This window comes from Thioalkalivibrio sp. ALE30, from assembly GCF_000377465.1.
Taxonomy (GTDB): domain Bacteria; phylum Pseudomonadota; class Gammaproteobacteria; order Ectothiorhodospirales; family Ectothiorhodospiraceae; genus Thioalkalivibrio.
The window spans coordinates 171,289-228,959 of record NZ_KB898168.1 but is presented as its reverse complement, the minus strand read 5'-3'; the positions used below and the strand labels follow the sequence as shown (position 1 = coordinate 228,959).

The following is a 57,671-nucleotide window of genomic DNA, read 5'->3' as shown; positions in this document are numbered from 1 at the left end:
CCGGACAGATTGATGATGATGCTCTGGTCAGCGCGCATCTCGGGGGCCAGGTCCAGCACATGGGCAATCGCGTGACTGGTCTCCAGCGCCGGGATGATCCCCTCGGTGCGGGTCAGGCGGTGGAACCCGGCCAGGGCCTGATCATCGGTCACCGACACGTAATCGACCCGGCCGATGTCCTTGAGCCACGCATGCTCCGGCCCCACGCCCGGGTAGTCGAGCCCCGCCGAGACCGAGTGCGTGCCGATGATCTGGCCGTTCTCGTCCTCCATCAGATAGGTCCGGTTGCCATGCAGCACGCCCGGCTGGCCCGCGCACAATGGCGCGGAATGCCGGCCCGTCTCGACCCCGTCACCGCCGGCCTCGACCCCGATCATCGCCACCGACTCATCGCCCAGGAACGGATGGAACAGCCCGATCGCGTTGGATCCCCCGCCCACGCAGGCCACCAGGGTATCCGGCAGCTTGCCGGTCATTGCCAGATGCTGCTCGCGCGCCTCGCGACCAATCACCGCCTGAAAGTCGCGCACCATCGCCGGATAGGGGTGTGGACCGGCCACCGTACCGATGATGTAGAAGGTGTCGTCGACGTTGGTCACCCAGTCGCGCATCGCCTCGTTCAGGGCATCCTTCAGCGTGCGCGTGCCGGATTTGACCCCCACCACCTCGGCGCCCAGCAGGCGCATGCGATAGACGTTCTGGGACTGCCGCCGGGTGTCCTCCTCGCCCATGTAGATCACGCATTCCAGCCCCAGACGCGCGGCCACGGTCGCGGTCGCCACCCCGTGCTGACCAGCGCCGGTCTCGGCAATGATCCGCTTCTTGCCCAGCTTCTTCGCCAGCAGCGCCTGCCCGATGGTGTTGTTCACCTTGTGCGCACCGGTGTGGTTCAGGTCCTCGCGCTTCAGGTAGATCTGCGCCCCGCCGAGCTCCCGCGACAGGCGCTCGGCGTGATACAGCGGGTTCGGCCGTCCGACGAACTGCTTCAGGTCGTGGTCCAGTTCCGCCATGAACTCGGGATCCCCGATGTAGCGCTCATACACCTGCTGCAGTTCATCGAGCGCGCCCATCAGCGTCTCCGACACGAAGCGCCCGCCATACGGACCGAAATGCCCGCGGGCATCCGGGAATGCCGCCCAGTCAATCTTGTTCATCAGTCTCCACCTCGCATTGGCGCACGGCCCGCACGAAGGCCCGCATGCGCCGTGCATCCTTGACCCCGGGCGCGGATTCCACCCCGGAACTCACATCGACCCCGTACGGGCGCAGGTGTTCCAGCGCCTCCCGCACCGAGTCTGCATCCAGTCCCCCGGCCAGCAGCCACGGCCGCTCCAGGGCATCGGGCACACGCTGCCAGTCGAAGCGATGCCCCGAGCCGCCGCTGCGCCCGCCACCGTGGCTGTCCAGGAGAAACCCCTGGGCATCGGGATGCGCGTCCATCGCCGGACGCGGATCGTCGCCGTCCCCCATCGCGATCGCCTTCAGGTAGGGTCGCCCGAAACGCGCGCAGGCCGTCGCGCTCTCGTGCCCGTGAAACTGCAGGCAGTCCAGTCCTGCCGTCCGCAGGACCTGTTCCACACGCGCAGGCTCGGGGTCCACGAACAACCCCACCGTAGTCACGAACGGCGGCAGCGCGGCCGCAATCGCCGCCGCCTGCGCCGGCTCCACGGCCCGCCGGCTCGGGGCGTGAAACACCAGCCCGATCGCATCCGCCCCGGCCCGAGCCGCGGCAAGCGCCTGCTCCACCGTGGTGATTCCGCAGATCTTGACCCTGTAGCGCATGCCCGCCATCCCGAAAAACGCAGCCGCAAGCCTACCAGAACCCGGGCGCAGGCCCGGCTTTCCCGTAATCACCCCGCCCCATTCCCCGGAACGCCATCGACGGCCGGTCCGGCGGCCAGCGGCAGCGCAAACTCCGAGGGGTAGTCGACATGCACGAAATAAAGCCCGCCCGCCGGGGCCGTGATACCAGAAGCCCGGCGATCCCGCGCCGCCAGCACCTCCAGGGGCCAGTCCGGATCGGCCCGGCCGTCCCCGACCGCCAGCAGCACACCCGCGATGTTCCGCACCATATGGTGCAGAAAGGCATTCGCATGAACATCAAGGACCACGTAATGCCCCTGGCGGCGTACCGACAGCGAATGCACGCAGCGCACCGGCGATTTCGCTTGGCACGCCGCCGCCCGAAGGCTGCTGAAGTCCTGCTCGCCAACGAAGGCCTGGCCGGCCTGATGCATCCGTTCGGCGTCCAGTGGTCGGCGCCACCAGGACACCCGCCCCGCCTCCAGCGCCGGTCGAATCTCGCGGTTCGCGATCACATAGCGATAGCGCCGCCCGAACGCGCTGAACCGCGCATGGAAGGTCGCGGGCACCGCCTGCGCCCAGGTCACCGCAATCGCGTCCGGGAGGCGGCTGTTGGCCCCCAGAATCCACGCATGGGGCTCGCGCCGGGCCGGCGTATCGAAATGCACCACCTGTGCCGTGGCATGCACCCCCGCATCCGTGCGCCCGGCACAGACCAGTTCCACCGAATGATTCGCCACGAACCCCAGCGCTGCCTCCAGATGCCCCTGGACACTGGGGCCATCCTTCTGGCGCTGCCAGCCCAGCAGCCCGCGTCCGTCGTATTCCACGCCAAGCGCCCAGCGCTGGGGTGCCATCGCGTCCGCATCGGCCCCGGGCGTCGCGACTCCGCCATGCACGCGTTCTCGCTCGCTATTCAATCCAGCCCCCCACCAAAACCGCCCAGACCAACATCACGCCCACCCAGAGCCAGGCCAGGCCCCACCAGGGCACGCCTCCCTCCGCATTTCCAGCGTCCGCCTCCCAGGCCTCGGGTTGCAGCTCCGCTCCCCCCGCGAGCGCCTGATCCAGCCGCTCAACCAGCCACTCCCGGACCGCCAGCAGCCGCGCCCGGCGGGACCCACACAGGCCTGCGCGACGCTGCTCGACGGAGCCCTGCTCGTCCTCGAACAAGGCCAGTGCCAGGAACAGGCGCCGAGCGAAACGCTCGCCCCAGCCCCCCAGTACCTGGCGCGGCCCGCCCAGGAGCGCGCCCAGGGCGCCCACCAGCGCCGATCGCGAGAACCGTCCCGTCAACCACACGACCAGCACGACCACGAGCATCAGCGCGGCGATTCGCCAACCCGCCTCCTGCAACCCCTGAAACGCATCCCCCGTGTCGGCCGGCCACAGCCCGTAAAACACGGCGAGCGACAGGTAAAACCATTTCAGCCGCAGCACCAGGCGTACCGCGCGCCGCCAGTCCACGCCCCCCGTCAGCCCCAGCCCGGCGCACAGGCCCGCCACCAGGACGACCACCAGCGCATCCGCCGGCACGAGAGCCGCCGAGGCGGCCAGCACACCAAGGATCGCCAACCCGGCGGCTGGAACCTCGCGCGAACCGGATCGCACGATGTTGGATCGTTCGGCAGGGGTCACGCGACTGGCCTCCTCGAAACCAAAAGGCCCCGCCCGGAACGCCTCCGGGCGGGGCCGTACACTGCCATCCATTGCGGGAGGGCCGAACCCGGCCCGCGTAGGGTCAGGAGCCCTGGATCTGGCTCCGGATCGCCTCGGCCTCCTGCTTCTGTTCGTCCGTGCCGGAGGCGAGGACCTCGTCGATCAGCTCCTGCGCCCCTTCCGCATCGCCCATATCGGCATAGGCCTGCGCCAGGCTCAGGCGGGTTACATTTTCGTCGTCTCCGGTCCCTGCGTCATCCCCGGCCTCCGCGCGAGCATCCTCCGCAGACGGTTCTCCCGGAACCTGCAGATCCTCGTCCATCGACAAACCGCTGTCCTCGGTTTCGCCGCTGTCCCCGCCGCTGGCCGGCGCATCCAGATCCGGCAGTTCACTGTCGTCCAGGTCGAACGACAGGTTATTCAGGTCGTCTCCGGACGCGGCTTCATCGCGATCGGCCTCTGCCGCCGAGGCCAGGTCGTCCTCGAGGTTCTCGTCAATGTCGAACGACAGGCCCTCATCGTCGCCCGCCGGGGTGCCTTCGGTAGCCTCCGAAGTGTCCGACGTCTCGACGTCCGGGAGGTCCAGGCCGGAAAAGTCGATCTCGTTGCTGTCCGCGTCGGCATCGGCGGAGCCCGAGTCGTCGCCCGCAACCGCGTCGTCCAGCGAATCGGCCGCAGCATCTCCCGCCGAACCCGCGGAACTCCCGAGACGGGATTCCAGCTCCGAAAGACGATCGCGCATCTCGTCGTCGTCCGGCCCCAGACGCTCGCGCAGGGCATTCGCGGCCTCGCGCGCACCCGCCTCGTCTTCCAGCGCGACATGTGCCTCGACCAGCTTCAGCCGGTACTGCTTGTTGTCCGGACTGGTTTCGAGCGCCGCGTTCAGCGTCTCGACGGCCTGATCATTCATGCCGTAGGCCAGGCATACATCCACCTCGGCCAGGACGTCGTCCATGCCCGCCGCACCCTCGCTGGTGCTGGCAACCACGACTTCCCCGACCTCTTCCTCCGGTTCGGCCGGCGGATGCGCGGATTCCTCCTGCGTGGTTTCGGTCTCGTCGTCGGATCGGGCCGCGGCAGCCCCCATGATGGTCCCGGCCGCGGCGCCGGTCGCCGCACCGGCCATCGCCGAATGCGAACCTTCGGTGTGGTCGACTTCCTTCGCCTCATAGCCGGCCGATTCGACGCCGGACGCCTGAACCTTGCTGTTGTCGGCGCGCGGCTTCAAGCCGGCACCCCGTTCGTCCACCATCACCTCGCGGCGGCCGCCGCGTGCAAAGGCCAGCAGTACCAGCAGCAGCAGGACCACCAGTGCGATCGCCATCATCAGCAACAGCGGGTCATTCATAATGCGCTCGTGCAGCGGTGCGTTCCGCTCCGCATCGGCGCGATCCAGGCGGGTACGCAGCTGTTCGCGCTCGGCGCGAAGCTGGCTCAGCTGCTCCTCGAGTTCGGCCATGTTCTCGCTGGAGATCTCGGCCAGGCGACCGCGTTCCCCGAGTTCTTCGCGCAGTTCGGAGAGCTCCTCGCGCATCCCCTCCATCTCGGCGCGCTGGGACAACAGGGCCTCCTGGAGCAGCTCCTCGGAACCCCCCTGCGCCACACCGGCTTCAGCGTCTTCCGGCAGCAGATCGGCCACGATCTCCAGGCGGTCTTCCACCCCTTCGTCGGCGACGGACTCCTCGGCAACCGCGGGATCATCCTCGGCCACCGCCGTATCGGTGTCAGCGACTGCAGCGGCGTCATCCTCCGCCGCTGGCTCGGACTCTTCGGCCGCGACCGTCTCTTCGTCCTCGACGGCGGCCGCGTCGTCCTCCACCGCCGCGTCCTCTTCGGCGGCGGCCACGGCGTCATCGGCCGGTGCCGGCTCGGGCTCTTCCTGCGCGGCACGCGTAGACTCCTGCCACGAGCGGGTCTGGTCGGCCACCTCGGCGCGCGCCGCAGCGGCGCTGCGGGCCTCCAGTTGTTCGCGCGACGGCGTGCGCAGCTCGGCGTCCGCCCGGAGTGCGTTGATATTGTTCCCGATAAAGGCCTGGGGATTGGCATCCAGGAAGGCGAGCATGGCCTGCTCGTCGCTGTAACCGGAGATCCCGCTGCGGCGCACGATCGCGTAGAGCGTATCGCCACTGCGAACCTGGAGGGTTTCACCGGCGCGGGGGGTGCGTGGTGCCGCGGCGTCGGCCTGGCTCACAGAAGGTGCCGAGGCCCCGGACGGCATGGTCCCGGGCGGGTCCAGCAGCAGGGAGACCTCTCGCATGGCACGCCCTCCATCCCAGCGCGCCTCCAGCAAAATCCCGACGTACGGTTCGCGCACCGGCCGGCGGGTGGTCAGGATCACGCGATCGCCATCCAGCTGGATGTTCAGGTCACCCGGAACACTCCCTCGGTTGAGACCGGCACGGCGGTACGCATCCTCGGACGCCTGGCGAATGCGGAGGGAGTCCGCGACCCCCGAGGCGCCGCGCAAGGGAATCTCCGCCCGCAAGGGCTGGTTCAGGAAGGATTGCAGGTTGACTTCACCAAAGCCCACGGAGCTTGACGACGCCGGGGCCACCAGCAGCAAGAACAAAAACCCAACCAGAAACTTGCGCACGAATTCCCCCTGAAAGTGCCGCGTGGCCTAAACGCCCCCGCCGGTACGGCTGGCGACCCCCTGGCCACGAATGTGCCGGGCCGATGCCCGGCGTTTTCCCGGATTAAATCACAGGTAATCGCGGATCAAAACCTCCGCGATCTGGATTGTGTTCAGCGCAGCCCCCTTGCGCACGTTGTCCGACACCACCCACAGGTCCAGCCCGCGCGGGTGCGAGATGTCCTCGCGGATACGCCCGACGAACACCGCATCCTTGCCGGAACCCTCGGTCACGGCGGTCGGATATCCCCCGTCCTCGTGCTTGTCGAGCACCGTGATCCCCGGCGCGGCGGACAGGATCTCGCGGGCCTTTTCCGCACTGATCTTCTCGCGGGTCTCGATATGCAGGGCCTCGGAATGGCCGTAGAACACCGGGATGCGCACCGCGGTCGGGTTCACCAGGATGGACTCGTCGCCCATGATCTTGCGGGTCTCCCAGACCATCTTCATCTCTTCCTTGGTGTAGCCGTTGTCCTGGAAGACATCGATGTGCGGCAGCGCGTTGAACGCGATCTGCTTGGGATAGACGTTGCACTCCACCGGGCGGCCGTTCAGCAGTGCCGCCGTCTGGTGGGCCAGTTCCTCGATCGCATCCTTGCCGGTCCCTGAGACGGCCTGGTACGTCGCGACGTTGATGCGCTCGATACCGACCGCGTCGTGCAGCGGCTTCAGCGCCACCAGCATCTGGATGGTGGAGCAGTTCGGGTTCGCGATGATCCCGTGGCGGGTGTAGTCCCCCACCGCATCCGGGTTGACCTCCGGCACGACCAGCGGGATCTCCGGGTCGTAGCGAAACTGCGAGGTGTTGTCGATCACCACGCAGCCGGCCGCGGCCGCCTTCGGCGCGTACTCCGCGGACACCGAGGCCCCCGGCGAGAACAGCCCGATCTGCACGGTGGAGAAATCGAAGGTGGCCAGGTCCTCCACCTCCAGCTCGCGGCGGCCGAAGGCGACCGTTTTGCCGACCGAGCGCGCACTGGCCAGCGCATGCACCCGGCCCAGCGGCAGGTCGCGCTCGGCCAGGATGGAGAGCAGGGTCTCGCCGACGGCGCCGGTTGCGCCCACCACGGCCACGTCAAACTTGCGGTCACTCATCGTTCATTCCCGGTTTAATTTTAATCTTCAAGCTACTGATATTTCGTTAGTCATCCAGCGCGGACACCAGGGCATCACCCATCCCCTGGGTGCCGACCAGCGTCATGCCCTCGCCGAAGATGTCCGGCGTGCGCAGGCCCTGATCCAGCACCCGACCCACGGCCTGTTCGATGCGCTCGGCCAGGTCATTGCGGTTCAGGCTGTGGCGCAGCAGCATCGCGACCGACAGCACGGTTGCCATCGGATTGGCCTTGCCCTGCCCGGCGATATCCGGCGCGGAGCCGTGGATCGGCTCGTACAGACCGACCCCCTCGCTGTTCAGCGAGGCCGAGGGCAGCATGCCGATGGACCCGGTCAGCATGGCCGCGGCATCGGACAGAATGTCGCCGAACATGTTGCCGGTGACCATCACGTCGAACTGCTTGGGATCACGCACCAGCTGCATCGCCGCGTTGTCCACATACATGTGAGACAGCTCGACCTCGGGGAATTCCTTCCCGACGCGCTCGACGACCTCGCGCCACAGCTCGGAGACCTCGAGCACATTGGCCTTGTCCACCGAGCACAGGCGCTTGCCGCGCTTCATCGCGGCCTCGAAGCCGACGCGGGCGATACGTTCGATCTCCGATTCGCTGTAGGCGGCCGTATTGAAGCCGTAGCGCTCGCCGTTACGCTCCTCGATCCCACGCGGCTGGCCGAAGTAGATCCCGCCGGTCAGCTCGCGCACGATCAGGATATCCAGCCCGCTGACCACCTCCGGCTTCAGCGTGGAGGCCGAGGCCAGCTGCGGATACAGGATCGCCGGTCGCAGGTTTGCGAACAGCCCCAGATCCGAACGGATGCCCAGCAGCCCGCGCTCGGGGCGGAGATCACGTTCCAGCGATTCGTACTGCGGGCCGCCGACCGCGCCCAGCAGGATGGCGTCGGCGCGGCGCGCCGCCTCGCGGGTGGCCTCCGGATAGGGATGCCCGGCCGCGTCGTGCGCCGCGCCCCCGATCAGGCCCTGCTCGATCTCCAGGTCCAGTCCGCCGATCTCGCCTACACGCTCCAGCACCTTCAGCGCCTCGGCCACGATCTCGGGCCCGATCCCGTCCCCGGGCAATACCAGAATTCGGCTCACAAACCTCTCCTAACCATCAGATCCATCGAATTTCTTCTCTACCTGCAGGAGGCCAGCCCTCTGGCCGATGGGCCTGTCCTGGCGCCCTATCGGCCAGAGGGCTGGCCTCCTACAAAGGGGCACGACTCAGCCCTGCGAGTGCTCCGCCATCCAGGGCCACTCGCGGCGCTGGCGCTCCTCAAAGGCGCGGATGTCATCGGCGTACTGCAACGTCAGGGCGATATCATCCAGGCCGTTCAGCAGGCGGTGGCGCCGGTCTTCGTCGAGCGTGAAACGAAACACCGTACCGTCCGGCGCCGTTACGGTCATCTCTTCCAGGTTCACCTCGACCTGCGCGCCCAGGTTCGCCTGGACCTGCTCGAACAGCGCCTGCACCTCGTCCTCGGCCAGCACCACCGGCAGCAGCCCGTTCTTGCAGCTGTTGGAGAAGAAGATATCCGCGAACGACGGCGCGATCACCGCGCGAAAGCCGAAGTCGGTCAGGGCCCACACCGCGTGCTCGCGCGAGGAGCCGCAGCCGAAGTTCTTGCGCGCCAGCAGGATGCTTGCCTGGTCAAACGGCGCCTGGTTGAGCACGAAATCCGGGTTGATCCGGCGCTGCGAGCTGTCCATGCCGGGCTCGCCCGGGTCCAGGTAGCGCCAGTCGTCAAAGGCGTTCGGGCCAAAGCCCGTGCGCTTGACCGACTTCAGGTACTGCTTCGGGATAATCGCGTCGGTGTCGACATTGGAGCGGTCCAGCGGCGCGACAATCCCCTTGTGTACGGTAAAGGCCTGCATCGCTTACGCCTCCTTCAGTGCCGACGGTTCGACGAAGTGCCCGGCCACAGCGGCCGCGGCGGCCAGCGCCGGGCTGACCAGATGGGTACGCCCACCCTGCCCCTGGCGGCCCTCGAAGTTTCGGTTCGAGGTCGAGGCGCAGCGCTCGCCCGGCTCCAGCCGGTCCGCGTTCATCGCCAGGCACATGGAACAACCCGGCTCGCGCCACTCGAAGCCGGCGTCCAGAAAGATCCGGTCCAGCCCTTCCTGCTCCGCCTGCTGCTTCACCAGCCCGGAGCCCGGCACCACCATCGCCAGCTTGATGTTGTCGGCCTTCCTGCGGCCCTTGACCACCTCGGCGGCCGCACGCAGGTCCTCGATCCGCGAGTTCGTGCAGGAGCCGATGAACACCTTGTCCGGACGGATCTCGGTCATCGGCGTGTTCGGCTGCAGATCCATGTACTCCAGCGCCCGCTTCATGCCCTCGGCGCGCACCGGATCGGACTCGGCCGCCGGGTCCGGCACGCGACCGGTGATCGGCGCGACCATCTCTGGCGAGGTGCCCCAGCTCACCTGCGGGGCGATCTCGGCGGCATCCATCTCCACCACCGCATCGAACTCGGCATCCGGGTCGGAGACCAGCGTGCGCCAGTACTCCGCCGCCTGTTCGAACAACTCGCCGCTCGGCGCCTGTGGCTTGTTGCGTACATACTCGATGGTCTTCTCGTCCACCGCGACCATGCCCGCGCGGGCCCCGGCCTCGATGGACATGTTGCAGATGCTCATACGGCCCTCGATCGACAGGCTGCGGATCGCCGAGCCGGCGAACTCGATCGCATAGCCGGTGCCGCCGGCGGTGCCGATACGACCGATGATCGCCAGCACCACATCCTTGGCGGTCACGCCCGGGCGCAGCTCGCCCTCCACGCGGATCTGCATGGCCCTGGTCTTCTTCTGCCACAGGCACTGCGTGGCCAGCACGTGCTCGACCTCGGAGGTGCCAATACCGAAGGCCAGCGCGCCCAGCGCGCCGTGGGTCGAGGTGTGCGAGTCGCCGCAGACGACCGTCATGCCCGGCAGGGTGGCCCCCTGCTCGGGGCCGATCACATGCACGATGCCCTGGCGCACATCGGCCATCGGGAAGAACTTCAGCCCCAGGCTCGTGACGTTGCTCTCCAGCGTTTCCACCTGGGTGCGCGAGACCGGATCCTCGATCCCGCGATCGCGATTGGCGGTGGGCACATTGTGATCCGGTACCGCCAGCACGGAATCCCCGCGCCAGGGCTTGCGCCCGGCCAGACGCAGACCCTCGAAGGCCTGCGGGCTGGTCACCTCATGCACCAGGTGGCGGTCGATGTAGAGCAGCGTCGAGCCATCCGGCTCCTCGCGCACCACATGCGCCTCCCACAGCTTGTCGTACAGTGTCTTGCCTGCCATTACCTGCTCCCGCGGCCACGCCGCGATGTTCCAGCCATGTTTTCGATGCGCGGCCGCCAAAGCCCCCTGTAGGAGGCCAGCCCACTGGCCGATGGGCCCCGACGTCGGATCGGCCAGAGGGCTGGCCTCCTACAGACGAGCGGCACCACCGCATTGCCAGTCTGCGGCCGCTCTTCCATTCTTTCAAATCCGATTTATTATCTTTACCATTCCATATGGTTATGGATTGGCGATCCGGCACCACCTCAATCAGCCGGTCATTATCCCATGGAGGCGGCGGATGCGTCCGGAACAACTGAGCATCGAGTCCCTGCAGGCCTTCGTGGCGGTGGTCGATACCGGCGCCTTCTCCGCCGCGGCCGAGCGGCTGCACCTGACCCAGCCGGCGATCAGCAAGCGCATCCAGTCGCTGGAAGCGACACTCCAACGCCCCCTGTTCGAGCGTCAGGGGCGCCGCGTGCGGCCCACCGAGGTCGCCGAACGCCTGCTGCCCGAGGCACGCGAAATACTGGCCCGCCTGCACGCGATCGAGCAGCAGGTGGCCGACCTCGACCAGGTCGTGCGTGGCCGCATCCGCATGGCTACCTCCCACCACATTGCCCTGCACCGCCTGCCCGCCCCGCTGGCCGCCCTGCGCACCCGCTACCCCGAGCTGGAGCTGGAACTCGCGTTCATGGATTCCGAGGCCGGCATCGAGGCGGTGATGCACGGCGACGCCGACCTGGCCCTGGCCACCCTGCCGGACGACCTGCCGAAGGGCTCGGAGGCCCAAGCCGTCTGGACCGATGACCTGGTCCCGATGATCGCCCGCGGCCGCGCCCAGGATGCCCCGCTGGAGACACTGCAACGGCTGCATGACTGGCCGGCGATCCTGCCACCGGTGGACTCCACCACCCGTCGCCAGATCGATCAGGCCCTGGCCGCACAGGGCCTGCACCCCGCCGCAGCCCAAGAAAGCCCCTACCTCGAAGTCATCCGCATGATGATCGCCGCCGGACTCGGCATCGGTTTCCTCCCCCGCACCATGGCCACCGACGACCTGGCCATCCTCGAATGGCCCGCCCCACCCATCACCCGCCAGCTCGGCTGGGTCCGCCACGCGGACCGCTACCGCTCCCGGACCCTTGCGGCTGTGATCGAGGGACTACATAACGGAGAGGATCAGGAGCCCCCGGACCTTACCGATCTCCAGGCGTGAGCCTGCTGGGCAGATCCATTGCATCATGGAGCACGCGCAATAGCTCTACACAACGGGGTTTGTCGGACGCGGGCCGGAAAACGAGCACGTGTCGGCCTCTCCGCCCTCCGCGTGCGACATGGAGCGTGCAGATACCCGGACCGATATCCTCGCGGCTGCGCACAGTCGGGATGGCGGGCCCGCCCTGCAATGCCCGGATCGCCGCGGAAAGGGTGCCGGCATAGGCACGGGCCTGCTGCTCGCCAAGGTGCTCCGCCGTCCACGAAACAATATCCCGCAGATCCTGCTCGGCATGCGCCGCGAGACGGACAGTCCATTGTCCGGATGATTCGTTCACGGGTTATCGCTTCGCGATGGCCTGTTCTGTCAGTTCCTGCAAATGCGCCTCGAGGTCGCGCTCGGTATCCAGTTCGATGTAGCGGCCTGCCTCCAGGTCCGCGATACCTTCCGCAGTCGCCCGCCGCAAGGCTTCCAGTCGCGCCTCCTGCTCACGCTCGCGAGCCTGTACGAGGCGGAGCCCGTCACGCAGAACCTCGCTGGCATTCTGGTAGCGCCCGGATCGAACCAGCTGCTCCACAAAACCGCTTTGTTCCGGCGTCAGGACAATGTTTCGTGTAGGCATGGTTAACCTCCGTCCATCACTATTGGCAGTTTATGCCAAGAGCCACAGGCGATCCAGGCGCCGCCCCGCTGCACGCCCCTTCTCTGCGGGTTGTGCACTCAACAAAACGAGCGCTACACGATTCTCGACAACGGCAACCGAGCCTTGCCGGCATCAGGCGCGGGCGGCCTCGCGGGGGAGCAGGGAGGAGATCATCCAGGTGGCGAAGATGAACAGGGTGGAGGCGATCAGCGCGCCCTCCAGGCCCCAGACCATGAAGATGGCACCGGAGGCGACGGTGCCGACCAGACGCCCACCGGCATTGGCCATGTAGTAGAAGCCGACCTTCATCGCGACCCGGTCGGCCTCGGCGTAGTCGAGGATCAGGAAGGAGTGCACGGCGGAGTTGATCGCAAACACCACGCCAAACACGCCCAGCCCGACCATCAGCACCCAGGCCGGGTCCAGGCCCGTCTCCAGGCCGATTACGATGCCGATGGGCAGCAGCATCAGGATGAAGGCCCACAACCGCGCGGTCAGCCCGGTCGGATGCAGCCCGCCGCGGCCCAGCAGGCGCGGCACCGAGGCCTGTACGATCCCGTAACCGATTACCCACAGCGCCAGAAACGCCCCCACCTGCATGTGGTTCCAGTCCAGTGTCGCACTGAGGAATACCGGCAAGGCGACCACGAACCAGACATCGCGCGCGCCAAACAGGAAGAACCGTGCCGCCGAGAGCACGTTGATCGCGGCGGAGTTGGAGAACATCTGGGTGAATTTCGGCTTGCCGCCGACCCGGCCCAGCCCGCGGGGCAGGCCGACGATGGAGAACAGCATCACCACCGCCAGCATCCCGGCCAGGATCACCAGCGCCATCTGGAACCCGACCGAGTACAGCAGCGCGCCGCCGACGAAGAAGCCGACCCCCTTCAGCGCGTTCTTCGAGCCGGTGAGCACCGCGACCCAGCGAAACAGCCGCCCCTCCCCGTCGCCGGCCACCAGCTTCACCCCGGACTTGGCACTCATCTTGTTCAGATCCTTGGCGATGCCCGACAGCGCCTGCGCGAACATCACGTAGGCCACGCCCAGCCAGGCCTCGGGCACCGTGAGCATCAGCAGCGCCGCAACCTGCAACAAGGTCCCGCCGATCATCGTCGTGTTCACCCCCAGCCGCGCGGCCAGCCAGCCGCCGGTCAGGTTGGTGATCACCCCGAACAGCTCGTAGAACAGGAACAGGAACGCGATCTCCAGCGGGCTGTAGCCCAGCTGGTGGAAGAACAACACGACCAGCATGCGGATCGCGCCGTCGGTGACGGTAAACGCCCAGTAGTTCGCGGTGATGCGCGCGTAGGCGCCCAGCCCCAGGAAGGGCGGTGCGTTCGGCGTTTCGGCCGGGCTGCCCATTCGTCTTACACGCCCTGCTCGGCCACGCGCGCGACCAGTTCGACCAGCCGGTTGGCATAGCCCCATTCGTTGTCGTACCAGGCCAGCACCTTCACCTGCGTCCCATCCACCACCATCGTCGACTGCGCATCGACAATGGACGAGCGCGGGTCGGTGCGGAAGTCGCTGGAGACCAGCGGGCGTTCCTCAAAGCCCAGGATGCCGGCGAGCTCGCCCGCGGCCGCCGAGCGCAGCAGTTCGTTCACCTCCTCCGCGGAGGTCTCGCGCGCCGCCTCGAAGGTGAAGTCCGTCAGCGAGGCATTCATCAGCGGCACGCGCACCGCATGGCCGTTCAGCCGTCCGTTCAGTTCCGGGAAGATGTCGCCGATCGCCTTCGCCGAGCCGGTGGTGGTCGGGATCAGGTTCAGCCCGGCCGCACGGGCCCGGCGCAGATTGTCGCGCGGCAGGTCCACAGGCGACTGCGTGGCGGTCATGTCATGCACCGTCAGGATCGTCCCGTGGCGGATCTCCAGAGCCGGGTGCAGCACCTTGACCAGGGGCGCCAGACAGTTGGTGGTGCAGGAGGCAGCGGTTACGACATGGTGCCGGGCCGGATCGTAGGCGGCATCGTTGACGCCCATCACTACGTTCAGCGCACGCTCGTCCTTCACCGGTGCCGCGACGACCACGCGCCGAGCCCCGCGATCAAAGTGCGGCTGCAGGGTCTCCATGGTGCGGAAGGCGCCGCTGGCATCGATCACGATATCCACACCGGACTCGGCCCAGGGCACCTGCCCCGGCTCGCCCAGCTGCGTGTGGCGCAGACTGCGGCCATCGATCTGCAGGGCGTCCGGCTCGGCCTGGATGCCGCGATCCCAACGCCCGTGCACCGAATCGAACTCCAGCAGGTGCCCGGTGACCGTACCATCCGCCGCGACCTCGTTCAGGTGCACGATCTCGAGATCGTCCCGATCCCAGGCCGCACGCAGCGCCAGGCGGCCAATCCGCCCCATGCCATTGATGCCAACCCGTACGGCCATGACGCCCTCCCGCGAAAAATCGCGTCAGGATACTCCGCCCACATGACCAACGCATGACACCCGGCCGCTGCAAAGCCCGGTTCCACCACGAAGCTCACGAAGGCACGAAGAAGGTCAAGATCAAGGGCGATTCACAGGAAGGTTGGAAGACTGGAAGAGGGGCTGGATGGGCAAACAGCATTGCGTCTCGCCCGATCCAATCAACGAAAACCCTTCCATCCTTCCCTTCTTCCTGTGAATCGCTTTTGACCTTGTTCGTGGTGCCGATCAGTTGAGCCAGACGATGCCGGCGTTGAGGTAGATGGCGAAGCCGACCCACAGCAGGTAGGGCACCAGCAGCGCGCCGGCGATGCGATCGATGCGCCAGAAGGCGATCAGCGTGGCGAGGATCAGCGGCCACAGAATCAGGATCTCGGCGAGCGCCAGATCCGGGCGCTGCAGGCCGAAGAAGAGCACCGACCAGCCCAGGTTCAGGGCGAGTTGCGCCAGGAACAAACCCAGCGCGATCGGTGCCCCGGTCAGGCCCACGCGGCGCCACACATGCCACGCCGCCAGCCCCATCAGCCCGAACAGCACGCTCCAGACCGGGCCAAACACCGCATCCGGCGGATTCAACGGCGGCCGGGCCAGGGTTGGGTACCAGTCGGCCACCGAAAGACTGGTGGCCCAGCCACCCAGCCCCGCCACGGCAAACACCAGTACCATCCAGGCCAGCAGCCCGAGCATGTCCCCACCGAAAGAGCGTCGCCGCGGACGCGACGCACGGGCCGTATCGCGTGTCATTACAGAATTCTCCTCGAGATTCGCGGTCGCATGGCAGGATGCCCCGAACAAGGCCCGGATTCCGAACCGAATTCATTCAGGATTCAGTGAACCACGCCACACTCCCCCTGACCACCCCGAACAAAAGCGAGCTGCAATGCCCCGCCCCGCCACCCTGATCACCGCGGTTCTCTTCCTCCTGGCCGCCGGCCTGCTGGGCTGGATGCTGCTCGCTCCGGATGACGATGCAGCGCCAAGCAGTCGCCCCGGCGGTGGCGAGACGCGACCGGTGGCCGTGGCGGTTGCCGCCATCGAGACCCGTGACCTGGTCGAGCGCCGGCGCTTCACCGGGAGCATCGAGGGTGCGGACCGCATCGAGATCACTCCCCGTGTCGGCGGCCGGGTCGCCGAGATCTTCGTCAATCTGGGGGACCGCGTGGAACCGGGCGACCCCTTGCTGCAACTGGACACCGAAGAGTTCGAGCAGGACGTCGCCCAGGCCGCGGCGGAACTGGAAGTGGCCGAGGCCAGCCTGGCGGAGGCCATCGCCAGCCGCGACGCGTCCCGGCGCGAACTGCAGCGCACCCGTGAACTGCGCGATCAGGGGATCGCCTCGCGTTCCGAGCTGGAGGCCGCCGAGACCGAACTGGCCCTGGCGCAGACCCGAGTGGCCCTCGCCGAATCGCAGATCCGGCAGCGACGCTCCGCACTGCGCACCCGCGAGATCCAGCTCGGCTATACCCGCATCGAGGCGGATGCATCCAGCAGCACGCGCTGGGTGGCAGAACGGCATGTGGATCCCGGCACGGTCATCAGCGCCAGCGAGCCGGCGCTGGCGCTGGTCCGGCTCCAGCCGGTCCGGGCGATCCTGGCCGTGACGGAGTCCGACTACGGTCGGCTGTCTCCCGGTAAGGCCACTGAGGTACGCACCGGCGCCTACCCCGACACCGCATTCGCGGGGACCATCGCGCGGATCGCACCGGAGTTCCGCCCCGGCTCGCGCCAGGCGCGGATCGAGGTGGAACTGCCCAACGACGACGTCCGCCTGCGCCCGGGCATGTTCGTCGAGGCCGCGATCACCCTGGGCCAGCGCGACGGCGCGCGGGCCATCCCACGCGACGCGATCATCCAGCGTGAGGCCGGGCCCACCGTATTCAGCGTGGACCGAAGTGGCGAGCGCCCAACGGCCCGGCGCCATCAGGCCGTCACCGGTGTCCGTGACGGGAACTGGGTCGAACTGCTGGAACCCGATCTGCCGCCGGGCACCGAGGTCGTGATCCTCGGCCAGCACCTGCTTGCGGACGGTACCCCGCTGCGGCTGAGCGAACCGGGCCGCATCCCCGACCGCGATGACGCGCGCGAGGCACAGACCCCGTGAATCCCGCGCGCCTGACCGTCCACCGCCCCGTGCTGACCAGTATGGTGGCCCTGATCGTGGTCATCCTCGGGCTGACCGCGCTGACGCGCCTGCCGGTGGACCTGCTGCCCGACATCACCTACCCCGTGGTCACCGTGATGACCTCCTACCCCAATGCCGGGGCCGAGGAGGTCGAACAACTGGTCACACGGCCGGTGGAACAGGCAGCGGCCGCGATCACGGGTGCCCAGGAGATCCGTTCCACCTCGGCCGAGGGCAACAGCAACGTCCGCATCAACTTCGCCTGGGGCACGGACATCCGCCAGGCCGTGGACGACCTGCGCGATCGTCTGGCACGCATCGAGGACCGCCTGCCGGATGATGCCGACCGCCCGCTGGTGCGCCAGTTCGACACCCAGGACTCGCCCATCATGCGCCTGGGGGTGGGCTCGCAGCTGGACGCCATCCACCTGCGCACCCTGATCGACAACCGCATCGCCCCGCGCCTGGAGCGCATCCCCGGTGTGGCCGCGGTCGACACCTTCGGCGGGCTGGAGCGCGAGGTCCGCGTGGAGGTGGACCCGGAGCGTCTCGAGGCCATCGACCTGGGCCTGGACGACCTGCGCAACCGCATCCGCGACGCCAACGTGATCACCCCCGGCGGGCCGATCATGGACGGCCGGCGGGAGTACCGCCTGCGCACCCCGGCCGAGTTCCGCTCGGTGGACGAGGTCCGCGACACCATCGTGCAGCGCAGCGAGGATGGCGTGACCCACCTGCACCAGGTCGCGGAGGTACGCGATACCCATCAGCGCGTCACCCGCCGCTTCCGGGTCAACGAGGAAGAAGGCGTCCAGCTCGCGGTGCGCAAGCTGGCCGACGCCAACACGGTCGAGGTCTCGGAGGCGGTGCACGCCGAACTGGTACGCCTGAACCGCGACTTCCCTCAGATCGACATCCGCGCGGTCACCGACGAGGCGGGGTTCATCCGCAACTCCATCACCAATGTCGGCCAGGCCATCCTCTACGGCAGCGCGCTGGCGGTACTGGTGCTGCTCGTGTTCCTGCGCAATATCCGTTACACCCTGGTGGCGGCCACCGCGATCCCGCTGGCCGTGATCGCGACCTTTGGTCTGGTGTACTTCGGCGGCTACTCGCTGAACCTGATGACACTTGGCGGGATCGCGCTGGGGGTGGGGCTGATGGTGGACAACGCCATCGTGGTCATCGAGAGCATCGCCCGCCGACGTGAAGAACGCGCCGAGCAGACCGCCGCCGAGGCCGCGATCAGCGGCACCGGACGGGTCGCGCCCGCCATCATCGCCAGCACCCTGACCACGGTCGCGATCTTCCTGCCGCTGTTCTTCGCCGAGGAACTCGCCGGCCAGCTGTTCAAGCCCCTGGCGGCCGTGGTCGCCTTTGCCCTGGCCGGCTCGCTGATCGTTGCCCTCACCCTGGTGCCGATGCTGATGGCCCGCGCCCCGATGCCCAGGCGAGACACCAGCGCCCTCGCGCGCATGGAACAACGCTACCAGGGCCTGCTGCAGCGCACCCTGACCCAGCCGTGGATGGTCATCGGCATCAGCCTGCTGCTGATGATGATCGCCCTCGCCGGCCTGCGCGGCGTGGGCACCGAGTTCCTGCCCGCCACCGACGAGGGCGAGCTGCGCGTGCATGTATCCATGGAACCCGGCACCCCGCTGGAAGAGCTTTACGCCACCATGGCCGGGCTGGAGGCGATCATCCGCGACGAGGTCCCGGAACTGGAAAACCTGGTCTCCAGCTCGGGCGCCTCGGCGTTCCGGGCCTCCTCGCCGGCCTCCGGCAACATGCGCGTAATGGTCGGTTCGCGCGCAAGCCGCAGCCGCTCCTCCGATGCCATCGCCGCCGCGCTGCGCGAGGCGCTGGGCAGCCCGCCCGGGGTCGAGATCCGCGTACGCGCCTCCAGCGGAATCTTCTTCCGTGGCTTCGGCCGTGGCGCGGACGAGGAGAGCCTGTCCATCGAGGTCCGCGGCTTCGAACTGCCCACGATGAACGCGGTGGTCGAGCGGTTCGAGGCCGCGCTGTCCGACATCCCCGGCGTGACCGATACCCGCGTCGGCTCCGACGGCGGTCAGCCCGAGTTCGCCACCCGCATCGACCGCGCCCGCGCCGCCGACCTGGGCGTGGACGTGCGCACCATCGCCCAGACCCTGGAGACCGCGCTGGGCGGCTCCAGCGCCGGGCAGCTGCGCGCCGGGGGCGACGAGACCCGCATCTGGGTCCAGCTGCGCGACGCCGACCAGAGCTCGCTGGACGACCTGCTGAACCTGACGGTGCGCAGCGAGGACGGCGAGCGCGTCGCCCTGCGCAGCCTTGTTTCCTTTGAAACCGCGATGGGCCCCGACAGCATCCAGCGCCGCGAGCAGGCGCGCATCAGCACCCTGTTCGTGAATATCGGCGACCGTTCATTGGGCGAGGTCGCGGCGGACGTGCGTGCCGCCCTGGCGGATATCCCGCTGCCGGAGGAGATCGACTTCTCGGTCACCGGCGATATCGAGGAACAGGAGGCCGCCTTCTCCGAGCTGCTGCTGGGCACCCTGCTGGCCACGCTGCTGGTGTATATGGTCATGGCCAGTCTGTACGAATCCCTGCGCGACCCGCTGATCGTGATGTTCTCCATCCCGCTGGCCCTGATCGGCGTCACCGCGGCGCTGCTGATCACTGACACCACGCTCAACGTGCAGTCGCTGATCGGCATCCTGCTGCTGGTCGGGATCGTGGTGAACAACGCGATCCTGCTGGTGGACCGGATGGCCCGGCGCCACCGCGACGACGGCATGGAACTGAACGCGGCGATCGTGGCCGCCGCCGGCGAGCGCCTGCGCCCGATCCTGATGACCACGCTGACCACCATCCTCGCGCTGTCGCCGCTGGCGATCGGTATGGGCGACGGCGGCGAGGCCCAGGCCCCGATGGCGCGGGTGGTGATCGGCGGCCTGCTGTCTTCTACCCTGATCACCCTGGTGCTGATCCCGACGCTGTACCTGCTGTTCCACCGCCGGGGCGAACATCCACAACCGGTCTATCGAGTCGCAACGGAACATGCCTAGAAAAACGCTGACCTTCCTCGTCGCGCTCGCCCTGACCCTCCCGGCCCAGGGCGCCGACGCCCAGGACGCCACCGAGGGCCTGCGCCTGTCCCTGCCCGCCGAGGCCCTGCTGGACACCCGCCCGTTCGAGCGCGAGGCGGTGGCGGAGGAGACGCTGTCGCTGGAGGAGGCCGTCGCCCGCGCCCTGGAGAACAACCGCGGCCTGCGCGCCGAGCGCCTGCAAACGGCCATCCAGGGCACCTTCGAGGCCCAGGAGCGCGCGGTGTTCGACCCCGAGCTGTTCGCCGAGCTGGAGATCAGCCGCGACCAGAGCGTGCGCCAGCTGGAACAGATCGGCGAGACCGACACGGTGACAACCACCCGCCGTTTCGGGGAGGCCGGGATCACCCAGGCGCTTCCCACCGGCACCGACCTGACGGTCTCGCTGCGCAGTTCCCGCGCCTCCAGTTCCCGCGTGGACACCCCGCAGTTCACCACCCGCGCGGGGCTCAGCCTGACCCAGGCCCTGCTCCGGGGCGGCCGTATCGAATCCAACCTGGTGCGCCTGCGCCAGGCCAGCCTGGATGTGGAGGCCTCGGAATACGAGGTGCGCGGCTTCGTGGAGCAGCTGATCACGGACGTGGAGGGCCGCTACTGGGACCTGGTACTGGCCGACGCACAGATCGCCATCTTCGAGGAGGCCCTGGCGGTCGCCCGCGCCCAGCTGGACCAGACCGAACGCCGCATCCGGGCCGGCGACCGCCCGGAGACCGAGGCCGTATCCGCGCGCGCCGAGGTGGCGCTGCGCCGCCAGGGCCTGATCGACGCGCGGGCCGACCGTGCCCGCGCCCAGGACGCGCTGGCCCGCCTGCTGCAGGCCGACAACGGCGGGCTCTGGGATACCCGGCTAGAGGCCCGTTCGGAGCCGGAGCTGGAGCGCTACGCCCTGGAGCCCCTGGATGCCTACGTGGCGCTGGCTCGCGACCACCGCGCCGACCTCAACGAGACCCGCCTGCGCGTGCAGCGCAATCAGCTAGAGGTGGTGCGCACCCGCAACGGCCTGCTGCCGCGCCTGGACTTCTTCGTCACCCTGGGCCAGTCCGGCTACGCTGACAGCTTCAGCCGCACCTGGCGCGACCGCCAGGGCGACGGCTACGACCTGGCCGCCGGCCTGCGCTTCGAGATGCCCATCGGCAATCGCGCGGCCGAGGCCGAGCACACCCGCGCGCGCCTGACCCGCCAGCAGATCCAGGAGACCCTGGCCAACCTGGAACAGCTGGCCATCGAGGACGTGCGCGCCACCTGGTTCGACGCCGCCCGTGTGCGCGAACAGATCCAGGCCCAGAAGGAGACGGTGGAACTGCAGGAAGAACTGCTGCGCGTGGAACAGACCCGCTTTCGGGTCGGGGCCGGGACCGCCCTGGCCGTGGCCCAGGCCCAGCGCGACCTGCTGGAGAGCCGCCTGAACCTGACCGAGACGGTGGTGCGCTTTCGCCAGCTGAGCACCGAACTGCTCAATGCCAGCGGCACCCTGCTGCTGCACCGCGGCATCGACGCCCCGGGTGCCGAACGCGTGGAGATCCGCCTGTAATCCGAATGCTGGAAGGACCGTCGCCCCGCTCAGGACGCCCGCCTATTGTCCCACGGGACGGGCACTGCCATCGGCGTTGATCTCGACGACGAGCATCGCCCCGGCCCCGATGCTGCGCCCGCTGAGCTCCATGATGTTGGCCCGGTGGGTCACGTAGACCGCAGGTCCCTGCGCCTGCCGGTATTCCTCCGCCAGGTGTTCGCGCCACGCCCGCATGCGCCGCTCACGGTGCGGGGCGTTGGTGCGAAACACCGATCCCAGGGCCTCCAGGACCACCGGTTCGCCATAGCCCAGCAGCTCCGCGGTATCGAAATTGCGACACCAGGGACCCGCGAATACCCGGATCGAATCGAGCCCGGCGGCCCGCAGGCGTTCGCCGGTCTCGCGGGCCTGCGCGCGGCCCTCCTCGGATAGATTGCGCTGCGTGGCGCAGTCGTCGACATCAAAGCCCGATGGGTCGCCAATCCCCGGCGCCAGGGCATGACGCATCAGCAGGATGCGCTGCGGCTCCTGCAACTGCGCCACGATCACACGTTCTTCGGCCAGATCGTCCGCCGCCAGCGGCACAGCGAGTGCCAGCACGATCACGGCCCAGACCCCCGGGAATACAGAGCGTTTCATGACGCCGTTTGCCTCGTACGACGACGCCGGCAGGCGTCGGAACAGTAGCGCACCTCGTCCCAGCAGCGCGCCCACTTTCTACGCCAGGCAAACGGCCGACCGCACACGGCGCAGGTCTTTTGCGGCAGATGAGGCTTGGCATGCGCCACGGCGGCCGTTATCCCCCCGGGCGGCAGACCCCGTCGTCGCAGCGGGACCGCCAGCGATAGCGGGCGATCACGTTGTAGACGCGGTCCATCAGCCAGACGACCGGCGGAAGGCGATGCAGCACGCCGCCGAGCCAGCGGTAATACGGCAGATGCCGCCAGACCAGCACGAAGGCCCAGGCCCCGCTGCGGATGCGGCCCTCGGGACTGACGGCATGCATGCGCTGCATGGCCTGGTCCCAGGTGATGCCCCAGGCGGCGAGCGGCGCCGCATCGGCGTGAATGTCGCGCCAGTCGACCGCGGCAGCGGTATCCAGGCGCTGGTAGTGTCCGATCTCGCGACGGCACAGCGGGCAGCCGCCATCGAAGAACACGATCGGGCGTCCGGGGGCCTTTGGCGGTCGGTTCGCGGCCGGGTCAGGCATGTCCTACCGGCCCGGTCTGCTGGTGCTGCGCCTCGCCCAGCGATTTCAACGCGCGCTCCACCACATCGCGCGCGAGTCCCTGGGTCATCTCGGGGTCGGCCGGGATCATCTCGGTACGTACCGCCAGGGCCATCGCCAGGGCCTGCAGCACATCCCCGTTACAGGTGTCCCCCAGCACCCCGATCTCGTTATCCAGGGTATCGGTCAACCGGTCCAGCAACTGCTGCACCCGCACCGCCGAACCCGTCTCGGGGTGCAGACGAAACTCGAAGGACACGGCCTCGCCGCTCGGGGTCACATAGCGATAGGGCAATACGTCCATGGCTCTCTCCTTCGCGAACGGTCGGGTTGTCGAGGCGGATTTCGGGGTCGGTCGGGCAGCCCCTCCGCCATTGGGCCACGAAACGGGCAAACAGTTCGACCGGCAGCGGGCCGACACGACCGGATCGCATCGCGAAAACCGCCCCGGCCGGCACGCGCAAGCGTTATCCTTGCGCCTCATGGAGACCCGCATCCGCAACATCGACTTCGCCGGTGCGCCGCGCGCGGCAGGGGTACGGTAATGGCGGCCCGCCGCAAGCGCCGCCCGCTGCGCCGCCTGCTCCTCTGGGTGGCCGGGCTGACCGCATTCCTGCTGGCGCTGGGCATCGGGGTTATGTTCGCGCTGGTCGTGCTGTTCGCTCGCGTCGACCCGCCCTACGGCATGGCCATGGTGGTGGCCACCGACTGGCAGACCGCCTCCAACCGGCGCCCGGACTGGCAGCGTCTGGATGACCTGCCCCGCCACCTGATGCTGGCGGTGATCGCCGCGGAGGACCAGCATTTTCCCAACCATCGCGGCTTTGACTGGGGCTCGGTGCGCCAGGCGCTGGGCGATCATGTGCGCGGCGGGCGACTGCGCGGCGCCAGCACCATCAGCCAGCAGACCGCCAAGAATCTGTTCCTGTGGCACGGCCGGTCCTGGGTGCGCAAGTCGCTGGAGGCCGGGTTCACGCTGGGGATGGAGACCCTGTGGCCGAAACGACGCATCCTCGAGATCTACCTGAACCTGGCGGAATGGGGCCCCGGCATCTACGGCATCGAGAACGCCGCCCAGCATTACTTCGGTGTCTCCGCCACCGAACTGGACCGTCACCAGTCCGCGCGCCTGGCCGCCATCCTCCCCAGCCCCGGGCGCATGAACCCGGTCCAGCCGGGCCCGCAACTGGACCGCCGTATCGCCTGGGTGGAGCAGCAGATGGCCCAGCTCGGGATCGCCTGGCTGGACCCGATGCTGCTGGAGTAAGCCTCGTGCCCGGCCGACGCCGAGGTCGGGCACGGAGATCGCCCCGCGCCTTTGGCGCTCGCGATGAGCGTGCTTTCCCCCATCATGGCAAGGCTCCGCCAGGGGCGGCGGCCATCCCCGGACGCACCCCCGGCCCGCATTGTGGCGGGGAACTTCGAGCCTTTAGACTGCTCGCACTAACCGCACGGGCGAACCGCCGCTCAATAGGTCCATCGACATGAACGCCATGAGCGCGGCTCCCATGGATGCCCCCCGAACATTGAGGTTTGCCGTGACCCACCAGCGCTCGCCGTTTCGCTTCTTCTCCCGCCTGCTCGTCCTCGCCGCCCTGCTGTTCTCCGTGCCGCTGGGGGCCGTCTCTGCCCAGGATGCCGGCGCGACGGAATCCGGCAATGACCTGCGCCAGACGCTGATCGACGCGCTGGAAAACGAGGAGGCACGCGAACGCCTGCTGGAAGCCTTGCGCGCCGACAGCGGCGCCAGCGAGAGCGAGACGGCCGAAGATGCCGTCCCGGTGGACACCGGCGAGAGCGAATCGGTGGCGCGCCAGATTGCCCAGCTGACCCAGTCGCTGGCCGAGGGGACCGTGGCCGAGATCCGGGCCCTCAACGACATCGCCGCGGACATCGCCGAACAGGTCCGTGCAATCGAACCGACGGTTTTCGGGATGGCCGTGCTCGATCTGGCGATCATCATTGTATTCACCGTGGTGGTGTTCCTGATCCTGCGCCGCCTGGGTGCCCCGTTGTTTACCGGCATCGACCGCTGGGCCCTGAATGCCGCGGAGCACATGCGCCTGATGCGGGCACTGCCCGCCGTCGTCCTCGCCGCCGCGATCGACTTCCTGATCGTCATCCTCGCCTGGCTGGCCGGCTATGCCCTCGCGCTGTTCGTACTGGGCGAGTCGGGCGAGATGAACACGCGCCACTCGCTGTTCCTGAACGCCTTCCTGCTGATCGAGGTGACCAAGGCGGCGCTGCGCCTGATCTTCGCCACCCGCTACCACGGTCTGCGCCTGCTGCCGATGGCCGGGGACGAGGCCGCCTACTGGAACGCCTGGCTGGCGCGCATCGTGGGCTACATTGGCTACGGCCTCCTGCTGCTGGTGCCGATCGCCAACAACCAGATCTCCTCCGAGGCGGGGCGCTCGCTGGGGCTGATCGTGATGCTGACGGCGTTCCTGTACGCCGCCGTGATCATCCTGCAGAACCGCAGCCGGGTGCATGACCGCCTGATCGCGATGGCCAACCGGGCCGAGTTCGCCTTCACCCGGATCGTGATCTCGCTGCTGGCGAATTTCTGGCACTGGATCGCGCTGCTCTACTTCCTGGCGCTGGCCGTGGTCAGCGTCACGCGCCCGGAAGACGCTCTGCCCTTCATGGCCAAGGCCACCGGTCAGACCTTGCTCGCGGCCTTCGTGGGCGTGTTCGTCGCCAACCTGCTGACGCAGCTGATCGGCCGGCAGATCCGCGTGCCCGACGAGACCCGGGAGAAGTTCCCGTCGCTGGAACTGCGCCTGAACTCGTACATCCCGAAGGCGCTGAAGGTCATGCGCCTGGTGATCCTGCTGATCGTGCTGGCGGTGATCGCGGATGCCTGGGGTGCCTTCAGCCTGACCACCTGGCTCGCCTCCGACACCGGCATGGCGGTACTGGGCACCGCGATCTCGGTCGCCCTGATCCTGCTGGGCGTGCTCGCCATCTGGCTGGTATTCGCCAGCTGGATCGAACACCGCATGAACCCCAACACCGGCGACGGCGGTCCGACGGCCCGCGAGGCCACGCTGCTGACCATCTTCCGCAATGCGGTCGCCATCGTGCTGATCGTGATGACCACCATGATCGTGCTGGCCGAGATCGGCGTGAACATCGGGCCGCTGCTGGCCGGCGCGGGCGTCCTCGGCCTGGCCGTCGGCTTCGGCGCCCAGAAACTGGTCCAGGACGTGATCACCGGGGTCTTCATCCAGCTCGAGAACGCCATCAACGTCGGTGACGTAGTCACCGTCGCCGGAACGACCGGCGTGGTCGAACGCCTGACCATCCGCTCGCTGGGTCTGCGCGACCTGTCCGGGACCTACCACCTGATCCCGTTCTCCTCGGTCGACGCGGTGTCCAACTACATGCGTGAATTCGCCTACCACGTGGGCGAGTACGGCGTCGCCTACCGCGAGGACATCGACGAGGTCATCGTGCGCCTGCGCGAGGCCTTCGAGGAACTCAAGGAAGACCCCGACCAGGGTCCGAACATCCTCGACGAAATGGAGGTGCACGGCGTCACCGCCCTGGCCGACAGCTCGGTCAACGTGCGTATCCGCATCAAGACGCTGCCGGGCACCCAGTTCGGCCTGGGCCGCGCGTTCAACCGCCTGGTCAAGAAGCACTTCGACGCCGCCGGCATCGAGATCCCGTTCCCGCACCAGACCATCTACTTCGGTCAGGAGAAGGACGGGTCGGCCCCCGCAGCCAACCTGCGCATGATCGAGGCCGCGCCGGAGGGCAACGCCGACGACCGGGACTATTCGCGCGACCGCCGCGCCCGCCCGAACCCGAAACACAAGGGCGACTACGACGAGTCCGAGGACTGACGCAACCAGCGGGGCGAACGGCCGGCTGAGGGGCCTGCCGCCACGCGCGGTCATCCCGAACCGGCTTACCCTTTCCGCCAGGGCGGGATTTGGGTCAATATAGCCGCATGCGACTGTTGATCCTGCTCGCGCCGTTGCTGTTGTTCCTCGCCTGGGCCCCGGGCCTCTGGGTACGTCACGTCATGAAGAAGTACCACCAGCCGGGGGACCGCTACGACGGCACCGGCGCGGAACTGGCCCGCGATCTGCTGGACCGTCACGGGCTGCACAAGGTCCGGGTGGAGACCACCACGCACGGAGATCACTACGACCCCAACGCCCGCACCGTACGGCTGTCGCCCGAAAACCACGAGGGCCACTCCCTCACGGCGGTCACCGTGGCCGCCCACGAGGTCGGACACGCCATCCAGCATGCCGAGGGCTACGCCCCGCTGCGCATGCGCAGCTACCTGGTCTGCGTCGCGGGATACGGACAGCAGATCGGCGCCTGGCTGCTGGTCGCCATTCCCTTTGTCACCCTGCTCGCCCGACATCCCGCGCCCGCGTTCCTGTTCCTGCTGGCCGGAGTCCTCTCCATGGGGCTCGCCACGCTGGCCCACCTGGTCACCCTCCCCACGGAGTTCGACGCCAGCTTCCGCCGGGCCATGCCGATGCTGCGCGACGGGCGTTACCTGCACCCGCCCGACTACCCGCATGCGGAGCGCATCCTGAAGGCCGCCGCCTATACCTACCTCTCGCAATCCCTGATGAGCCTGCTGAATATCGCCTCGTGGTTCCGCTACCTGCGCCGCTGAGCGGCTCCGCTCGGCCTGCCTGCCCGTTGTGCGGCCAGCCGACCCGGCTGTTCCATCACCGCGGTCTCGGCGACCCCTCACCCGGTGACTATCGCCGCTGCCACCACTGCCGCCTGATCCACCTCGACACCGGGGTCTGGCCCGACCGCGAGACGGAACGTGCGTACTACCGCACCCACGAGAATCGGCCCGATGACCCTGGTTACCAGGCGCATCTGCAGCGGCTGATCGAACCGCTGCTCGAGGCCCTGCCGCCACCTGCCCGCGGCCTCGACTGGGGCTGCGGACCCCAACCCGTTCTCGCGGCCCTGCTGCGGGCGGGCGGCTACACCATGGATATATGGGACCCCACCTTTGCACCCGCCTGGCCCGACGCACCCGACTCCGGCTGGGATTTCATCACCTGCACCGAGGTGCTGGAGCACCTGCACAGTCCCCTGCACGCACTGCAAACGCTGCGCACCCACCTGCGCCCGGGCGGCGTTCTTGCCGTAATGACCGAATGGCCGCCCGAGGCGGACGGCTTCCGCCGCTGGCACTATCGCCGCGACCCCACCCACGTCGCGTTCTACGGTCCCGACACCCTGCACTGGATCGCCGACCGGCTGGGTTGCGCCCTCGCGCTGCCCGCGCGCGACATAGCGCTGTTCACGCGCAGCGATCCGCCCTGATCAACCCGAAACCGCGACGGGCATCACACGGATACGCCCGCCACGGGGCCCCGGGGAACTCCTCCATCCGCGGATCGTCTTCGCCAGGTGCCACTCGCCTGGCTCGACGCCCCTTGTCGGGCATGAAAGCGCCACGCTTGTTAAGCTGGGGTTAAGTGCGCTTGTCTAGGCTACCGTTACTACTTACGCAGGAGAGACTCTATGAAGATTCGTTCCCGGTCCGTCGCCGGACTGATCGCCGCGGCCGCCCTTGCGCTGGCCAGCCCGCTCGCCATGGCGCAGGGCATGGGCCAGCAGGGCCAGGGCGGCATGGGCATGCAGGGCGGTCAGGGCGGCAACCCGCAGATGGAGATGCAGCAGCTCCAGCAGACGCTCGCCGAGACCCAGCAGCAGGCCATCCAGAACAATCCGCAGCTGGAACAGAAGGGCGAAGAGCTGGAAAACCTGGTCCTGGACAAGATGGAGTCCGCCGGCTATCAGCCGCGTCGGGACCTGGAAACCCTCGAGTCCGCCGAGGAACGCCTGCGCGATCCGGACCTCAGCGCCGAACAGCGCCAGGAAGTCATCCAGTCCGAAGACGTGCAGCAGGCGCAGATGAACCTGCAGGAAGCCCAGCAGGCGGTCGCGCAGGATGAAGAAATCCTGGAGGCCCAGGAAGCCCTGCGGGAAGACCTGATGGCCGCCATGCGCCAGGAAAACGCCGATATCGACGACGTCATCCAGCGCATGCAGAGCCTGCAGCAGCAGATGCAGCAGCAACAGGGTGGCCAGGGCGGCGGCATGATGCGCTAATCGCGCCACCGTAGACCCAATGAAAAAGCCCGGTCCCCGTCAAGGGGCCGGGCTTTCTTGTGTCGGGCCCATGCCTGCACTGAGGCGCGCGGGCCGAACGGTCCCTCATTCCAGGCGGCGGGTCTCCTGCGCCAGCGCGCGCAGCGCCTCGGTCTGTCCCTCGGGCAGCTGACTCCAGTCAAAGCGCCAGGTCCAGTTGCGTTCGTCCACCGTACCGGGAATGTTCGTGCGCGCGTCCGAACCCAGTTGCAGGGCATCCTGCATCGGCAGGATCGCGAGCTGTGCCGGCGAACGGCAGGCCGCACGGATCAGCGGCCAGGGCATCTCCTCGGCCCCGCCCTCATCCAGCGTTGCGATCACGTGCTGCTGCAGGGACGGCTCCAGGGAACGGAACCAGCCCAGCGTGGTGTCGTTGTCGTGGGTACCCGTGTACACCGCGCTCAGTTCGTCGTGATTCGCCGGCAGGTACGGGTTGTCCGGCCCACCCTCGAAGGCGAACTGCAGGATGCGCATGCCCGGCAGATCGAAGCGCAGGCGCAGGGCGGTCACCTCCGGCGTGATCACGCCGAGGTCCTCGGCCAGCAACGGCAGCACGCCGAGACGGGTCTGAAGCTGTTCGAAGAAGTCCGCGCCCGGCCCCGGCACCCAGTGCCCCTGCGTGGCATCCGGCTCGCTCGCCGGCACCGCCCAGCTGGCCTCGAAGCCGCGGAAGTGATCAATGCGCACGGCGTCTACCGTCTCCAGGGTCCAGCGCAGCCGCTCCACCCACCAGTCGTAGCCGCGTTCGGCAAGGCGGTCCCAGCGGTAGTGCGGGTTGCCCCAGCGCTGCCCGGTCTCGGAGAAGTAGTCCGGTGGCACGCCGGCCACGGTCAGCGGGTGCCCCGTGTCGTCCAGATCGAACAGGTCACGGTGGGCCCAGACCTCGGCCGAGTCGTGCGCCACGAAGATCGGCATGTCGCCCAGGATCAGGATGTCCCGTGCGCGGGCATGCTCGCGCACGTCCTGCCACTGATCGAACAGCACAAACTGGGCGAAGCGTACCGCCTCCAGCTCCCGGGCCGCATCGACCTCCGCAGCCGCCAGGGCATCCGGATCGCGGTCGCGCAAGGCGGCCGGCCATTCCCACCAGGGACGGCCGCCTTCACGGGCCCGGATCACCACGAACCGGGCAAAGTCCTCCAGCCACACCGGGCCCTGGGAATCCCGAAAAGCCTGGTAGGCCTGCGCCCAGCCATCGCCGGCCTGCTCCAGCCGCTCCCGCGCCTGTTCCAGCAGTGTGTCGACGGGCAGCGTCGGGTCCGCAAGGCCCGCGCGCGCCGCCAGGCGCTGCGGGTCGATCAGGCGCACATCGCCAGCGAAGGCGGAGATACTGGCATACGGCGAACCGTCCTCCTGCGGCGGGTGCAACGGCAGGATCTGCCACAGGCTGAAGCCAGCATCCCGCGCCCAGTCGAGGAAACGAAAGGCCTCGTCCCCCAGCGTCCCGACCGGACCCAGGCCCGGCAATGACACGGGGTGCAGGAGGACCCCCGCGCGGCGGCGCTGCATCAGGGGGTTGCAGTGTTCTTCGCCCGCCTCCATCCGCTACGGCCCCTCGTACATGGTTACCGGGCACATGGTTACTTGGCACACAGTTACTGGCCCTTGCGCATGGTACCGCCCGCCGCGGGATCACCGCCCCCGACCGAGAGGACCTCGCCCAGCGAGTCGGGCACATCGAGATCCGCCAGCTGGTACAGGCGGGCCAGATGCCGACGGTAGAGCTGTTCGAAGTCGCTGACGGAACCCGCGGGGTTGTATTCCCCGAACCACCAGCACCAGTCGGAGCCCTCGCATACCGCGAGCTGCTTGCGCAGCTCCGGCGTATCCAGTGCCGGATGCCGCGCGATGGCCTGGTCCACGGCGGTCCAGGCCTCGATCAGGCGGTCCCAGCCAAGGTTCTTGTCCGGGTCGCCAATCCAGGTGGAAAAGGTCCCGTAGACCCAGGAGCCCGCCACCATGCCCGTGAGTTCGCCGCGATCCGTCCGCGGACCCGTGCGCTGGCAGACGTCCGAGAAGGTGCACAGGTTCAGCCGCGGATTCTCCGCTACCCGCTCGTACAACGCCCGCAGGAAGTAGAAGCCGTTCTCCGGGTAGTACTCCCAGGCGTTCTCGCCATCCAGGATGACCGCCACCACGCCCCCGTCGGGCGAGACGGCGGCAATATTCTCGAGGTGATGCACGAAGTCCCCGACCGCGTCGTCGGCGTGCCAGTCGGCGTAGCGAAACCCGATCGCATCGGAAAGCCCGTCGTCGCGGAAGAACAGCTCCGTCCGGGCCCCCTTCAGGCAATACGGACGATGCAGCCAGCCCTCCTGCTCCGCCGAACCGGTATGCGACTCGGCGGTCTCCCCGGCCGCCGCCAGGCTGTTGCCGAGTACGGTCTGGCCACTGGCGGTCCAGCAGATGTCGTAGTCATCCAGCAGGCGCACGGTCGCCTCGCTGAGACTGCCCTCCGAAGGCCAGCAGCCGCGTGGCCGGAAGCCGAAGTACTGCTCGAACACCGCCAGGCCGCGTTCGATATGCCAGCGCACCCGGGCCTCGCCGTCCGGGTACGCCGGCGCCTGCGGCAATTCGACATCCGGCATCGCCTCGCGCGCCGACTGCAGGTCCAGCAGCAGCGGCATGATCGGGTGGGCATACGGGGTGAACGAGAGCTCCACACGCCCCTGCTCGGCCAGTTCGCGGTAGCGCGGCAGGATCGCCTTGACCTCGTCGCGGATCAGCTTCAGCAGGCGGCCCCGCACGTCGCGGTTGAAGCCCTGATCCGCCTTCAGCCAGCCCTGCACCTCGGGATAGGCGCGGCGCACGGTCTCCCCCAGCCAGGCCAGGTGATAGCAGGTCGCCAGATCCTGGAAGAAGCGGTTGTCCAGATGCGCCAGCAGCACGGCGTCTTCCAGCGCCTGGCGGGCCAGGGTCGCCAGGCGCTCGAACAGCGGGAACGGCTCGATCATGCGCGGGGCATGCGCGCGCAGGCAGACGCGCAGGATCTCGCGCCGCTGCACCGGATCCACCGGGACGATATCCAGCTGGAGCAGGTCCAGCACCGGGTCGCCGAAGCTCGAGCGATTGCCGATCCCGGCCTCCAGCCGCTCGCCGTAGTCCGCGATCTGCTCCAGCAGGATCGGCGCGAAATTCACCACCGCGCGCGCCTGGGGACAGGCCTCCAGGTGCGCGGCCATGTCGGTGTAGTCCTTCAGCGCGTGCAGGTAGGTCCATGGCAGGACATACTCGCCAGCCCCGGAGTCGTAGTACTGCGGCTGGTGCATATGCCAGCACAGCACCACGTCGAGCTGGGGCGGCTGGGTGGCTAGCGCGGTGGTACTGCCAGATTCAGCGGACATGGTGGGTCGCCTGTCCGAGCATCTCCGGCGTCACCACGCGCACCCCGCCCGGGGAGACGAAGTAGTCGCGGGCGTCGGCCTCGTCGTCCACCCCGATCTCGGTCCCGTCCGGGACCTTGCAGCCCTTGTCGATCACCGCATTGCGGATCACGCAGTTCTCGCCGACGGTCACACTGGGCAGGATCACCGAGTCCTCCACGCTGGCACAGGCGTTGACCTGCACATTGGAAAACAGCAGGGAGTGGCGCACGGTGCTCCCGGAGATGATGCAGCCCCCGGAGACCATCGAGTCGATCGCCATGCCGCGGCGGTCCTCGTCGTCGAACACGAACTTGGCCGGCGGCAACTGCTCCTGATAGGTCCAGATCGGCCATTCCGAGTCGTACAGGTTCAACTCCGGCGTCACCCCGATCAGCTCCAGATTCGCCTGCCAGTAGGAGTCGATGGTCCCCACATCGCGCCAGTAGCCCTGGCGCACGCCTTGCTCGTCACGGAACGGATAGGCCATCACCTGGTTTCGCTCGATGATGCCGGGGATGATGTCCTTGCCGAAATCGTGGCTGGAGAAGGTGTCGTCCGCATCCTTGATCAGCTGGTCGAACAGGAACTCGGTGTTGATCACGTAGATCCCCATGGAGGCCAGCGAGTGGGTCTTGCTGCCGGGGATCAGCGCCGGGTCCTCCGGCTTTTCCGCAAACGAGGTAATGCGGCTGGACGCATCCACCCCCATCACGCCGAAGGCCTTCGCCCGCTCCTGCTCCACCTCCAGGCAGCCCACGGTCATGTCTGCGCCGCTCTCCACGTGGAAGGCGATCATCTGGCCGTAGTCCATCTTGTAGATGTGGTCCCCGGCCAGGATCAGCACATAGCGCGGATTGTGCTGCCGGATGATGTCGATGTTCTGGTAGACCGCGTCGGCTGTCCCCGCGTACCAGGAGGTCTCGATGCGCTGCTGCGCCGGCAGCAGCTCGATGAACTCGCCGAATTCCCCGCGCAGGAGGCTCCAGCCCCGCTGCATGTGCTGGATCAGCGAGTGTGCCTTGTACTGCGTCACCACGGCGACCTGACGGATACCCGAGTTGATGCAGTTGGACAGGGGGAAGTCGATGATGCGGAACTTGCCGCCGAAGGGCACGGCCGGCTTGGCGCGCCACAGCGTCAGTTGTTTCAGTCGCGAGCCGCGTCCGCCGGCCAGGATCAGGGCAAGGGTCTCCCGGGTCAGGCGGCTGACGTAACGTTGCGGTTGTGGACTCATGCACCCATCCTTGTCGAGGCAAACACGTCCGCATGTACCCGCTCGCTGGGTCCTCGCTCCCACCCGCGGACAAGGCTCGGTGTGTGCCCTGACCCGCCTCGTGGAACCGCGGTATCCGACAAGCGCGCGTACATCCGTTCGTGTTCTCCAGGGAAACACTGATTAATGTACTCACTCGCGCTCGAGTCGCTTTTGCGTGCGAACAAGGCGCGGTGACTGCCGTGCAGCATTCTGCACAAGGGAACCGCAACGCTGTGCGCGCGCAAAAGCGGCCGAGCCCCTGCTCTCAATAGGTTGTGGGGTTGGCACCCCAGGTTCCCCGATCCTGCGTTGCGCCGCTTGCGGGTAGAACCACTACCCGCTGCACGACGCGCCTTGCCTCGAAAAACCTGGGGTGCCAACGCGAGTGCGTACATTAATCAGTGTTTCCCTAGTATGTTGTACTCACGTGTTCTGCCGACCCGGCCTGAACCGCACTATTCCACGACCCAAACGCGAGCTTGATCCGAGTATGGCAACAGCCCCCGACAAATGCACCCGTTCCGTCGCCGATCCGTTAGCGCGCCTGGCCGAGGCCCGGCTCCATGATCCGCACAGCGTCCTGGGGCGCCATGCGCTGGATCAACAAACCACCTGTTATCGGGCCTGGCTACCGCATGCAACGGAGGCCTCCATCACACTTTGCGACGGGCGCCACATACCCATGGACGCCGCCTCGGGATTCCCCGGGCTGTTCCTGTGGCGTGGGCCGGTGGACGCCCTCCCCGCGCACCCGCAGCTGGACTGGATGCCCGAGGGTGGCACATCCACGTTGCAGGCAATTGACCCCTGGAGCTTTGCCCCGGACATCCCCGAATTCGATCGCCACCTGTTCGCCGAGGGCCGCCACTGGCATGCCCATCGCATGCTGGGCGCCCATCCGATGGCCCGCGACGGCATCCACGGCGTGCGCTTCGCCGTGTGGGCGCCCAACGCCGAACGCGTGTCGGTGGTGGGCGACTTCAACCGCTGGGACGGGCGCTGCCATCCAATGACCGTCCACGCGGGCAGCGGCATCTGGGAGCTGTTCATACCGGGGATGACCGCGGAAACGCTGTACAAGTTCGAGATCCGCAATCGCGAGCACGGCAGCCTGCACCTGAAGACCGACCCGTACGCCCGCGCCTACCAGGTTCGCCCCGAGACCGCCGCCCGCATCCAGGAGGCCAGCACCTATGCCTGGAATGACGAGCACTGGATGCGCAACCGCGATCCGGAGGCCTGGAAGCATCGGCCAATGAGCATCTACGAGGTGCATCTGGGCTCCTGGCAGCGCAGTCCCGAGGGCCACTGGCCCAGCTACCGCGAGCTGGCCGAGCGCCTGGTGCCCTACGCCCGCGACATGGGCTTTACCCATCTCGAATTGCTGCCGGTCACCGAGCACCCGTTCGACGGATCCTGGGGCTACCAGAGCACCGGCTTCTTTGCCCCCACCTCGCGCTTTGGTCAGCCGGACGACTTTCGCCATTTCGTCGACCAGGCCCATCAGGCCGGTCTTGGCGTGATCCTCGACTGGGTCCCCGGCCACTTCCCGCGCGACGAGTTCGCGCTGGCCCGGTTCGATGGCACCGCGCTGTACGAACACGCCGACCCGCGCATCGGCGAGCACCGCGGCTGGGGCACCCTGATCTTCAACTACTCGCGCCCCGAGGTCCGCAACTTCCTGCTCTCCAGCGCCCTGTGCTGGGTCGAGGACTTCCACCTCGACGGCCTGCGCGTGGATGCCGTCGCCTCCATGCTCTATCGCGACTACGACCGCGAAGGCGAGGACTGGCTGCCCAACATCCACGGCGGCAACGAAAACCTGGAGGCCATCGACTTCCTGCGCCACCTGAACGAGACGGTCCAGACCAGTCATCCGGGCGTCGCCATGATCGCCGAGGAATCCACCGCCTGGCCGGGGGTCAGCCGCCCGCCGTCCATGGGCGGGCTGGGCTTCACCATGAAGTGGAACATGGGGTGGATGCACGACACCCTGACCTACTTCGGGATGGACCCGATCTACCGCATGCACCACCACGGCCAGCTCACGTTCGGCCAGCTCTACGCCTATAGCGAGAACTTCGTCCTCCCGTTCTCGCACGACGAGGTGGTACACGGGAAGCGCAGCCTGCGCGGACGCATGCCGGGCAACGAGTGGGAACAGCACGCCAACCTGCGCCTGCTCTACAGCTGGCAGTGGCTCTACCCCGGCAAGAAACTCCTGTTCATGGGCCAGGAATTCGGCCAGGGCCCGGAATGGTCGGAGGATCGCGAACTCGACTGGTACGTGCTGCAGTACCCGCTGCACCAGGGCCTGCAGAACCTGGTGCGGGATCTGAACCGCGCCTACCGCGCCGACCCCGCCCTGCACGCCCGGGAATTCGAACCGGACGGCTTCGACTGGCTGGACTGCGACGATGCCGCGCACTCCACCCTGAGCTTCGTGCGCCGCGACCACCAGGGCCGCCAGGTCGTGGTGGTGCTGAACCTGACGCCGGTGGAGCGCCCGGCCTACCCCGTACCCGCGCCCCACGCCGGGCGCTGGCGGGTCACCCTGAACAGTGACGCCGAGGTCTACGGTGGGGGCTCGCGCGGCCCGGCGGAGGCCTATGCCGAGCCGGTGGAACGCCACGGGCACCCCGCGACACTCTACCTGCATCTGCCGCCACTGGCGGCCCTGTTACTGGAGCCAGCCGGCGACTGACGTCGGGGCGCCTCGGGCCGAAGCCGCTAAGACCGGCTCCTGTTTGCAGGCCCGTGCGGGCCCGGAACTCGCGGCCCCAATGCCGGCCATGGGCTCGGGATCGGGATCGGGCTCATTCCAGGCGATAAAGCCCGCCATCCGAATGGTCCGTCAGCACATAGATGTGCCCCTCCGGTCCCTCGCGGACATCACGAATGCGCCCGATCTTGCCGTGCAGCAGCTCTTCCATGTGCACGACTTCGTCGTCCTCGATCACGATGCGCAGGATCCGTTCGGCACGCAGGCCACCCGCCAGCAGATTGCCTTGCCAGGACTCGAAGCGATCCGCGGTCACCATCGCCAGCCCGGACGGCGCCAGCGTCGGCAGGAACTCGTAGACCGGGTCGATCATATCCGCGTCGTGACGCGCCTCGCCAAAGGGTTCCTCGGACCGATAGTCGCGCCCCCGCGACACCACCGGCCAGCCATAGTTGCCCCCGGCTTCCATACGGTTCAGTTCATCCCCACCCCGGGGCCCGTGGTCCGTCAGCCAGATCGTGCCGTCCGCCGGATCCACCACCAGACCCTGCGAATTGCGCAGGCCATAGGCAAAGATGTGTGGCTGGGCATCATCGCGGTCGACAAACGGGTTGTCCGCCGGGGCCTCGCCATCCTCGGTCAGGCGCAGCAGGGACCCGGTATGTGCAGAAAGGTCCTGGGACGGGTCTTCCTGCCGACGATCGCCGATCGTCATCAACAGGGTGCCATCGGCCTGCCAGGCCAGCCGCGAACCGAAGTGGCCCGGATTGCTGCCGCCCCGGTCCTGACGGAACAGTTCCTCCACCTCGTGCAGGGCCCCGTCCTCCAGACGCCCGCGCCCCAGCGCGGTGTAGGACTGGTCGGAATCCCCGGTGACATAGGTGAAATACACCCGGTGGTTCGCCGCGAAGTCCGGGTGCAGCACGACATCCAGCAAGCCGCCCTGGCCGCGCGCCACGACCTCCGGCACACCCTCGACCGAGCTCACCTCGCCATCGCGCACCTGTTTCAGCGCACCCGTCCGTTCGGTCACCAGATAGCCACCGTCCGGCAGGAAGGCCACCGACCAGGGGTGCTCCAGATCACCGGCTACCCGCACAAGATCGAAACGTTCGTACTCGCTGGAGATGCCTTCCTCGACCACTTCGCCGGCCGGCGCCGAGCCCATCAGGGCCAGCCCTGCGACCAGCGCGCTGGCGCGAGCGGCGTGTCTCCGTCCCATCCCGTTTCGCATGCCTCACCTCCGGTTGTATGCCTTCGCAGAGTTCGGACACAACGAATCCGGTTATGTTCACGGCACGCACATGCGCGCTGCCTGGTCCCTGTTACCCGGGGGGCTCGATGCCGAGGCGTTTGATCTTTCGCCACAGGGATACGCGGTCGATCCCCAGCAGCCGCGCGGCCCGGGTACGATTCCCCCCGGTCTGATCCAGCGCCTGGCGGATCTGTACGGCCTCCTGCTCCTCCAGCGTTCGCACCGGCGCCGCGGCCTCGTCCACCACCCGCGCGCTCGCCTCGCGCAGCGCGCGCGGCAGATCCGCCAGGGTCAGGTCCGTGGTGCGCGCCAGAGCCACCCCGCGTTCAATGATGTTGGACAATTCGCGCACATTCCCGGGATAGTCGTGCTCGACCAGACGCTCCAGGGCCGCGGGCTCGATGTCATCGATACGCTTGCCCATCGCCAGGGCGTGGCGCTTGAGGAAGTAGTACGCCAGCAGCGGGATGTCGTCGCGCCGATCCCGCAACGGGGGCAACACCAGATTCACCACGTTCAGGCGAAAGTAAAGATCCTCGCGCATGTCGCCACGATCCACCGCCCGGTCCAGGCGGCGATTACTGGCCGCGATCACCCGCACATCCACCGGGATCGGCGTACGCCCCCCGACCCGCAGGACCTCGCGCTCCTGCAGCACGCGCAGCAGGTTCACCTGCATCGCCGGGCTGGTCTCCGCCACCTCGTCCAGAAACAGCGTCCCGCCCGCGGCGGCCTCGAACAGGCCCTTCTTCTGCTGCGTGGCCCCGGTGAAGGCGCCCTTCTCGTGCCCGAACAGTTCGCTGGCCAGCAGCTCGTCCTGCAGCGCCCCGCAGTTCACCGCCAGGAACGGCCCCTCCGCTCGGGTGCTGTGGTTGTGGATGTAGCGGGCCAGCAGCTCCTTGCCGGTCCCGCTCTCGCCGGTCAGGACCACGTTACAGTCGGTCGGGGCGATCTGGCGCGCGGTCTCCAGCAATCGCTGCATCGCGGTGTCCTGCGCCACCAGCGTCGCCTTGCGCCCGCCCTGTTCCACCTGATCGCGCAGCGCACGGTTGTCACGCCGCAGCCGGGTGAACTCGACCGCCTTGGCCACCACCTCGCGAACCTCGTCGATGCGGAACGGCTTGGCGATGTAGTGGAAGGCCCCGGCCTTCATCGCCTCCACCGCCGAATCCAGGGTCGCGTGGCCGGTGATCATGATCACGGCCAGGTCCGGATCCCGTTCCCGCGCCCGGCGCAGGATCCCCATCCCGTCCACCCCGGGCATGCGCAGATCCGTGAGCACGGCGTCGAAGCGTTCCTGATCCAGGGCCTGCAAACCGCTGGCTCCGTCCTCCCGCGTGACCACCGTAAAGGGCGAGTGCCGGAACACCTGTTCCAGCTGGCGGCAGGCAATCGGTTCGTCGTCGATCACCAGCAGCCGCGCCTCGGGCGGGTCGGTGGCGGTCGACCCCGGCTGCTGCGGCGCGTCACTCATGGCGTTTCCTCGCATTCGCAGGGCAGCCAGACCTGGAAGCGGGTACCGCCCAGCGGACAACGGCTGACGCCGATCGCCCCCCCGTGATCCTGGATAATCTCCTGGGCCACGAACAGGCCCAGCCCGGACCCGCTGCCCTCCTCGCGGCCCCGGTAGAACGGCTCGAACACATGGTCCAGGGCAGCATCCGGTATCCCCGGTCCGTCGTCATCGACCGAGATGCGGACGACCGGGAGCGTGTCCTCGCCATGCACCAGCAACGCGCCCACCACGTGGCCACCGGGTCCCGGCCGCAGGTCCCCCAGCCGCCCCCGCTGAGCCTGGATGCGTACTTCCACGTCTTCGCCCCCGGCCTCGAATGCATTGCGCAGCAGGTTCACGAAGACCTGCTGCAGGCGTTCCGGATCCACGGTCACCTGCAGCCCGGCATCCACCCGGATCGTCACCTGATCCACCGGCAAGGTGGCGCGGATCAGGTCCAGCGTCCCGTCGAGAATCAGCCGCAGCGACCGGCACTCCTCGCGCCGGGGTCCCTGCGGTTGCTGGCGCGAATAAAGTAGCAGCCCGCGCACGATGTTCTGGGCCCGCGCGGTCTCGCCCTCGGCTTGTTGCAACCACTCGGCGAGCAGCCCCGGGTCCCCGGCCGGGCCCTCCTCGGAAACCAGTTGCAGCGCGGTGGAGATGTTGCCCAGCGGGTTGTTCAGTTCGTGGGCAACCCCCGAGACCAGCACGCCCAGTGCCGCTAGCCGCTCGGAACGGCGCAGGTCCGCCTGGCGCGCATCCAGCTCGTCGAGCATCCCGTTGAAGGCCTCCGCAAACGAGACCAGCTCCCGGTCCCGGGTTGGGGCCGTCAGCCGGGTTCGCGAGCCCGCGCCGATCGCGCGCAACTGGTTCTCCATCGACCGCAACGGCGCCAGGATCCGGCGGGCCAGCCACCAGCCCCCCAGCAGCACCAGCAACAGCACGAGACCGGTCGCCACCAGGAGTTCGGTGCGCGAGACCTGCACGCCCGTACGCAGATTCTCGCGTTCGCGCTGACTCAGCACCTTGGTCAGCGCCGAGGCCTCGCCACCGGCATCGCGGATGCGCTCGACCAGCTGCTCTCGCTCGAGCCCGGCGAGCCGCGGATAGCGTTCCAGGCCATCGCGATACGCCACCAGGGCGCCGCGCAGGCTGCCCAGCTCGTCGCCGCCGGCGTGTTGTTCGAGCGCCGTCTGATTGTCCTCCAGGCGCTCCAGCGCGGCCTCTGCATGGTCTCGGGCGGCCGCCAGGTCGCCATGTTCGCCGGAGCTGTAGAACTTCTTTTCGAAGCGCCGCATCTCGAGGCTGTCCTGCAGCAGCTCGGCCACCACATCGCCCTGTTGCAACCGGGTCTCGATCGTCGAGAGCGCCACGTACTGGGCAACGACGAGCCCCATTACCAGGACCAGGACTCCGGCGTATACCCAGCGAACCTTGCTGCGCAAGCTGCGACCCATGATGTTACTCGTTGCAATATCGATTGTTACATTTTGCAACTATTTTCAACCGCTTGGCAATGGCGTTTCCGGGCCGCCGACCGAAATCGATGCAACCTGCAACACTCCACCAGCAGTAACGCACCCGGAATTGGTGTAAGTCATTGTTTTTACGATCTGGCACGCAGCGTGCAATGACTCCGTTGACCCACCCAATGGAGACACCAATGCCCGCCCTGACCCAAGCCATGAAGAAGATGCTCGAAGGTCTGGCCTACGCCGACCTGGCCGAGATGCAGCCCATGGGGGACAAGTATCGCTCGCTGGCCAGCGATGCGCCGGACTCGAACCCGACGGCCCCCAACGCCGAGGACTCGGTCGAACCGGCCACGACCCGCCGCCGCATCGGCCTGTTCGTGGGCCCGTTCGCGCCGCGCCACGTGTTCGATTACGCCGCCGACAGCTGCGAACGCCTCGGGGCCGATCTGGTCGTGCTGACGTTCCTGGGTGAGACCGAAGCCCGGGTGCTGATCGAGAGCTTCACGCGCGTGGGCAGCCCCCTGCCCCACGACGTCCATATCGAGACGCTCAGTGGCGATCCGGAACGGGCTCTGCGCCGGGTGCTGGGTCGCGGCATCCGCATCGACTTCCTGGTCTGCGACGAACAGGGCTACCTGGGTCATCACGTCCTCGCCAGCGAGACCGCCGCCGAACTGCCCGTGGTGATGGTGGCCACGCCGCGTGATCCGGGCCCTGGCGGAAAGCCCCGGAATGCCCCGGCGGATGGCGCGCTGCCCGCCGCAGGGTAGCCCGGTACCGCGGCATCCCCCATCCGCCGGCCGCGGCATCGCCCGGCCGGCACCCGCAACACCTCACCACGTCCGACCAAGGAAGACTCCACCTGCATGAGTAACGACTGGATCCAACGCCTGCTCCCCTTCGTCCACTGGTTCCCGATGTCCGGGAAATCGGTTCGCGCCGATATCATGGCCGGCCTCAGCGTCGCGATGATCCTGGTTCCCCAGGGCATGGCCTACGCGACCCTCGCGGGCCTGCCCGTCGTCTACGGCCTGTATGCCTCGGCCATCCCGGCGATCATCGGGTCGCTGTGGGGCTCCTCGCGCTTCCTTCATACGGGACCCGTGGCAATGCTGTCCCTGCTGTCGGCCGCCTCCCTGGCGCCCTTCGCGGTCGCCGGGACCGAATACTTCATCCAGCTATCGATCCTGCTGGCGCTGATGGTTGGCATCATGCGTCTGTTGCTGGGGGTGTTCCGCCTCGGCATCCTGATGAACTTCGTCTCGCAGCCGGTCATCGTGGGCTTCACCAACGCCGCGGCCCTGATCATCGGACTGTCGCTGATCAACACCTTCTTCAACGTCCCCAAACCGGATACCGGCGCGTTCCTGACTGACTTCGCCGGCGTCCTCACCCAGCTGGGTCATGCCCACTGGCCGACTATCGCCTTCGGCGCGGGTACGCTTGCCACGCTGATCGTGCTGCGCCGGATCATGCCGCGCCTGCCCGGCGTGCTGGTCGTGGTCGTGCTGGGCACGCTGATCAGTGCCCTGACCGGATTCGAGAGCAACGAGACGATTACGCCGGACCGGATCCAGGCCACCGACGTGCGCAACCTGTACCAGGAACTGGCCGACACGCGCGCCGCACTCAACACCACCTCGGAGGATCTCAGCGAGGCCAGCCGGGCCCTGAAGGAGGCGGAAAAGGCAGGCGAGGAATCGCCCGATCTCGCGGTGCGCGTGGCCCGCCTCGAGGTACGCGAGACCCGGCTCAAGCGCGAGCTGAGCGACCTGCGTGTCGCCGCCCACAAGGAACGGCTCGAGCGCGCCGAAACGATGGATGGCGAGGCGCAGTTCCGCGCCTGGAACGAGGCTTCCGAGGGCCGCCCGTGGCGCCTGTCCGGCTTCGACGGGTACCGCATCATTGTCGCCTCCGGCGGCCAGGTCGTCGGCACCATCCCGCAGGGCCTGCCCAGCCTGCAGCTGCCCGTCCTGGACTGGGAGGTCATCCCCGCCCTGCTGCCGGCCGCCTTCGTGATGGCCCTGATCGGGTTCATGGAGGCCACCTCCATCTCGCGCGCGCTGGCTGCCCAGCGCCGCGAGAAGCTGAACCCCAACCAGGAACTGATCGGCCAGGGGCTGGCCAACATCGTCGGCAGCTTCTTTCAGTCCTACGCGGTCAGTGGCTCATTCTCGCGCTCGGCGGTGGCGGCACGCTCAGGGGCGCAGAGTGGCCTGTTCGCAGTGGTCAGTGCCATTGGCGTGCTGATCACCATGCTGTTCCTGACTCCATACCTCTATCACCTGCCGCAGGCCGTCCTGGCCGCCATCGTGATGTCGGCGGTGTTCGGTCTGCTGGACTTCAAAACCCTCGCGCGTTCCTGGACCATCAGCCGCGCCGATGGCCTGGCCGGCTTCCTCACCTTCGGCGTGACGCTGTACATGGCGCCGGATCTGGCCAACGGCGTCATCGTCGGTGTCATCCTGTCGTCCCTGCTGTTCCTGGTCGGCACCGTGCGCCCGCGCTCCGAGATCCAGGGCCTGCGCCCCGACGGGTCCCTGGCTGGCGCGCTCAGTAACGACCTGCGCCCGGCCGGCGACCACTTCACGGTCCTGCGCTTCGACGCCTCGCTGGTGTTCATGAACGTGGCCCACTTCGAGGATGCGGTCATGGACGCAGTCGCACGCAACCCGAATGCCCGCGCGGTGCTGGTGCTCGGCAACAGCATCAACCGCATCGACGCCTCGGGCGTGGACAAGGTGCGCGCCCTGATCGGCGACCTCGCGGCGGCCGACTGCAAGCTGATGTTCAGTGGCCTGAAGAAGCCCGTGCGCGAGGCCATGGAGCGCGCCGGCCTGCTGGATGAGATCGGCCGCGACAACATCTTCCCGAACAAGCGCGTGGCCCTCGCCGAGCTGCAGCAGCGCGCCCTCGGTACCCCGGACCGCGTGACGGATGCCGAGACGGGACCAACGGACCCGTCACCCCGCACGGGAGCTACTTCATGACAGCGGAATCAAAACCCTGCGCCGCGGGCTATAAAGCATTCAATGTTCAACGGAGGTTCCCCCAGTGAAACGACCCCTGCGTTACGCGTTTGCCACCGCGCTGCTCTTCGCCCTGCTCGCCTGCAGCCCCACTCACGCCGACTCCATGCCGCTGGACAACATCGAGCGCATTCTGGAGATCGGCAAGCAATACGGGTTTGACAGCTACAGATCGATCGAGGCCGAAGGCGGAAACCGCTTCGAACTGGAAGGCTGGAACGCCAGCGAGCGCCGCCTGGAGGTCACGTTCGATCTCGACGGCCGCGTACTCGAGGAGGAGATCAAGCGCGGCTCCGACCGCAAGCGTGGCCTGACCGACGACGAGATTCTGGAAGGGGTGGCCATTGCCCGCGAACACGGGATGGCAAGATTCGAGGAGATCGAACTGGACGACCGTGATCGCATCGAGATCGAAGGGCGCGCAAGCGACGGCACCGAGCTGGAGCTAAAGCTCGAACGCAGCAGCTTTACCGTGCTGGACGTCGATCGAGACTGACCTCGATGCCCGGGCCTGAACGGCCCGGGGGATTCCCAGCAGCCGCTCAGGCCTCCGGGCGCAGGTGCGGGAACAGCAGCACGTCGCGGATCGAGGCGCTGTCGGTCAGCAGCATCACCAGGCGGTCGATGCCGATGCCCTCGCCGGCCGTGGGCGGCAGGCCATATTCCAGGGCGCGGATGTAGTCGGCGTCGTAGTGCATCGCCTCGTCGTCGCCCGCGTCCTTCTCCGCGACCTGGGCCTGGAAACGCTCGGCCTGGTCCTCGGGGTCGTTGAGCTCGGAGAAGCCGTTGGCGATCTCGCGCCCACCGACGAACAACTCGAAGCGATCGGTCACGAACGGGTCGTCGTCGTTGCGCCGCGCCAGCGGCGAGACCTCGGTCGGATAGGCGGTGATGAAGGTCGGGTGGCGCAGCTTGTTCTCGGCGGTGTACTCGAAGATCTCGGTCCACAGCTTGCCGAGGCCGAAGCTCTGCTTGATCGGGATCTCCAGACGCTCGCAGTGGGCGCGCACCTTGTCGATGTCCGCCAGGTCCTCGCTGCTGATCTCCGAATTGTGCTCGAGGATCGCCTCGCGCACCGTCATGCGGGTGAACGGCTGGCCGAAATCGTAGGTCTCGCCCTGATACTCGATGGTGGTCGTGCCCAGCACGTCCTCGCACAGCCCGCGCAGCAGCGTCTCGGTTCGGTCCATCAGCGCGTGGTGGTCCACAAACGCCTCGTAGAACTCGAGCATGGTGAACTCGGGGTTATGGCGGGTGGACAGCCCCTCGTTGCGGAAATTGCGGTTGATCTCGAAGACCTTCTCGAAGCCGCCGACGACCAGGCGCTTCAGATACAGCTCCGGCGCGATGCGCAGGTACAGCGGCATGTCCAGCGCATTGTGATGGGTGGCGAACGGCCGCGCGGTCGCGCCGCCCGGGATCACCTGCATCATCGGGGTCTCCACCTCGATGAAGTCCTCGCGCTCGAAGTATTCGCGGATGTAGCGCACGATCCGGGTGCGGGTGCGGAACAGCTCGCGGCTGTCCGGGCTGGTGATCAGGTCCACGTAGCGCTGGCGGTAGCGCTGTTCCTGATCGGTCAGGCCATGGAACTTCTCCGGCAGCGGGCGCAGGCTCTTGGTCAGCAGGCGCAGCTCGTCCACCTGCACCGTCAGCTCGCCGGTCTTAGTCTTGAACAGCGTGCCCTGCCCGCCGACGATATCGCCCAGGTCCCAGTGCTTGAAGGCCGCGTAGACGCCCTCCGGAAGGCTGTCGCGCTGGGCGAACAGCTGGATGTCCCCGGACTGGTCGCGCAGGCGGACGAAGCTCGCCTTGCCCATCACGCGCTTGCCGATCATGCGCCCGGCGACAGTCACGCGGATCCCCTGCCCCTCCAGCGCCTCGCCTTCGGTGTCGTCATGCGCGGCGTGCAGATCGGCCGCCAGGGCATCGCGGCGGAAGTCGTTGGGGAAGGCCGGGCCGGCCTCGCGCAGCTCGTTCAGCTTGGCGCGACGCTGGGCGATCAGCTTGTTCTCGTCGGTAATCTCGGTCATCGGGAATCCCGGTAAAAGATAGCGTTACAGCCCGCTCTTCAGGCTGGCTTCAATGAACTGATCCAGGTCGCCGTCGAGCACGGCCTGGGTGTTGCCGACCTCCACGCCGGTGCGCAGATCCTTGATCCGCGACTGGTCGAGCACGTAGGAGCGGATCTGGCTGCCCCAGCCGATGTCGGACTTGGTGTCCTCCACCGCCTGCTTCTCGGCATTGCGCTCCTGCAACTCGCGTTCGTACAGCTTGGCGCGCAACTGATTCATCGCCATCTCGCGGTTCTTGTGCTGCGAACGTCCCGCCTGACAGGCGGTGACCACCCCGGTCGGGACGTGCGTGATGCGGACCGCGGAATCGGTCGTGTTCACGTGCTGCCCGCCGGCGCCGGAGGACCGATAGGTATCCACCCGCAGGTCGGCCGGGTTGATCTCGATCTCGAAGTTCTCGTCGATCTCCGGCGAGGCGAACACGGAGGCGAACGAGGTATGCCGGCGGTTGCCGGAATCGAACGGCGACTTGCGCACCAGACGGTGCACACCGGTCTCGGTGCGCAGCCAGCCGAAAGCGTACTCGCCCTGGATGTGCACGGTGGCACTCTTGATCCCGGCCGTCTCGCCTTCGGAGAGCTCGGTGACCTCGGCCTTGAAGCCCTTGTGCTCGGCCCAGCGCAGGTACATACGCAGCAGCATGTTCGCCCAGTCCTGGGCCTCGGTGCCGCCGGAGCCGGCCTGGATGTCGAGGTAGGCGTTGGCCTCGTCCATGTCGCCCGAGAACATGCGGCGGAATTCGAGCCCCTCGACGCGCGCGGTCAGGGCGTCGACATCGGTCTCGACCGACGCCGCCGTCTCCTCGTCGTCATCCGCCTCGGCCATCTCCAGCAGGTCCCGGCTCTCGTCCAGCTGAGTGCCGATCTCGCGGATGTTGATGACCACACCCTCGAGCTGGGCCCGCTCCTTGTTCAGGGCCTGGGCCTGCTCCGGGTCGTTCCAGATGTCGGGGTTTTGCTCCAGCTCCCGCTGGACTTCTTCCAGCCGTTCTTCCTTGGCCGGGTAGTCAAAGATACCCCCTAAGGGCGTCCAGGCGGCCCTTCAGGTCATCGATCCGGGAGTACAGCGCGTTCAGTTCCATGGCAGTTTCCGTCGGGTGTCGTGGCGCGCACGGCACGTTCCATCAGGTGGCGAGAAAAGCCGCGCAGTATAACACCGGCACGCGGCTTCAGGGCCGCCTTGGGCGGCGCCAGAAGGCCAGCGCCTGGCGGCGGTCGAGCCGCAGTACGGGGTGGGTGGACTGCGGGTCCACGAACTCCAGCGCACGCAGTTCCCCGCGGAACACGCCGCGCACCCCGGGCGCGACCACGTCATCGGCGACCGATTCCAGAAGCTCCAGGCGTCGTTCGGGGGACGGCGGCCTCCCCAGCGCGTCGACCACGACCACCGTGTCGCCGGATTCCGTCGGCGTGCAGGCCGGATCCGGGCACCAGTCGATACCGGCGCCCCGTGCCAGCCAGCGGCCGATCGCCCCGCCGCCACAGACGCGGCCCACGCCGCTGGCTCCGCCGGCAAAGCCCGGCGTCCATAGCCACAGCCCATGCACCGCACCACGTCCCTCACGCTCGCGTTCCAGGTTGACGGGGTGCTGGAACCACGCCATCTGCAAGCCGGTCGCCAGGACCTGGAGACGCCGCGCGACATCACCCTGCAGCGAGTGGGCCACCATGGATCGACCGAGCCCGACAGACGGCGGCGGGCCGGAGGCCTCGCCCTCGGCGTCCAGCTGCAGCTCCCACAGGCCGTCTTCGCCCAGGCCCAGGGTCGCGCCGGCCGCCTCCAGTTCCGGCTGCGCGGCCGCCCACAACGCCTCGCGCTCGGCGTCCGCCACGGGCTCCACCGCCGAGGCCACCAGGTCCTTCATCCCGGGCGTCAGCTGGACCGGCTGGGCCAGCCAGGTCCGTGCGCCCTCGCCCTGCGGCCGATAACCCAGCCGTTCGGCGAGCGCCGCCTCCCAGCCCGGCGCCGCCCCGGAATCGCCGGTCGCCCGCGCGCGCCCCAGCCAGCGAGCCAGACGCCGCACCGGGCGTGATGGCTCACCCGCGGTGGCCCCCGGTGCCGCCCACAGGCCGGGGAGCAGGTACGTCACCCGCCGGTCGGTCCGGCCTCCCGTCATGAAGCCCCCCCGCAACACGCCGGGTCGAGGAAAAAGCTGGGCACCAATGCAAGCCTGTACATGGATCAGTGTTTCCCGGGGGACTGTCGGATCTGGATAGTCGCCGCGAGCGTGGCGCAAGCGCGGGCCCGTTGATGCCCACTGTCTCGAGGCGCAGATCGCGCGTCGGCTAACCAGAGCCGGCGTGAAAAATGGCGCCATTCTACGACGCGCACAGCAGATCCGTCCCCAATCGGACCGACCCCGGGTCCTCGAGCAGTGATCAAGCGGGCATCCTGCCACACCGCCCCGTGCCGAACGCGCAATCCTTCAACTGGTCTATACCAATAGACACAAGCCCGGAAAGTGCCCGCGATGACCGGACCCTTCTACAACCCAGGCCCTTCCGTCGCCAGCGCCCTTCGTGGCGCCGCGCGCGGGCTCCTTGCGGGCGCCGCCCTGCTGGCGCTCGCGCTGCCAGTGGCCGCCGAGGACTATCCGGCCGACTCCAGCATCGACTGGCAAAGCTGGGACAGCGGGCTGTTCGACGAGTCCGAGGCGCGCGAACGCCCGATCTTCTTCTATTTCCACGGCCAGTGGTGCACCTGGTGCCGCGACTTCCAGGACGAATCCCTGGAGAACCCGTCGGTGGTGGATGTCATCGACGAGCACTACATCCCCGTCCTCGTCGACCTGGACGAACGCGCCGACCTGTTCCGCCGTTATGGCGGGCGCGGCCTGCCCTTCGTGGTCATCGTGAATCACGAAGACGAGATGCTGACCCGCTTCACCGGCCACGTGAATGCCCGTGACCTCGAGAGCATCCTCCAGGCGCAGCGCGACATGTTCTCGGTCACCGGCCGCGAGATCACACCGGACGACGCGGCGATCGACGGCCTCGAGGCCTTCATGGAGATGCTCGACGAGGTCTATGACGAGCGCGCCGACCGCCTGAGCGGCAGCGCCACATTCGGCACGCTCAGCAAGCGCCCGCAACCCTGGACCTACCGCTACCTGCTGGCCAGTGACGACTGGGAGGAACGCATGCCCGGCCTACTGGACCAGATCGCGGAGGATCTCTACGACGAGGTCGAGGGCGGCTTCTTCTTCTTCCACGATCCCGACCAGCGCGACCCGGTCCTGGCCCTGGAGACCTCCAAGCGCCTGGATCAGAACGCCGCGTTCCTGTGGCTGTTCTCCGAGGCCTACGAGCGCATCGGCGACGAACACTACGCGGAGATCGCGCGCGGCATTCGCGACTATCTGCGCGACCACCTGTGGGACGCGCGTCAGCTGCGCTTCGGCAACAGCCAGTACGCCGACCGCGACTACTACCAGCTGGACCCGGAGACCCGCACGCAGACCGACCCGCCCCGGGTCGATCGCAACACCTATGCCGACACCTCGGGCCAGGCCATTGCCGCGCTCGCCAACCTGGCGCGCGTACTGGAAGACCGCGAGACGCTCGACTGGGCCCGCGAGGCGCTGGAGGCGCTCGACCGCTATCTGCTCACCCGCAGCGGCTACCTGCACGGCATCACCGCCGGCGGACGACCGGCGATGGAGGGCTACCTGCCCTCGCAGATCTGGCCGGAGATCGCCCGCCAGGAACTGGCGCGCGCCGTGGAGGCACTGGATGGCGAACGTCCGGACCTGCCCGACCCGGTCGCCGCGCTGGATCGACTGGAGCCCTTCTTCGACGCGGAGCTGGGCACGCATGCCGAGCGGATCGGGACGGACCTGGAGCCCTGGTCGGAGACCCGCACCCAGGCCGCGCTCGCCTGGTGGCTGTATCGCCTGCCCGACGACGCGATCGAGGCGTCCCATATTGACCGCGACACCGTGCGTGACCGCCTGCGCATCGAGCCCGGCGCGGATCCCGACGACGTCGCCCTGGGCTTCGACGCCCTGCGCCGAGGCTTCTGAGGCCAGACCGGATCAGCCCTGCTGACGAAAGCCCGCAACCTCGTTCTGTAGCTGCTGCGCCAGCCCTTCGAGGGCCTCTACCGCCTGCTGCATCTCGTTGGCCCCGTCGGCGTTGCGCACCGCGATGTCATTGATGTGGTGGATGTTGCGGTTGATCTCCTCCGCCACCTGGCTTTGCTCCTCGGTCGCGCTGGCCACCTGGCGGGTCATGTCGTCGATGGTGGTCACCGAGTCGTGGATGTACTCCAGGGTCTCGCCCGCCTCGCCGGCCTTCTCCACCGAGGTCTCGGCGTGCTGCTGGCTCACCTCCATCGCCTGTACCGCGCGGGTCGCTCCGCCCTGCAGGCGCTGGATGATCTCGCGGATCTCCCCGGTCGAGTCGTTGGTTCGCTGAGCCAGATGACGCACCTCGTCGGCCACCACCGCGAAGCCGCGTCCCGCCTCGCCGGCGCGGGCGGCCTCGATCGCCGCATTGAGCGCCAGCAGGTTGGTCTTCTCGGCGATCTCCTCGATCACCTGCAGGATGGTGCCGATGTTGTCGCTGTCACCCTTCAGCTCACTGATCACGTGGCTCGCCTGGCGGATCTCGCCGGCCAGGGTGTTGATCGCGCCCTGCGTGGCCTGCACCACGGTGCGTCCGCCTTCCGCCGCCCGGGTCGCCTGACCGGCACTCTCGGCCGTGCTCTGGGTGTTGTTGGCCACCTCCTGCACGGTGGCGGACATCTGATTCATCGCGGTGACCACCTGCTCCACGTCGCCGCGCTGCTCGTGGGTCGCCCGGGTCAGTTCGTTGCTGCGACCCTCCAGTTGCCGCGCGGAGGCGGCGATGCCGTCGGCCGCATCCGCGACCTGCCGGATCAGCCCGGAGAGCCGGCCCATCACCGTGTTGAAGGCCGCACCGGTGCGGCCGATCTCGTCGTCCGTAGTCACCTCCACGCGGTGCCCGAGATCCGCGCGCCCCTCGCCGATCGCCTCCAGTCCCTCGGCCAGGCGCTCCAGGGGCCGCGTCAGCACATTGGCATAGAACCAGCCAATCCCCAGCGCCACCACAAACGCGACCACCCACAGCGCCCACAGCAACCACCACAGCTGCGTCACCAGGGCCTCATCCACCCCCGCGGCAAGATCGCCCTTCATGGTGTGGAACGTCACCCCGCCCATGATCGAAAGCGGCACCGTACTCACCACGATCACCAGGATCACCAGCTTCAGCCGCAGCCCACCCAACGGTCCAATCTTCATCGCCACCCTCCTTTGGCTTCGTTAACGACCAACCGCCCCCGGCCTTGAGCCCGGCAAAGTATCGCCCTGCCCAATCCCCGCCGCCCTGATCCAGCTCAACTCCAACGCCTCGCCGCAACTCGAAAACCGTATTCACCACGAAGCACACGAAGGCACGAAGAAGGGCAAGGGCAAAAGCATTTCACAGGACGACGCGAAATTTGGAAGTGTTTACGGGCCCTCGGCAATCACAACACGCTGTGATTAGCCTTGTACTGGGGCCAATCACCTGGCGCACAACACCAGCCCCTTCCTGTCTTCCAGCCTTCCTGTTATCGCTTTTCGCCCTTGACCTGGCCCTTCTTCGTGCCTTCGTGTGCTTCGTGGTGAATAAAGCCCTCCCCGCCAGGCCCGGAACGAAAAAACCCGCGGGCCCGGAGTTCGGGGCCGCGGGTTCGCGGTATGGCGCTGGCGCGTCGGACTAGCGGCTGCGCGCCGCCCGGTTGCCGTTGGAGGACGGGCGGCCGTTGCCGCCGCGACCGCCGCCGGGCTTGCCACCGCGGGCATTGCGCGGGGCGCCATTGCGGGCCCCGCCGCCCGGCTTGCCGCCACGACCGCCGCGGCGGTTGCCGTTGCCGTCATTGGCGGCCGGCTTCGGCGCGGCAAAACCTTCGGTCTCGATGCGGTCGATCGGGCGCTGGATCAGGCGCTCGATGCCCTTCAGCAACTTGATCTCCTCGCCATCCACCAGCGACAGCGCGGCACCGGCGGAGCCGGCACGGCCGGTACGACCGATGCGATGCACGTAATCCTCCGGCACATTCGGCAGCTCGAAGTTGACCACCTGCGGCAGCTGGTCAATGTCCAGGCCGCGCGCGGCGATATCGGTCGCCACCAGCACCGGCACCTGCCCAGACTTGAACTGCTTGAGCGCTTTAGTACGCGCCGCCTGGCTCTTGTTACCGTGGATCGCCTCCGAGCGCACGCCATCCTTGGACAGCTTTTCGGCCAGGCGATTGGCGCCGTGCTTGGTGCGGGTAAACACCAGCACCTGTTCCCAGTTGTTGGTGCGGATCAGGTGGCTCAGCAGTTCGCGCTTCTGGCTGGTCTCGACCAGATGCACACTCTGCTGCACGCTCTCGGCGGCCGTGTTGCGCGGGGCGATGTCGATCTCCGCCGGGCGGGTGAGCAGGCCGTTGGCCAGCGTGCGGATCTCGTCGGAGAAAGTCGCCGAGAACATCAGATTCTGCCGGCTCTTGGGCATCAGCGCGATCAGCTTCTTGATGTCGCGGATAAAGCCCATGTCCAGCATGCGATCGGCCTCGTCGAGGACCAGGATCTCCACACCGGACAGGTCGATGGTCTTCTGGTTGGCGTGATCCAGCAGACGCCCCGGGGTCGCCACCACGATGTCCATGCGGTCGCGCAGGGCCCTGATCTGCGGGTTCATGTTCACGCCACCGAAGATCGTCATCGAGCGCAGCTTCAGGTTGCGCCCGTAGGTCTTCACGGAATCGTGCACCTGGGCGGCCAGCTCGCGGGTCGGGGTCAGCACCAGGCAGCGCGGACGGCCATTGCCGGGCTTGGGCGCATCACTGGTGGAAAGGCGCTGCAGGATCGGCAGGGTAAAGCCGGCGGTCTTGCCGGTGCCGGTCTGGGCCGCGGCCAGCAGGTCGCCGCCCTTCAGGACTTCCGGGATGGCCCGGGCCTGGATCGGGGTCGGGTGCTGGTAGCCGGCGGAATCCAGCGCGCGCAAAAGGGTATCGGCCAACCCGAGGTCGGCAAAGGTCGTATCAGTCATGGAATGCTCCAACGCTACCCGCCACTCGTTCAACAAGAGCACCCATCGGGGGAAACGAAATCAGGGGGATCACTGCGAACCGGAATGGCTCTGGATCAGATGAACGGACGCTGACGGGCGGGGCGTTCGATGGACGCACTATACGCCTTTCGTCAATGAAAAGACACTCCACCCATTACCGTATGGATATATATTTGTTTTGTGAGGGAATATAGGCTAGCTTCCATCCAATCAGAATAAACCGGCGCCCACGCAGCACCGGTCCGGCCGACGCGACCCGCCCACGAGGATGCGTCCAGGGGAGTCTTTACAACCATGTTCGTGCATCGCGTCGCATGAGCTCGCGCTCTGATGACTTTCTGCGTCGACACATCGCGCTCACTGCGAGTGCGTTGCTCGTCTTGTTGTTGGTACCACCCACGATCTGGCTACTCGGGCTAGATCTGCCGCGGGTCCTGCCCCGCGAGCACTTGACGGCCTTCCACACGGGTGTGGAGCTGTTCTCGGTCGTCGTCGCCGTGCTGGTGTTCGCGGTCGGGTATCACGTGATCGACCGGCGGCGGGTGGCGGCCTCCCTGCTGCTCGCCTGTGCCTTCCTGGCGGTCGCGCTCTTCGACTTCCTGCACCTGATGACCTACCCGGCGATGCCGGACTTCATCACCCCCAACTCGACGCAGCAGACGCTGTTCTTCTGGCTCGCCGCGCGGCTGGTCGGGGGCGCGGCCCTGCTGGCCTATGTGGCCTTGCCGATGGTCGCGCGCAGCGATGGCCCGCCGCGCGGGGTCTATCTGGCCGGAAGCCTGCTGCTGGTCGCGGTCCTCGCATGGGTCGGCCTGTGGCATGCCGATATCCTGCCGCCCCTGTTCGACCCGGTCAGCGGCCTCACGCCGTTCAAGCTGGGCCTGGAGGCCATCGTGATCGCCCTGCATCTGGCGACGCTGGCCATCCTGGCCCTGCGCCGCGATCTGCTGCAGCGCCCGGGCATGCCCCTGGTCGCCGCGGCGCTGGTCATCAGCATGGGCAGCGGCATGTTCTTCATGTTCTACGAGGATCTGACCGATACGCCGTTCGTGCTGGGGCATCTGTACAAGCTCGCGGCCTACCTGCTGATCTACCAGGGGCTGTTTCTGGAAAGCGTGCGCTCGCCCCTGGAGCGTCTGCACCAGGCCCACCGCGACATCGAGATGCGCGAGCGGCGCTACCAGCAACTGGTGGAGACGGCCCCCGACGGCGTCCTGGTTACCGATACGGAGGGCCGCATCGTGATGGCCAACCGAAACATCGAGCGCCTGTTCGGCTACCCCCGCCAGCAACTGATCGGCCAGCCGGTGGAGCGCCTGGTCCCCGACCGCCTGCGCGAGCGCCACCGGACCCATCGCCAGACCCAGGCCCGCACCATCAACCGCCGCACCATGGGGCAGGTACCCCATCTGCGCGGCCAGCGTATCGATGGCACCGAGTTCCCGGTGGACATCAGCCTCAACGCCTTCGACGACACCGAAGGCCGGCGGATTACCGCCTTCATCCGCGACATCACCGACCGCCAGCGGCGCGAGGCGCGCATCCAGCATCAGGCCACCCATGACAGTCTGACCGAACTCCCCAACCGCTGGCTGCTGCACGACCGCCTGACGCAGGGCATCGCCCAGGCCGAGCACAACGACCACCCGATCGCGGTGATGCTGCTGGATCTCGACAACTTCAAGATGATCAATGACACCTTCGGCCATGACGAGGGCGACCAGCTGCTGAAGGCCGTGGCCGCCCGACTCCAGGGCGCCCTGGACCAGGAAGCCACCATTGGCCGCTTCGGTGGCGACGAGTTCATGATCCTGCTGACCCACGTGGCGGACGAACAGGCGATCGCCCGGGTCGCCCAGCGCATCCTGGGTATCTTCGACACGCCCTTCCAGACCGAGCACGCCCGCAACCTCGTCTCCAGCGGCAGCCTCGGAATCGCCATGTTCCCGCGCGACGCCCAGGACGATCGCAGCCTGGTGCGTTATGCCGACATGGCCATGTACGAGGCCAAGCACTCCGGCCGCAACACCTGGGCCTTCTTCTCGCAGCACCTGGATGCGCAGGTGCACGAGGAACAGCGCCTGCAGCAACGCCTGCAGCAGGCGCTGGAGAATGACGACCTCGCGCTGCACTACCAGCCGCTGCTGGAGGTCGCGTCGAACCGCATCATCGGCGTCGAGGCCCTGGCGCGCTGGACGGATGCCGAGCTCGGCCCGGTGGCACCGGCCCGCTTTGTCGCCAGCGCGGAGGCCAACGGCCTGATCCTGCCCCTCGGTGACTGGGTCATCCGCGAGGCTGCGAACAACTCGCCCAATGGTCACGGTCCGGCGTCGGGCTCCGCGTCGCCATCAATATCTCCGCGATGCAGTTCCGCCAGCACGACCTGGTGGAACGCCTGCGTGCGGCCCTCGCGGCGACCGGCGCCCCGCCCGAGCGACTCGAGATCGAGGTAACCGAGACCGTGGCCATGGCGGATGTGGCCCTGACCCACGATCAGCTCCGCGGCCTGAAGGCCCTGGGCATCCGGGTGGCCCTGGACGATTTCGGCACCGGCTATTCCTCGCTCGCCTACCTGAAGTCCCTGCCGATCGACAAACTCAAGATCGACCGCTCCTTCATCGCCGACATCGGCGAGGACCCGGAATAGGAGATGATCCTGCGCTCCATCGTGCACCTCGGCCACAGCCTCGGCCTGACGCTCGTCGCCGAAGGCGTAGAAACGGACGCACAGCGAACCTTCCTGCGGGAAATCGGCTGTGACCTGTACCAGGGCTGGCTGCATTCCCCCGCCATGGGGGTGGAAGCGCTCAAGGAGTGCCTGCAGCGTGAACCGGTATAAACACCCCGAAATCACAACATTCAGCCAATCGCAGGGGCTGTTCGCACCCAGGGCAGCCGTAATCAATCACCGTCAGGTACGTTTGAGCGCGGCGAAACGCTCCACCTCGCCCCTTTTGTGAACACCGGATGCGTTTCGCTACGCTCAACGGCATCCTGCGATCAGGCAACTGGCTGCACCGCATTGCGAGTCAGTAAACAGAAAGGCCGCCCGAAGGCGGCCTTTGCTGCGGCTGTCACGGGAACGCACCGCCAACCTGGCGGTACGGATCGCATCAGTAGCCGGTGCTGCCGTGTACGTCCGGCGGCGCCTCGCGGGTCAGCATTGCCCAGGTCAGGTGGGCCATCACCTCCGGCGCCACCACCGTATGGCGGTTGCCGGTGTTCTGCATGCCCTCGCGCAGCTCCTGGCGCACCTGCGGCTGGCCGCTCAGGTCAAAGATCACGTCCACCTGGTCGCCACGCGCCACGATATCCGCGACCGACTCCAGCGGGATACCCTTCTCCTCGGCCAGCCGGCGGCCCTCCGTCTCGGCTTTCTCCGAGACCGCGCAAAGCGTCATCCCCGGCAGGCCGGACTCGAGCAACATCTCCAGGAAACGGCCGCCCACCCGGCCAAGCCCCACGACTGCAATGTGAATCGACATAAACACTCCATCCTTTTGGTTTTATTGTTGTCTCCATACACGCACCGCAGGCGCCACCCGCGAAACGTGTCCCCTGACTGTAGGCGATCCGCACCGCGCCTGCACGGCATCCCTCGCCCCGCCCCGCATCCGGCCATTTGGCGCGTATGGCCCCACGCCCTACAGTGCCCGCAACCCGTCAACGAATGGAGCCCCCATGGACAACGTGCACCTGCCAATCCGCGTCGACCGCCGCGAACAGGGCAAGATCATTCAGCGCATCGAACGCCTGGAAGGGGTGGAACTGGAATTCACCGACCTCGATGTGGGCGACTACCTGCTGCCCAACGGCGTCGTGGTCGAGCGCAAGTCCGCCACCGACATGGTGCTGAGCGTGGTCGACAAGACCCTGTGGGAAAACGCCGCCAAGCTGAAGGCCAACCACAGCCAGGTGGTCTATATCGTCGAGGGGGACCTGTACGAACCGCGCTTCCACCAGCAGGCGCTGGATATCCACCGTGCCCTCGCGCACCTGACCATCGCCCTCGGCATTAGCGTGCTGCCCAGCCCGGATGCCGACAACAGCGGCATGCTCATCTACCTGCTGGGCCTGAACGCCCAGATGGAGCCGGACCCGGCCGATCGCCCCACCAAGCCAGACACCCGGCGCAAGGCCGCCGAGTTCATCGTCAGCGGCCTGCCCGGCGTCGAGGCCGACACGGCACGCGACCTGCTGCGCGACCTCGGCAGCGTACGCGACATCATCAACGCCGACGCCGCCACCCTCGCCCAGACCGACGGCCTCGACGCCGAACGCGCCGAACGCATCGAATCCGTCGTCACCTACGGCAGCCGCACCACCTGAACGCTCCCAAGCCGCCAACCACACCACCCCCTGTGGGAGCCTGCTTGCAGGCGAAGCTCCTGCCCGCGCTGGAACTTACCTCGGGCAGGAGCTTCGCCGCCAAGGCGGCTCCCACAGGGCCGGCCAATATCCCCGTGGGAGCCTGCTCGCAGGCGAAGCCCCCGCCAAAGCCGGAACACCCCGGCATCGTCACCCCAACCGCAGCGCCACCCCCTCGTCATCCCGGCCGCAGCGCAGCGAAGCGCCGGGATCTCCCCCGCCGGATGTACCCCAGGCCCAGGGCCACCCCAACGCACGAGATCCCGGATAACCGCTACGCGGTTTCCGGGATGACACCACCGCCCCCGCACCTCCCTACAGCGCATCGTCCAGCCAGCGGCGCAGGCCGCCGCTGCGGCGGATCTGGCGCTGACTGGCCGCCGCCAGGGTGCCCGCGCGTGGCTCGAGCAGGCTGAACCAGCGGCTGGCGCGGGTGATCGCGGTATAGACGAGCTCGCGGGTCAGGATGGGGCTGTCGGCCTCCGGCAGCACCAGCGCGACATGCTCGAACTCCGAGCCCTGCGCCTTGTGCACGGTCAGCGCAAAGGCGGTCTCGACGGCCTCCAGCCGGTTGGGCAACACCCAGCGCACGCGATCCCCCGCCGCGAGAAAGGCGACGCGCAACACCGGCGCCGCCGCCTCCGGCCCCCCATGATCCCCGGTCGCCTCGGGCTCGCCCCGCGCCAGCCAGGCCGGAACGGCCAGG

The 57,671-nt window shown here is 67.7% G+C and carries 47 protein-coding genes and 1 pseudogene (2 of these 48 only partly in view); 17 read left to right on the top strand and 31 right to left on the bottom strand.

What is annotated here, in order from left to right:
• The 9 genes from trpB to leuC all read right to left on the bottom strand — a co-directional run.
• Nucleotides 1-1,154 carry the 5' portion of a tryptophan synthase subunit beta gene (gene trpB / locus D107_RS0100975; RefSeq protein ID WP_018867057.1) on the bottom strand. 55 nt of this gene lie to the left of the window's left edge, so the window shows 1,154 of its 1,209 coding nt (coding positions 1-1,154); the start codon lies at nt 1,152-1,154; the stop codon falls past the left edge of the window.
• Nucleotides 1,141-1,782, bottom strand: coding sequence for a phosphoribosylanthranilate isomerase (locus D107_RS0100970; protein WP_018880544.1), 642 nt, complete (start codon nt 1,780-1,782; stop codon nt 1,141-1,143). The genes trpB and D107_RS0100970 overlap by 14 nt, the downstream gene beginning before the upstream one ends.
• A 68-nt stretch (nt 1,783-1,850) precedes the next feature.
• The gene (truA, locus tag D107_RS0100965) at nt 1,851-2,660 is read right to left on the bottom strand and encodes a tRNA pseudouridine(38-40) synthase TruA (protein WP_018880543.1); all 810 of its coding nucleotides are present in this window, start codon (nt 2,658-2,660) and stop codon (nt 1,851-1,853) included.
• Nucleotides 2,661-2,715: 55 nt separating this feature from the next.
• Nucleotides 2,716-3,378, bottom strand: a complete 663-nt coding sequence (locus tag D107_RS0100960; protein WP_026280708.1) for a hypothetical protein — start codon at nt 3,376-3,378, stop codon at nt 2,716-2,718.
• Between the two features lie 166 nt (nt 3,379-3,544).
• Nucleotides 3,545-6,055: a FimV/HubP family polar landmark protein gene (locus D107_RS0100955; RefSeq protein WP_018880541.1), complete on the bottom strand. Its 2,511-nt coding sequence runs from the start codon at nt 6,053-6,055 to the stop codon at nt 3,545-3,547.
• A 108-nt stretch (nt 6,056-6,163) separates the two neighbouring features.
• The gene (locus D107_RS0100950) at nt 6,164-7,189 is read right to left on the bottom strand and encodes an aspartate-semialdehyde dehydrogenase (protein ID WP_018867062.1); all 1,026 of its coding nucleotides are present in this window, start codon (nt 7,187-7,189) and stop codon (nt 6,164-6,166) included.
• A 46-nt stretch (nt 7,190-7,235) separates the two neighbouring features.
• A complete protein-coding gene (gene leuB / locus D107_RS0100945; RefSeq protein WP_196799351.1) occupies nt 7,236-8,309 on the bottom strand; it encodes a 3-isopropylmalate dehydrogenase in 1,074 nt (357 codons plus the stop codon).
• A 126-nt stretch (nt 8,310-8,435) separates the two neighbouring features.
• A complete protein-coding gene (gene leuD, locus D107_RS0100940) occupies nt 8,436-9,086 on the bottom strand; it encodes a 3-isopropylmalate dehydratase small subunit (protein WP_018880540.1) in 651 nt (216 codons plus the stop codon).
• 3 nt (nt 9,087-9,089) lie between these two features.
• Nucleotides 9,090-10,502 carry a 3-isopropylmalate dehydratase large subunit gene (gene leuC, locus D107_RS0100935; RefSeq protein ID WP_018880539.1) on the bottom strand — a complete coding sequence of 471 codons (1,413 nt, stop codon included), beginning with the start codon at nt 10,500-10,502 and terminating at the stop codon, nt 9,090-9,092.
• 280 nt (nt 10,503-10,782) lie between these two features.
• Between leuC and D107_RS0100930 the strand changes: the two genes are divergently transcribed.
• Entirely contained in the window at nt 10,783-11,700 is a 918-nt protein-coding gene (locus tag D107_RS0100930; RefSeq protein WP_018880538.1) for a LysR family transcriptional regulator, read from the top strand.
• Here the strand turns inward: D107_RS0100930 and D107_RS14255 are convergent.
• The 5 genes from D107_RS14255 to D107_RS0100910 all read right to left on the bottom strand — a co-directional run bounded on the left by D107_RS14255 (nt 11,681) and on the right by D107_RS0100910 (nt 15,507).
• Nucleotides 11,681-12,037 (bottom strand): type II toxin-antitoxin system RelE/ParE family toxin, encoded by a 357-nt coding sequence (locus D107_RS14255; RefSeq protein WP_081619341.1) that lies wholly within the window; start codon nt 12,035-12,037, stop codon nt 11,681-11,683. The genes D107_RS0100930 and D107_RS14255 overlap by 20 nt on opposite strands.
• A 3-nt stretch (nt 12,038-12,040) precedes the next feature.
• On the bottom strand, nt 12,041-12,322 hold the full coding sequence (locus D107_RS0100925) for a type II toxin-antitoxin system ParD family antitoxin (RefSeq protein WP_026280707.1): 282 nt from the start codon (nt 12,320-12,322) through the stop codon (nt 12,041-12,043).
• Between the two features lie 153 nt (nt 12,323-12,475).
• The gene (gene arsJ / locus D107_RS0100920; RefSeq protein WP_018880536.1) at nt 12,476-13,705 is read right to left on the bottom strand and encodes an organoarsenical effux MFS transporter ArsJ; all 1,230 of its coding nucleotides are present in this window, start codon (nt 13,703-13,705) and stop codon (nt 12,476-12,478) included.
• A gap of 5 nt (nt 13,706-13,710) precedes the next feature.
• A complete protein-coding gene (locus D107_RS0100915) occupies nt 13,711-14,724 on the bottom strand; it encodes an ArsJ-associated glyceraldehyde-3-phosphate dehydrogenase (protein WP_018880535.1) in 1,014 nt (337 codons plus the stop codon).
• Between the two features lie 267 nt (nt 14,725-14,991).
• A complete protein-coding gene (locus D107_RS0100910; RefSeq protein ID WP_018867070.1) occupies nt 14,992-15,507 on the bottom strand; it encodes a TspO/MBR family protein in 516 nt (171 codons plus the stop codon).
• A gap of 136 nt (nt 15,508-15,643) precedes the next feature.
• Here D107_RS0100910 and D107_RS0100905 point away from each other — a divergent pair, with 136 nt between their 5' ends.
• Genes D107_RS0100905 through D107_RS0100895 form a run of 3 tightly spaced genes read left to right on the top strand, consistent with a single transcriptional unit; the run spans nt 15,644 to nt 21,505 of the window.
• Nucleotides 15,644-16,864: an efflux RND transporter periplasmic adaptor subunit gene (locus tag D107_RS0100905; RefSeq protein ID WP_018880534.1), complete on the top strand. Its 1,221-nt coding sequence runs from the start codon at nt 15,644-15,646 to the stop codon at nt 16,862-16,864.
• On the top strand, nt 16,861-19,935 hold the full coding sequence (locus tag D107_RS0100900) for an efflux RND transporter permease subunit (RefSeq protein ID WP_018880533.1): 3,075 nt from the start codon (nt 16,861-16,863) through the stop codon (nt 19,933-19,935). The genes D107_RS0100905 and D107_RS0100900 overlap by 4 nt, the downstream gene beginning before the upstream one ends.
• Nucleotides 19,928-21,505, top strand: coding sequence for a TolC family protein (locus D107_RS0100895; RefSeq protein WP_018867073.1), 1,578 nt, complete (start codon nt 19,928-19,930; stop codon nt 21,503-21,505). The genes D107_RS0100900 and D107_RS0100895 overlap by 8 nt, the downstream gene beginning before the upstream one ends.
• A gap of 42 nt (nt 21,506-21,547) precedes the next feature.
• Here the strand turns inward: D107_RS0100895 and D107_RS0100890 are convergent, their stop codons facing one another.
• From D107_RS0100890 to D107_RS0100880, 4 genes are read right to left on the bottom strand one after another with little or no spacing between them, the layout of a single operon-like run.
• On the bottom strand, nt 21,548-22,126 hold the full coding sequence (locus D107_RS0100890) for a histidine phosphatase family protein (protein ID WP_026280706.1): 579 nt from the start codon (nt 22,124-22,126) through the stop codon (nt 21,548-21,550).
• Nucleotides 22,123-22,233 carry a DUF2256 domain-containing protein gene (locus D107_RS13485; protein ID WP_231366529.1) on the bottom strand — a complete coding sequence of 37 codons (111 nt, stop codon included), beginning with the start codon at nt 22,231-22,233 and terminating at the stop codon, nt 22,123-22,125. The genes D107_RS0100890 and D107_RS13485 overlap by 4 nt, the downstream gene beginning before the upstream one ends.
• A 50-nt stretch (nt 22,234-22,283) precedes the next feature.
• The gene (locus tag D107_RS0100885; RefSeq protein ID WP_038032689.1) at nt 22,284-22,697 is read right to left on the bottom strand and encodes a thiol-disulfide oxidoreductase DCC family protein; all 414 of its coding nucleotides are present in this window, start codon (nt 22,695-22,697) and stop codon (nt 22,284-22,286) included.
• The gene (locus D107_RS0100880) at nt 22,690-23,019 is read right to left on the bottom strand and encodes a hypothetical protein (RefSeq protein ID WP_018867076.1); all 330 of its coding nucleotides are present in this window, start codon (nt 23,017-23,019) and stop codon (nt 22,690-22,692) included. The genes D107_RS0100885 and D107_RS0100880 overlap by 8 nt, the downstream gene beginning before the upstream one ends.
• On the opposite strand from D107_RS0100880, the gene D107_RS0100875 reads away from it, so the two are divergent.
• From D107_RS0100875 to D107_RS0100850, 6 genes are all read left to right on the top strand, one after another.
• Nucleotides 23,018-23,260, top strand: a complete 243-nt coding sequence (locus D107_RS0100875) for a hypothetical protein (protein ID WP_018867077.1) — start codon at nt 23,018-23,020, stop codon at nt 23,258-23,260. The two genes, D107_RS0100880 and D107_RS0100875, sit on opposite strands and share 2 nt — an antisense overlap.
• Nucleotides 23,260-23,982 (top strand): monofunctional biosynthetic peptidoglycan transglycosylase, encoded by a 723-nt coding sequence (gene mtgA / locus D107_RS0100870; RefSeq protein WP_018867078.1) that lies wholly within the window; start codon nt 23,260-23,262, stop codon nt 23,980-23,982. The genes D107_RS0100875 and mtgA overlap by 1 nt, the downstream gene beginning before the upstream one ends.
• 271 nt (nt 23,983-24,253) lie before the next feature.
• The gene (locus D107_RS0100865) at nt 24,254-26,566 is read left to right on the top strand and encodes a mechanosensitive ion channel domain-containing protein (protein ID WP_018867079.1); all 2,313 of its coding nucleotides are present in this window, start codon (nt 24,254-24,256) and stop codon (nt 26,564-26,566) included.
• A gap of 107 nt (nt 26,567-26,673) precedes the next feature.
• Nucleotides 26,674-27,360: a zinc metallopeptidase gene (locus tag D107_RS0100860; protein ID WP_018867080.1), complete on the top strand. Its 687-nt coding sequence runs from the start codon at nt 26,674-26,676 to the stop codon at nt 27,358-27,360.
• 26 nt (nt 27,361-27,386) lie between these two features.
• Complete coding sequence (locus tag D107_RS0100855) at nt 27,387-28,031, top strand: class I SAM-dependent methyltransferase (RefSeq protein ID WP_018880531.1); 645 nt, start codon at nt 27,387-27,389, stop codon at nt 28,029-28,031.
• Nucleotides 28,032-28,232: 201 nt separating this feature from the next.
• Nucleotides 28,233-28,823, top strand: a complete 591-nt coding sequence (locus tag D107_RS0100850) for a hypothetical protein (protein WP_018867082.1) — start codon at nt 28,233-28,235, stop codon at nt 28,821-28,823.
• 105 nt (nt 28,824-28,928) lie between these two features.
• On the opposite strand, the gene malQ is transcribed toward D107_RS0100850, so the two are convergent.
• The 3 genes from malQ to glgC are packed head-to-tail and all read right to left on the bottom strand — an operon-like array spanning nt 28,929 to nt 33,461.
• The gene (gene malQ, locus D107_RS0100845; RefSeq protein ID WP_018880530.1) at nt 28,929-30,404 is read right to left on the bottom strand and encodes a 4-alpha-glucanotransferase; all 1,476 of its coding nucleotides are present in this window, start codon (nt 30,402-30,404) and stop codon (nt 28,929-28,931) included.
• A gap of 53 nt (nt 30,405-30,457) precedes the next feature.
• Nucleotides 30,458-32,206 (bottom strand): glycoside hydrolase family 57 protein, encoded by a 1,749-nt coding sequence (locus D107_RS0100840; protein WP_018877530.1) that lies wholly within the window; start codon nt 32,204-32,206, stop codon nt 30,458-30,460.
• Complete coding sequence (glgC, locus tag D107_RS0100835; RefSeq protein ID WP_018880529.1) at nt 32,196-33,461, bottom strand: glucose-1-phosphate adenylyltransferase; 1,266 nt, start codon at nt 33,459-33,461, stop codon at nt 32,196-32,198. Before glgC ends, D107_RS0100840 begins: the two co-directional genes overlap by 11 nt.
• Before the next feature lie 511 nt (nt 33,462-33,972).
• Between glgC and glgB the strand changes: the two genes are divergently transcribed.
• Nucleotides 33,973-36,186 carry a 1,4-alpha-glucan branching protein GlgB gene (gene glgB / locus D107_RS0100830; RefSeq protein WP_081619271.1) on the top strand — a complete coding sequence of 738 codons (2,214 nt, stop codon included), beginning with the start codon at nt 33,973-33,975 and terminating at the stop codon, nt 36,184-36,186.
• A gap of 112 nt (nt 36,187-36,298) precedes the next feature.
• Here glgB and D107_RS0100825 read toward each other — a convergent pair whose 3' ends face one another.
• The 3 genes from D107_RS0100825 to D107_RS0100815 form a co-directional block, all read right to left on the bottom strand.
• Nucleotides 36,299-37,438, bottom strand: coding sequence for a PQQ-dependent sugar dehydrogenase (locus D107_RS0100825; RefSeq protein WP_018880528.1), 1,140 nt, complete (start codon nt 37,436-37,438; stop codon nt 36,299-36,301).
• Nucleotides 37,439-37,529: 91 nt separating this feature from the next.
• Nucleotides 37,530-38,933 (bottom strand): sigma-54 dependent transcriptional regulator, encoded by a 1,404-nt coding sequence (locus D107_RS0100820; RefSeq protein ID WP_018880527.1) that lies wholly within the window; start codon nt 38,931-38,933, stop codon nt 37,530-37,532.
• Complete coding sequence (locus D107_RS0100815) at nt 38,930-40,411, bottom strand: sensor histidine kinase (RefSeq protein WP_018880526.1); 1,482 nt, start codon at nt 40,409-40,411, stop codon at nt 38,930-38,932. Before D107_RS0100815 ends, D107_RS0100820 begins: the two co-directional genes overlap by 4 nt.
• 206 nt (nt 40,412-40,617) lie before the next feature.
• Here D107_RS0100815 and D107_RS0100810 point away from each other — a divergent pair, with 206 nt between their 5' ends.
• The 3 genes from D107_RS0100810 (at nt 40,618) to D107_RS0100800 (ending at nt 43,954) form a co-directional block, all read left to right on the top strand.
• Nucleotides 40,618-41,199: a hypothetical protein gene (locus D107_RS0100810; protein WP_018880525.1), complete on the top strand. Its 582-nt coding sequence runs from the start codon at nt 40,618-40,620 to the stop codon at nt 41,197-41,199.
• 96 nt (nt 41,200-41,295) lie between these two features.
• Nucleotides 41,296-43,419 (top strand): SulP family inorganic anion transporter, encoded by a 2,124-nt coding sequence (locus D107_RS0100805; protein WP_018880524.1) that lies wholly within the window; start codon nt 41,296-41,298, stop codon nt 43,417-43,419.
• A 64-nt stretch (nt 43,420-43,483) separates the two neighbouring features.
• Nucleotides 43,484-43,954: a PepSY domain-containing protein gene (locus D107_RS0100800; RefSeq protein WP_018880523.1), complete on the top strand. Its 471-nt coding sequence runs from the start codon at nt 43,484-43,486 to the stop codon at nt 43,952-43,954.
• A gap of 46 nt (nt 43,955-44,000) precedes the next feature.
• On the opposite strand, the gene lysS is transcribed toward D107_RS0100800, so the two are convergent.
• The 3 genes from lysS to D107_RS0100785 form a co-directional block, all read right to left on the bottom strand.
• Nucleotides 44,001-45,491 (bottom strand): lysine--tRNA ligase, encoded by a 1,491-nt coding sequence (gene lysS / locus D107_RS0100795; protein ID WP_018880522.1) that lies wholly within the window; start codon nt 45,489-45,491, stop codon nt 44,001-44,003.
• Between the two features lie 24 nt (nt 45,492-45,515).
• Nucleotides 45,516-46,614, bottom strand: a protein-coding gene (gene prfB / locus D107_RS0100790) for a peptide chain release factor 2 (protein WP_155984731.1) whose coding sequence is annotated in 2 segments (ribosomal slippage) — nt 45,516-46,541 and nt 46,543-46,614 — 1,098 coding nt in all. Because the reading frame shifts where the segments join, the coding sequence is not laid out codon by codon here.
• Nucleotides 46,615-46,701: 87 nt separating this feature from the next.
• Nucleotides 46,702-47,622: a hypothetical protein gene (locus D107_RS0100785; RefSeq protein WP_018880521.1), complete on the bottom strand. Its 921-nt coding sequence runs from the start codon at nt 47,620-47,622 to the stop codon at nt 46,702-46,704.
• A gap of 381 nt (nt 47,623-48,003) precedes the next feature.
• On the opposite strand from D107_RS0100785, the gene D107_RS0100780 reads away from it, so the two are divergent.
• Nucleotides 48,004-49,554, top strand: a complete 1,551-nt coding sequence (locus D107_RS0100780; protein ID WP_018880396.1) for a DUF255 domain-containing protein — start codon at nt 48,004-48,006, stop codon at nt 49,552-49,554.
• 12 nt (nt 49,555-49,566) lie between these two features.
• Here the strand turns inward: D107_RS0100780 and D107_RS0100775 are convergent, their stop codons facing one another.
• Nucleotides 49,567-50,796 carry a methyl-accepting chemotaxis protein gene (locus D107_RS0100775; protein ID WP_018880520.1) on the bottom strand — a complete coding sequence of 410 codons (1,230 nt, stop codon included), beginning with the start codon at nt 50,794-50,796 and terminating at the stop codon, nt 49,567-49,569.
• A gap of 460 nt (nt 50,797-51,256) precedes the next feature.
• A complete protein-coding gene (locus D107_RS0100770) occupies nt 51,257-52,576 on the bottom strand; it encodes a DEAD/DEAH box helicase (protein ID WP_018880519.1) in 1,320 nt (439 codons plus the stop codon).
• A gap of 335 nt (nt 52,577-52,911) precedes the next feature.
• Here D107_RS0100770 and D107_RS13250 point away from each other — a divergent pair.
• Nucleotides 52,912-55,436: pseudogene (locus D107_RS13250) on the top strand (EAL domain-containing protein).
• A gap of 274 nt (nt 55,437-55,710) precedes the next feature.
• Here the strand turns inward: D107_RS13250 and D107_RS0100760 are convergent.
• On the bottom strand, nt 55,711-56,082 hold the full coding sequence (locus D107_RS0100760) for a hypothetical protein (RefSeq protein ID WP_018875673.1): 372 nt from the start codon (nt 56,080-56,082) through the stop codon (nt 55,711-55,713).
• 196 nt (nt 56,083-56,278) lie between these two features.
• Between D107_RS0100760 and D107_RS0100755 the strand changes: the two genes are divergently transcribed.
• Nucleotides 56,279-56,926: an ERCC4 domain-containing protein gene (locus D107_RS0100755; protein ID WP_018867096.1), complete on the top strand. Its 648-nt coding sequence runs from the start codon at nt 56,279-56,281 to the stop codon at nt 56,924-56,926.
• A 354-nt stretch (nt 56,927-57,280) separates the two neighbouring features.
• Here D107_RS0100755 and recD read toward each other — a convergent pair whose 3' ends face one another.
• A protein-coding gene (gene recD, locus D107_RS0100750) for an exodeoxyribonuclease V subunit alpha (RefSeq protein ID WP_018880516.1) crosses the window boundary here: on the bottom strand, nt 57,281-57,671 show its 3' end. 1,718 nt of this gene lie beyond the right edge of the window; 391 of the gene's 2,109 nt are visible here — the last part of the coding sequence; the start codon falls outside the window, past its right edge — the gene reads right to left on this strand; it ends in the stop codon at nt 57,281-57,283.

Bases quoted from the DNA above. Each gene is read 5' to 3' on its own strand.
- D107_RS0100970 (WP_018880544.1), bottom strand. From the start codon at position 1,782: ATGCGCTACAGGGTCAAGATCTGCGGAATCACCACGGTGGAGCAGGCG.
- truA (WP_018880543.1), bottom strand. From the start codon at position 2,660: ATGGCACCCCAGCGCTGGGCGCTTGGCGTGGAATACGACGGACGCGGG.
- D107_RS0100950 (WP_018867062.1), bottom strand. From the start codon at position 7,189: ATGAGTGACCGCAAGTTTGACGTGGCCGTGGTGGGCGCAACCGGCGCC.
- leuD (WP_018880540.1), bottom strand. From the start codon at position 9,086: ATGCAGGCCTTTACCGTACACAAGGGGATTGTCGCGCCGCTGGACCGC.
- leuC (WP_018880539.1), bottom strand. From the start codon at position 10,502: ATGGCAGGCAAGACACTGTACGACAAGCTGTGGGAGGCGCATGTGGTG.
- D107_RS0100930 (WP_018880538.1), top strand. From the start codon at position 10,783: ATGCGTCCGGAACAACTGAGCATCGAGTCCCTGCAGGCCTTCGTGGCG.
- D107_RS0100925 (WP_026280707.1), bottom strand. From the start codon at position 12,322: ATGCCTACACGAAACATTGTCCTGACGCCGGAACAAAGCGGTTTTGTG.
- arsJ (WP_018880536.1), bottom strand. From the start codon at position 13,705: ATGGGCAGCCCGGCCGAAACGCCGAACGCACCGCCCTTCCTGGGGCTG.
- D107_RS0100915 (WP_018880535.1), bottom strand. From the start codon at position 14,724: ATGGCCGTACGGGTTGGCATCAATGGCATGGGGCGGATTGGCCGCCTG.
- D107_RS0100910 (WP_018867070.1), bottom strand. From the start codon at position 15,507: ATGACACGCGATACGGCCCGTGCGTCGCGTCCGCGGCGACGCTCTTTC.
- D107_RS0100905 (WP_018880534.1), top strand. From the start codon at position 15,644: ATGCCCCGCCCCGCCACCCTGATCACCGCGGTTCTCTTCCTCCTGGCC.
- D107_RS0100895 (WP_018867073.1), top strand. From the start codon at position 19,928: ATGCCTAGAAAAACGCTGACCTTCCTCGTCGCGCTCGCCCTGACCCTC.
- D107_RS0100890 (WP_026280706.1), bottom strand. From the start codon at position 22,126: ATGAAACGCTCTGTATTCCCGGGGGTCTGGGCCGTGATCGTGCTGGCA.
- D107_RS0100885 (WP_038032689.1), bottom strand. From the start codon at position 22,697: ATGCCTGACCCGGCCGCGAACCGACCGCCAAAGGCCCCCGGACGCCCG.
- D107_RS0100875 (WP_018867077.1), top strand. From the start codon at position 23,018: ATGGCTCTCTCCTTCGCGAACGGTCGGGTTGTCGAGGCGGATTTCGGG.
- D107_RS0100880 (WP_018867076.1), bottom strand. From the start codon at position 23,019: ATGGACGTATTGCCCTATCGCTATGTGACCCCGAGCGGCGAGGCCGTG.
- mtgA (WP_018867078.1), top strand. From the start codon at position 23,260: ATGGCGGCCCGCCGCAAGCGCCGCCCGCTGCGCCGCCTGCTCCTCTGG.
- D107_RS0100860 (WP_018867080.1), top strand. From the start codon at position 26,674: ATGCGACTGTTGATCCTGCTCGCGCCGTTGCTGTTGTTCCTCGCCTGG.
- D107_RS0100850 (WP_018867082.1), top strand. From the start codon at position 28,233: ATGAAGATTCGTTCCCGGTCCGTCGCCGGACTGATCGCCGCGGCCGCC.
- malQ (WP_018880530.1), bottom strand. From the start codon at position 30,404: ATGGAGGCGGGCGAAGAACACTGCAACCCCCTGATGCAGCGCCGCCGC.
- D107_RS0100840 (WP_018877530.1), bottom strand. From the start codon at position 32,206: ATGTCCGCTGAATCTGGCAGTACCACCGCGCTAGCCACCCAGCCGCCC.
- glgC (WP_018880529.1), bottom strand. From the start codon at position 33,461: ATGAGTCCACAACCGCAACGTTACGTCAGCCGCCTGACCCGGGAGACC.
- glgB (WP_081619271.1), top strand. From the start codon at position 33,973: ATGGCAACAGCCCCCGACAAATGCACCCGTTCCGTCGCCGATCCGTTA.
- D107_RS0100825 (WP_018880528.1), bottom strand. From the start codon at position 37,438: ATGCGAAACGGGATGGGACGGAGACACGCCGCTCGCGCCAGCGCGCTG.
- D107_RS0100820 (WP_018880527.1), bottom strand. From the start codon at position 38,933: ATGAGTGACGCGCCGCAGCAGCCGGGGTCGACCGCCACCGACCCGCCC.
- D107_RS0100815 (WP_018880526.1), bottom strand. From the start codon at position 40,411: ATGGGTCGCAGCTTGCGCAGCAAGGTTCGCTGGGTATACGCCGGAGTC.
- D107_RS0100810 (WP_018880525.1), top strand. From the start codon at position 40,618: ATGCCCGCCCTGACCCAAGCCATGAAGAAGATGCTCGAAGGTCTGGCC.
- D107_RS0100805 (WP_018880524.1), top strand. From the start codon at position 41,296: ATGAGTAACGACTGGATCCAACGCCTGCTCCCCTTCGTCCACTGGTTC.
- lysS (WP_018880522.1), bottom strand. From the start codon at position 45,491: ATGACCGAGATTACCGACGAGAACAAGCTGATCGCCCAGCGTCGCGCC.
- D107_RS0100780 (WP_018880396.1), top strand. From the start codon at position 48,004: ATGACCGGACCCTTCTACAACCCAGGCCCTTCCGTCGCCAGCGCCCTT.
- D107_RS0100775 (WP_018880520.1), bottom strand. From the start codon at position 50,796: ATGAAGATTGGACCGTTGGGTGGGCTGCGGCTGAAGCTGGTGATCCTG.
- D107_RS0100770 (WP_018880519.1), bottom strand. From the start codon at position 52,576: ATGACTGATACGACCTTTGCCGACCTCGGGTTGGCCGATACCCTTTTG.
- D107_RS0100760 (WP_018875673.1), bottom strand. From the start codon at position 56,082: ATGTCGATTCACATTGCAGTCGTGGGGCTTGGCCGGGTGGGCGGCCGT.
- D107_RS0100755 (WP_018867096.1), top strand. From the start codon at position 56,279: ATGGACAACGTGCACCTGCCAATCCGCGTCGACCGCCGCGAACAGGGC.